At 73.5% G+C, this 56,163-nt stretch carries 47 protein-coding genes and 5 pseudogenes (2 of these 52 only partly in view); 24 read left to right on the top strand and 28 right to left on the bottom strand.

Annotation, left to right across the window (positions count from 1 at the left end):
• On the bottom strand, window positions 1-508 hold the 5' portion of the coding sequence (locus V5O46_RS16550) for an SDR family oxidoreductase (protein WP_332885370.1). It extends 257 nt beyond the left edge of the window; the window shows 508 of its 765 coding nt (coding positions 1-508); it begins with the start codon at window positions 506-508; its stop codon lies beyond the left edge, outside the window.
• Window positions 509-691: 183 nt separating this feature from the next.
• On the opposite strand from V5O46_RS16550, the gene V5O46_RS16545 reads away from it, so the two are divergent.
• Window positions 692-1,939 (top strand): exo-beta-N-acetylmuramidase NamZ family protein, encoded by a 1,248-nt coding sequence (locus V5O46_RS16545; RefSeq protein ID WP_332885369.1) that lies wholly within the window; start codon window positions 692-694, stop codon window positions 1,937-1,939.
• A 28-nt stretch (window positions 1,940-1,967) separates the two neighbouring features.
• On the opposite strand, the gene V5O46_RS16540 is transcribed toward V5O46_RS16545, so the two are convergent.
• Complete coding sequence (locus V5O46_RS16540) at window positions 1,968-4,775, bottom strand: penicillin acylase family protein (RefSeq protein WP_332885368.1); 2,808 nt, start codon at window positions 4,773-4,775, stop codon at window positions 1,968-1,970.
• 230 nt (window positions 4,776-5,005) lie between these two features.
• Between V5O46_RS16540 and V5O46_RS16535 the strand changes: the two genes are divergently transcribed.
• Window positions 5,006-5,614, top strand: coding sequence for a hypothetical protein (locus V5O46_RS16535; protein ID WP_332885367.1), 609 nt, complete (start codon window positions 5,006-5,008; stop codon window positions 5,612-5,614).
• 92 nt (window positions 5,615-5,706) lie between these two features.
• Here V5O46_RS16535 and soxR read toward each other — a convergent pair whose 3' ends face one another.
• Window positions 5,707-6,186, bottom strand: a complete 480-nt coding sequence (gene soxR / locus V5O46_RS16530) for a redox-sensitive transcriptional activator SoxR (protein WP_332885366.1) — start codon at window positions 6,184-6,186, stop codon at window positions 5,707-5,709.
• A gap of 95 nt (window positions 6,187-6,281) precedes the next feature.
• On the opposite strand from soxR, the gene V5O46_RS16525 reads away from it, so the two are divergent.
• A complete protein-coding gene (locus V5O46_RS16525; protein WP_332885365.1) occupies window positions 6,282-6,743 on the top strand; it encodes a MaoC family dehydratase in 462 nt (153 codons plus the stop codon).
• On the opposite strand, the gene V5O46_RS16520 is transcribed toward V5O46_RS16525, so the two are convergent.
• The 3 genes from V5O46_RS16520 to V5O46_RS16510 all read right to left on the bottom strand — a co-directional run bounded on the left by V5O46_RS16520 (window position 6,734) and on the right by V5O46_RS16510 (window position 9,061).
• The gene (locus V5O46_RS16520; RefSeq protein WP_332885412.1) at window positions 6,734-7,390 is read right to left on the bottom strand and encodes a TetR/AcrR family transcriptional regulator; all 657 of its coding nucleotides are present in this window, start codon (window positions 7,388-7,390) and stop codon (window positions 6,734-6,736) included. The two genes, V5O46_RS16525 and V5O46_RS16520, sit on opposite strands and share 10 nt — an antisense overlap.
• Window positions 7,391-7,524: 134 nt before the next feature.
• Complete coding sequence (locus V5O46_RS16515) at window positions 7,525-7,812, bottom strand: YiaA/YiaB family inner membrane protein (protein WP_332885364.1); 288 nt, start codon at window positions 7,810-7,812, stop codon at window positions 7,525-7,527.
• A 97-nt stretch (window positions 7,813-7,909) separates the two neighbouring features.
• Entirely contained in the window at window positions 7,910-9,061 is a 1,152-nt protein-coding gene (locus V5O46_RS16510) for an acyl-CoA dehydrogenase family protein (RefSeq protein WP_332885363.1), read from the bottom strand.
• A gap of 83 nt (window positions 9,062-9,144) precedes the next feature.
• Between V5O46_RS16510 and V5O46_RS16505 the strand changes: the two genes are divergently transcribed.
• A complete protein-coding gene (locus V5O46_RS16505; RefSeq protein WP_332885362.1) occupies window positions 9,145-9,834 on the top strand; it encodes a TetR/AcrR family transcriptional regulator in 690 nt (229 codons plus the stop codon).
• A 261-nt stretch (window positions 9,835-10,095) separates the two neighbouring features.
• On the opposite strand, the gene V5O46_RS16500 is transcribed toward V5O46_RS16505, so the two are convergent.
• Window positions 10,096-11,328 (bottom strand): saccharopine dehydrogenase family protein, encoded by a 1,233-nt coding sequence (locus V5O46_RS16500; RefSeq protein WP_332885361.1) that lies wholly within the window; start codon window positions 11,326-11,328, stop codon window positions 10,096-10,098.
• 123 nt (window positions 11,329-11,451) lie between these two features.
• On the opposite strand from V5O46_RS16500, the pseudogene V5O46_RS16495 reads away from it, so the two are divergent.
• Together V5O46_RS16495 and V5O46_RS16490 are read left to right on the top strand one after the other, a co-directional pair.
• Window positions 11,452-12,138: pseudogene (locus tag V5O46_RS16495) on the top strand (TetR/AcrR family transcriptional regulator); the annotation flags it as partial.
• 150 nt (window positions 12,139-12,288) lie between these two features.
• Window positions 12,289-13,002: an ArsR/SmtB family transcription factor gene (locus V5O46_RS16490; protein ID WP_332885411.1), complete on the top strand. Its 714-nt coding sequence runs from the start codon at window positions 12,289-12,291 to the stop codon at window positions 13,000-13,002.
• 213 nt (window positions 13,003-13,215) lie between these two features.
• Here the strand turns inward: V5O46_RS16490 and V5O46_RS16485 are convergent, their stop codons facing one another.
• The 8 genes and pseudogenes from V5O46_RS16485 to V5O46_RS16450 all read right to left on the bottom strand — a co-directional run bounded on the left by V5O46_RS16485 (window position 13,216) and on the right by V5O46_RS16450 (window position 23,318).
• Window positions 13,216-14,538, bottom strand: a complete 1,323-nt coding sequence (locus tag V5O46_RS16485) for an MFS transporter (protein ID WP_332885360.1) — start codon at window positions 14,536-14,538, stop codon at window positions 13,216-13,218.
• Between the two features lie 145 nt (window positions 14,539-14,683).
• The gene (locus V5O46_RS16480) at window positions 14,684-15,769 is read right to left on the bottom strand and encodes a zinc-binding dehydrogenase (protein ID WP_332885359.1); all 1,086 of its coding nucleotides are present in this window, start codon (window positions 15,767-15,769) and stop codon (window positions 14,684-14,686) included.
• A gap of 16 nt (window positions 15,770-15,785) precedes the next feature.
• The gene (locus V5O46_RS16475) at window positions 15,786-17,174 is read right to left on the bottom strand and encodes an aldehyde dehydrogenase family protein (protein WP_332885358.1); all 1,389 of its coding nucleotides are present in this window, start codon (window positions 17,172-17,174) and stop codon (window positions 15,786-15,788) included.
• A gap of 213 nt (window positions 17,175-17,387) precedes the next feature.
• Window positions 17,388-18,017 (bottom strand): annotated as a pseudogene (locus V5O46_RS16470) (MFS transporter); the annotation flags it as partial.
• A 128-nt stretch (window positions 18,018-18,145) separates the two neighbouring features.
• A complete protein-coding gene (locus tag V5O46_RS16465) occupies window positions 18,146-19,573 on the bottom strand; it encodes a CitMHS family transporter (RefSeq protein ID WP_332885357.1) in 1,428 nt (475 codons plus the stop codon).
• Between the two features lie 152 nt (window positions 19,574-19,725).
• Window positions 19,726-21,954, bottom strand: a complete 2,229-nt coding sequence (locus V5O46_RS16460; protein ID WP_332885356.1) for a molybdopterin-dependent oxidoreductase — start codon at window positions 21,952-21,954, stop codon at window positions 19,726-19,728.
• A 129-nt stretch (window positions 21,955-22,083) separates the two neighbouring features.
• Entirely contained in the window at window positions 22,084-22,701 is a 618-nt protein-coding gene (locus tag V5O46_RS16455; protein ID WP_332885355.1) for a TetR/AcrR family transcriptional regulator, read from the bottom strand.
• Complete coding sequence (locus V5O46_RS16450) at window positions 22,698-23,318, bottom strand: hypothetical protein (protein ID WP_332885354.1); 621 nt, start codon at window positions 23,316-23,318, stop codon at window positions 22,698-22,700. Before V5O46_RS16450 ends, V5O46_RS16455 begins: the two co-directional genes overlap by 4 nt.
• 176 nt (window positions 23,319-23,494) lie before the next feature.
• Between V5O46_RS16450 and hmgA the strand changes: the two genes are divergently transcribed.
• The 3 genes from hmgA to V5O46_RS16435 are packed head-to-tail and all read left to right on the top strand — an operon-like array spanning window position 23,495 to window position 26,805.
• Complete coding sequence (gene hmgA, locus V5O46_RS16445; RefSeq protein ID WP_332885353.1) at window positions 23,495-24,820, top strand: homogentisate 1,2-dioxygenase; 1,326 nt, start codon at window positions 23,495-23,497, stop codon at window positions 24,818-24,820.
• Window positions 24,821-24,846: 26 nt separating this feature from the next.
• Complete coding sequence (locus V5O46_RS16440; protein WP_332885352.1) at window positions 24,847-25,596, top strand: GntR family transcriptional regulator; 750 nt, start codon at window positions 24,847-24,849, stop codon at window positions 25,594-25,596.
• A 24-nt stretch (window positions 25,597-25,620) separates the two neighbouring features.
• A complete protein-coding gene (locus V5O46_RS16435; RefSeq protein ID WP_332885351.1) occupies window positions 25,621-26,805 on the top strand; it encodes a type ISP restriction/modification enzyme in 1,185 nt (394 codons plus the stop codon).
• A 132-nt stretch (window positions 26,806-26,937) separates the two neighbouring features.
• Here the strand turns inward: V5O46_RS16435 and V5O46_RS31940 are convergent.
• The 4 genes and pseudogenes from V5O46_RS31940 to V5O46_RS16420 form a co-directional block, all read right to left on the bottom strand.
• Window positions 26,938-27,311: pseudogene (locus tag V5O46_RS31940) on the bottom strand (TetR/AcrR family transcriptional regulator); the annotation flags it as partial.
• Window positions 27,312-27,587: 276 nt separating this feature from the next.
• Window positions 27,588-27,857 (bottom strand): hypothetical protein, encoded by a 270-nt coding sequence (locus V5O46_RS16430; protein ID WP_332885350.1) that lies wholly within the window; start codon window positions 27,855-27,857, stop codon window positions 27,588-27,590.
• Between the two features lie 115 nt (window positions 27,858-27,972).
• Window positions 27,973-28,779 carry an anti-sigma factor gene (locus tag V5O46_RS16425; RefSeq protein WP_332885349.1) on the bottom strand — a complete coding sequence of 269 codons (807 nt, stop codon included), beginning with the start codon at window positions 28,777-28,779 and terminating at the stop codon, window positions 27,973-27,975.
• Complete coding sequence (locus V5O46_RS16420) at window positions 28,776-29,318, bottom strand: sigma-70 family RNA polymerase sigma factor (protein WP_332885348.1); 543 nt, start codon at window positions 29,316-29,318, stop codon at window positions 28,776-28,778. The genes V5O46_RS16425 and V5O46_RS16420 overlap by 4 nt, the downstream gene beginning before the upstream one ends.
• Window positions 29,319-29,504: 186 nt before the next feature.
• Here V5O46_RS16420 and V5O46_RS16415 point away from each other — a divergent pair, with 186 nt between their 5' ends.
• From V5O46_RS16415 to V5O46_RS16400, 4 genes are all read left to right on the top strand, one after another.
• Window positions 29,505-31,049: a DUF4331 domain-containing protein gene (locus tag V5O46_RS16415; protein WP_332885347.1), complete on the top strand. Its 1,545-nt coding sequence runs from the start codon at window positions 29,505-29,507 to the stop codon at window positions 31,047-31,049.
• 108 nt (window positions 31,050-31,157) lie between these two features.
• Window positions 31,158-32,651: a tetratricopeptide repeat protein gene (locus V5O46_RS16410; protein WP_332885346.1), complete on the top strand. Its 1,494-nt coding sequence runs from the start codon at window positions 31,158-31,160 to the stop codon at window positions 32,649-32,651.
• Entirely contained in the window at window positions 32,648-34,243 is a 1,596-nt protein-coding gene (locus V5O46_RS16405) for a HoxN/HupN/NixA family nickel/cobalt transporter (protein WP_332885345.1), read from the top strand. Before V5O46_RS16410 ends, V5O46_RS16405 begins: the two co-directional genes overlap by 4 nt.
• A gap of 66 nt (window positions 34,244-34,309) precedes the next feature.
• Entirely contained in the window at window positions 34,310-35,962 is a 1,653-nt protein-coding gene (locus V5O46_RS16400) for a serine/threonine-protein kinase (RefSeq protein ID WP_332885344.1), read from the top strand.
• A 30-nt stretch (window positions 35,963-35,992) separates the two neighbouring features.
• Here V5O46_RS16400 and V5O46_RS16395 read toward each other — a convergent pair whose 3' ends face one another.
• Window positions 35,993-36,799 (bottom strand): SGNH/GDSL hydrolase family protein, encoded by an 807-nt coding sequence (locus V5O46_RS16395; RefSeq protein WP_332885343.1) that lies wholly within the window; start codon window positions 36,797-36,799, stop codon window positions 35,993-35,995.
• Between the two features lie 631 nt (window positions 36,800-37,430).
• Here V5O46_RS16395 and V5O46_RS16390 point away from each other — a divergent pair.
• The 5 genes and pseudogenes from V5O46_RS16390 (at window position 37,431) to V5O46_RS16370 (ending at window position 42,819) form a co-directional block, all read left to right on the top strand.
• Complete coding sequence (locus tag V5O46_RS16390) at window positions 37,431-38,249, top strand: glycosyltransferase family 2 protein (protein WP_332885342.1); 819 nt, start codon at window positions 37,431-37,433, stop codon at window positions 38,247-38,249.
• Window positions 38,246-39,226, top strand: a pseudogene (locus tag V5O46_RS16385) (glycosyltransferase family 2 protein); the annotation flags it as partial. The gene V5O46_RS16390 and the pseudogene V5O46_RS16385, both read left to right, overlap by 4 nt.
• A gap of 730 nt (window positions 39,227-39,956) precedes the next feature.
• Window positions 39,957-40,757: a polysaccharide deacetylase family protein gene (locus V5O46_RS16380; RefSeq protein WP_332885341.1), complete on the top strand. Its 801-nt coding sequence runs from the start codon at window positions 39,957-39,959 to the stop codon at window positions 40,755-40,757.
• A gap of 82 nt (window positions 40,758-40,839) precedes the next feature.
• The gene (locus V5O46_RS16375) at window positions 40,840-41,934 is read left to right on the top strand and encodes a DUF5925 domain-containing protein (RefSeq protein ID WP_332885340.1); all 1,095 of its coding nucleotides are present in this window, start codon (window positions 40,840-40,842) and stop codon (window positions 41,932-41,934) included.
• 48 nt (window positions 41,935-41,982) lie between these two features.
• Window positions 41,983-42,819 (top strand): DUF72 domain-containing protein, encoded by an 837-nt coding sequence (locus V5O46_RS16370; protein ID WP_332885339.1) that lies wholly within the window; start codon window positions 41,983-41,985, stop codon window positions 42,817-42,819.
• On the opposite strand, the gene V5O46_RS16365 is transcribed toward V5O46_RS16370, so the two are convergent.
• Complete coding sequence (locus tag V5O46_RS16365; RefSeq protein ID WP_332885338.1) at window positions 42,758-43,126, bottom strand: GntR family transcriptional regulator; 369 nt, start codon at window positions 43,124-43,126, stop codon at window positions 42,758-42,760. The genes V5O46_RS16370 and V5O46_RS16365 overlap by 62 nt on opposite strands.
• Window positions 43,127-43,197: 71 nt before the next feature.
• Between V5O46_RS16365 and V5O46_RS16360 the strand changes: the two genes are divergently transcribed.
• The 3 genes from V5O46_RS16360 (at window position 43,198) to V5O46_RS16350 (ending at window position 44,911) form a co-directional block, all read left to right on the top strand.
• Entirely contained in the window at window positions 43,198-44,127 is a 930-nt protein-coding gene (locus V5O46_RS16360) for a GNAT family N-acetyltransferase (RefSeq protein ID WP_332885337.1), read from the top strand.
• On the top strand, window positions 44,108-44,677 hold the full coding sequence (locus V5O46_RS16355) for a DUF402 domain-containing protein (RefSeq protein ID WP_332885336.1): 570 nt from the start codon (window positions 44,108-44,110) through the stop codon (window positions 44,675-44,677). The genes V5O46_RS16360 and V5O46_RS16355 overlap by 20 nt, the downstream gene beginning before the upstream one ends.
• A 99-nt stretch (window positions 44,678-44,776) precedes the next feature.
• A complete protein-coding gene (locus V5O46_RS16350; RefSeq protein ID WP_332885335.1) occupies window positions 44,777-44,911 on the top strand; it encodes a hypothetical protein in 135 nt (44 codons plus the stop codon).
• A 14-nt stretch (window positions 44,912-44,925) separates the two neighbouring features.
• On the opposite strand, the pseudogene V5O46_RS16345 reads toward V5O46_RS16350, so the two are convergent.
• Window positions 44,926-45,392, bottom strand: a pseudogene (locus tag V5O46_RS16345) (GNAT family N-acetyltransferase).
• A gap of 171 nt (window positions 45,393-45,563) precedes the next feature.
• Here V5O46_RS16345 and V5O46_RS16340 point away from each other — a divergent pair.
• Complete coding sequence (locus V5O46_RS16340; protein ID WP_332885334.1) at window positions 45,564-46,628, top strand: lytic polysaccharide monooxygenase auxiliary activity family 9 protein; 1,065 nt, start codon at window positions 45,564-45,566, stop codon at window positions 46,626-46,628.
• Window positions 46,629-46,701: 73 nt separating this feature from the next.
• On the opposite strand, the gene V5O46_RS16335 is transcribed toward V5O46_RS16340, so the two are convergent.
• Both V5O46_RS16335 and V5O46_RS16330 read right to left on the bottom strand, forming a co-directional pair.
• The gene (locus tag V5O46_RS16335; RefSeq protein WP_332885333.1) at window positions 46,702-47,565 is read right to left on the bottom strand and encodes an esterase/lipase family protein; all 864 of its coding nucleotides are present in this window, start codon (window positions 47,563-47,565) and stop codon (window positions 46,702-46,704) included.
• A 174-nt stretch (window positions 47,566-47,739) separates the two neighbouring features.
• The gene (locus tag V5O46_RS16330) at window positions 47,740-48,186 is read right to left on the bottom strand and encodes a MarR family winged helix-turn-helix transcriptional regulator (protein ID WP_332885332.1); all 447 of its coding nucleotides are present in this window, start codon (window positions 48,184-48,186) and stop codon (window positions 47,740-47,742) included.
• A gap of 116 nt (window positions 48,187-48,302) precedes the next feature.
• Here V5O46_RS16330 and V5O46_RS16325 point away from each other — a divergent pair, with 116 nt between their 5' ends.
• Complete coding sequence (locus V5O46_RS16325; protein WP_332885331.1) at window positions 48,303-48,677, top strand: cupin domain-containing protein; 375 nt, start codon at window positions 48,303-48,305, stop codon at window positions 48,675-48,677.
• Between the two features lie 20 nt (window positions 48,678-48,697).
• Here V5O46_RS16325 and V5O46_RS16320 read toward each other — a convergent pair whose 3' ends face one another.
• Window positions 48,698-49,678: a DNA polymerase Y family protein gene (locus tag V5O46_RS16320; protein ID WP_332885330.1), complete on the bottom strand. Its 981-nt coding sequence runs from the start codon at window positions 49,676-49,678 to the stop codon at window positions 48,698-48,700.
• Window positions 49,675-53,127 (bottom strand): DNA polymerase III subunit alpha, encoded by a 3,453-nt coding sequence (locus V5O46_RS16315; RefSeq protein ID WP_332885329.1) that lies wholly within the window; start codon window positions 53,125-53,127, stop codon window positions 49,675-49,677. The genes V5O46_RS16320 and V5O46_RS16315 overlap by 4 nt, the downstream gene beginning before the upstream one ends.
• Window positions 53,128-53,364: 237 nt before the next feature.
• On the opposite strand from V5O46_RS16315, the gene V5O46_RS16310 reads away from it, so the two are divergent.
• Window positions 53,365-54,447, top strand: coding sequence for a DUF3533 domain-containing protein (locus V5O46_RS16310; RefSeq protein WP_332885328.1), 1,083 nt, complete (start codon window positions 53,365-53,367; stop codon window positions 54,445-54,447).
• A gap of 96 nt (window positions 54,448-54,543) precedes the next feature.
• Here V5O46_RS16310 and V5O46_RS16305 read toward each other — a convergent pair whose 3' ends face one another.
• Entirely contained in the window at window positions 54,544-55,626 is a 1,083-nt protein-coding gene (locus V5O46_RS16305; RefSeq protein WP_408649004.1) for a S1 family peptidase, read from the bottom strand.
• Between the two features lie 380 nt (window positions 55,627-56,006).
• Window positions 56,007-56,163 carry the 3' portion of a S1 family peptidase gene (locus tag V5O46_RS16300; RefSeq protein ID WP_332885326.1) on the bottom strand. 752 nt of this gene lie beyond the right edge of the window, so the window shows 157 of its 909 coding nt (coding positions 753-909); its start codon lies beyond the right edge, outside the window — the gene reads right to left on this strand; its stop codon occupies window positions 56,007-56,009.

Below are 56,163 nucleotides of genomic sequence, written 5' to 3'. Positions count from 1 at the left end.
CCTTCAGTCCGCGGTGGCGGTAGGTCAGCGACAGCCACTCGGCGAAGGCGTAGGCACCGTGCTTGGTGACGCTGTAGGGGGCGGCACCGATCATGGTGAGCAGGCCGGCTGCGGAGACGGTGGAGACGAAGCGTCCGCCGCCGCGCTCCAGCCAGTCCGGGAGGAGTGCGTGGGCCGCGCGGACGTGGGCCATGACGTTGACGTCCCAGGCCAGCTCCCACACCGCCGGGTCGGCGGCCTCCGTACCGCCGCTCGCGACGCCCGCGTTGGCGCAGTAGATGTCGACGGTGCCGCCGAGCGCCTCGCGGGCGTCGGCGACGATCGCGGAGGCGTCGCCGGGGACGGCGATTCCGCCGATCTCGTCGGCGACGGCCTTCGCGCCGTCGGCGTCCAGGTCGTTGACGACGACCCGGGCTCCCTCGGCGGCGAAACGGCGGGCCAGCGCGGCTCCGATGCCGCCTCCCGCCCCGGTGACGACGACTCCGGCGTCCTGCACGGCTTCCACCATCGATCTCCTTCGACACGGCTCCGGCACTGCTCGCCCCCCATTCTCTCTCCCCCGCACCAGACCAGACTAACCAGTCGGTATGTGAGGCGGAAGAGGGGCGCCGCGGTTCGCCTCGTTCCCCGGGGCACGGACCGGCGCTAGCGTGCGTGCGCATGACACCGCCGCGATCACGGAGGTCACCGCATGACGCTGTCCAGACGGACCCTGCTCGCCACCTCGGCCGCGGTGGCGGCCACCACCGGTACGGCCCGGGCGGCCGAGGCGGCCCCGGCGCACGGCGGCCGACGGCTGCGCACCGGCTTCGAGCGGCTGGCCGACGACGGCTACCGCCCGCTCGACGGGCAGCGGGTCGGCGTCGTCACCAATCCCACCGGTGTCACCCGGGACGTACGCCACATCGTCGATGTGATGCACGCCGACGACCGCGTGCAGCTGACCGCCGTGTTCGGCCCCGAGCACGGCTTCCGCGGCACCGCGCAGGCGGGCGGCTCCGAGGGCTACTACGAGGACCCGGCGACCGGGCTGCCGGTCTACGACACGTACCTCGAGAGCGGGCAGGCGCTGGCGGACATCTTCACGGCGTCCGGCGTGGACACCGTGGTCTTCGACATCCAGGACGTGGGCGCGCGCTTCTACACCTACATCTGGACGCTGTTCGACTGCATGGAGGCGGCCCGGCTGGCCGGCAAGCGGTTCGTGGTGCTGGACCGCCCGAACCCGGTGACCGGGCGGGCGGCCCTGGGGCCGGTCCTGCACGAGGAGTTCGCGACTTTCGTCGGACGGCAGCCCATCGCGCAGGCGCACGGCATGACGGTGGCCGAGCTGGCCCGCCTGTTCGACGGGGAGTTCCTGACCGGGCCGGTGGAGCTGGAGACGGTGCGGATGTCGGGCTGGCGGCGCTCGGAGTTCCACGACTCCTCCGGGCTGCCCTGGGTACCGCCGAGCCCCAACATGCCCACGCCCGGGACGGCGCTGGTGTACGCGGGGACCTGTATGTTCGAGGGCACCAACCTGTCGGAGGGGCGCGGCACCACCCGCCCGTTCGAGCTGCTGGGCGCGGAAGGCCTCGACGGGCGCTGGGCAGCAGCGGCGAACGAGCTGGAGCTGCCCGGGGTGCGGTTCCGGGAGGCGTACTTCACGCCGACGTTCTCCAAGTTCCGGGGGAAGACCGTCGGGGGTGTGCAGATCCATGTGCACGACCGGGAGGCGTTCGACCCGGTGCGCACCGGGATCGGGCTGCTGGTGACCGCACGGCGGGTCTGGGACGGCTTCGCGTGGCGGCCGGACCACTGGATCGACAAGCTGACCGGCTCGACGCAGGTGCGCACGGCGATCGACGCGGGCGCGGACACCGACGGGGTGGTGGCCGGCTGGCAGGATGAACTGGCGGCGTTCCGCAGGGTCCGCCGCCAGTACCTGCTCTACAGGTGATCTGCACCGGACGGTGCTGCCGGGTGACCTACCGGTGTGCGGCGAACTCCACGACCTGCTGGTAGGTCGGCCGGTTCTGCCAGCCGACCGCGCCGTGCCCGATGCCGCCCAGCGTCCGCTGCACGATGGAGTCGGCGCACCACTGGTCGCCCGCCGCGCAGTGCTCGTCCCCGGGGTACACCTGCGCCGCGGTCCGGCCCGCCGCCTCCTTCAGGGTGCCGAGGAGGGTGTCCCGGCAGGCGGTGAGATCGCCGTCGCCGCAGTACGCGCGCGCGAGCGGCCCGGCGACCGGCTCACCCAGCACGCCGCGGATGTCCTTGTCGACATGGCTCCACCAGCCGTACTGGAAGGCGCTGCCCGCATGGCCGCCGGTCGGACCGTGCGCGGCGGACGGCGGCTCGTCGACGGGCAGGTTGCGGGTGAACGCGGTGTACAGGTCGCTGCCGAGGCCGGGTTCGAACACCGCCCGCACCAGCTGCGGCCACCACGCGTCCAGAATGCGGATGGCATCGGCATGGGCGTACGCCTTCGAACCCGCCGCGGTCTCGGCACGCCGCCCGCCCGCCGACAGCCAGGCGGTCAGCTTCTCGACGGCCGCCGCGGCCTCCGGGTCGCTCACCGGGGCCCTGCCGATCACGTCCAGCAGCTTCGGCAGTACGGCCTCGGCGCGCAGGTCGGTCACGCCCGCCTCGGCCATCGCCTTCACCAGACCCGCGCGGGTCACACCCCCCGCGGCGGCCAGCCGCCGCACCCGTTCGTCCAGCAGATCGCCGCGGTGGACGGAGCCGTTGCCCCAGGAGGCGGTGGTGTAGTCACGGGCCTGCTTGTTGTTCCAGGAGATGTAGTAGTCCTGGCCGACCGACTGCGGATGGGCGGAGGGCGGGGTGTAGTCGGCCGTGTTGGCCGCCGGTTCCCAGCCCCGCCACTCGGACTCCGGCCGCGCCCACACCGGGAACTCGGCGTCGACACCGCCCGCGCGCACCGGGTTGTCACCGCTGTTGTAGTACGCGGTGTGCTCCGCGTCGGCGTAGAACCAGTTGAAGGTGTAGTTGATGTGCTGCACCGCCTGCTGGAAACGCTCCGGGCCGGTGACGTGGTCCGGGTCGTTGAGCATCTGGAAGCCGATGATGGAGTCGGCCTCGTGCAGGAAGGACGAACGCAGCGTGGTGTAGGCGACCTTCTTCCCGCCGACCGTGGCGCGGTACTCCACCGGGCCGTAGGCGGTCCGCCAGACCCGCATGGTGTACGAACCGGCCGGTGTGCCGTCGGCGGTGGTCGGCGTCCAGGCGTTGCGGCGCTCGACCTTCTCCATCGGGGTGCAGGTGCCGCGGTACAGGTAGTGGTGGTCGTCCCGGCACAGTTCGACGGCGTAGGTGTCGATGACGTCCTGGCCGGAGGTGGTGGCGCTCCAGGCGTAGTCCTGGCCGCGGCCGAGCTGCACGTACATGCTCAGGCCCGCGAAGGAGGCGCCGCGGGCGCTGATGCCGGGTCCCTGGATCTCCTGCAGCATGAGCAGCTGCGGGGCGAAGTAGCCGGTCTGCGGACCGAAGACGGCGACCGGGTGACCGCTCGCCGTGTGCTCGCCGCTGACCACCAGGGCGTTGGACATGCCGCCCCGGGCCGAGGTGGCGGCTGCGCCGGCCGCGTCCCGCGAGGCGCCCGCGGCATCGGCGGTGGCCGCGCTGCCGGTGCGGTCGTACACCAGCGGTTCGCGGACCACCGAACCGGCGTCGGGCAGCGCACCGCCCCGCGGGTCGTCGGGCCTGGGCAGGTAGGGGAAGCGGCCGGTCTGCTGGGTGAGGACCGCCTCGGGGTCGTTGCGCTGGCGGAAGGACTCCCACACCGCGGTGCCCTCGGCGACGCCGTACTTCTGCTGGGCGGCCAGCAGGGAGAGCGCGTTGTTCACCTCGCCGCCGCCTCCGGCGCCGAAGAGGGCGCCGACGACGGAAGCGAGCGCGATCAGGTCGGTGGGCTTGAAGTGCTCGATGGTGCCGCCGTTGGTGATGGCGTCCTTGTGGCCGGTGAGCACGTACTCGCCGGGGAAGTAGCGGCCCCGGTCGGAGGCGTCGATATAGGCGTTGATGCCGTCGACGTAGGCATGGACGTCGGCCAGGGCCTGCTCGCCGCGTTCGCCGCCCCGGGCGACCGCGCTGTCGATCTGGGCCCGCAGCTCGGCCTCGGTGTACGGGGCGTTCCGCCAGAACTGCTGCTCCAGGCCCTGGTTGGCGGGGGCGCCGCCCGCGAACGGGGTCAACCGGCCGCGTCCGACGTGGCGGAAGAGGTCCATCAGCCACAGCCGGTCCTGAGCCGCCGCATAGCCGGCACCGAACTCTGTGCCGTACCGGGTGGTGCCGGTGATGTGCGGCACACCGGTCCGTCTGTCGCGGACGATCGTGACATCGCCGCGGCCGGCGGGCCGGAGGGTGGAGGCGACCTGGTCGGCGGGGACACCGAACGAGGCGTCGTTGAAGAAGGTTTCGATCGTGTCGTCGGTGAGCGACTGGTAGCCGGTGGCCAGGCGGGCGTACGGGCCGAGCTGGTCGTCGGTGTGCGGAGGCCGGGCGCCGAAGAGCTGGTGGAGCAGGATCTGGGCGAGGGTGGCGTTGCCGTTCTGGCCGGGCGGCAGGATGTCGTGGCAGCCGTCGCCGCAGTGGTCGTCGGCCGCCGCGGCGGCGGCCCGCGCCTCGGTGGCGCCGGCTCCCGCCGCCACCGCCGGGGAGAGCGGTGAGAGCAGTCCGGCCAGGAGTGCGCATACGGATGCGGTCTTCAGGAACCCGTGGAATCCGCGGGGAGTTCTCAGTTTGTCGAGGACGGTGCGTGGGGTGCGCCGTGGCATGGCGGCTCCTCCCGACGAGGATGGGCCCGGACGTTACCGCCGGTATCCCCGGGTTGGAAGGTGAACAAGCGTCACTTCTCGGAGCAGCACGGCGGGTGAGGGGGACGGAGGAGATCGGATGGAGCCGAATCGCGTGGCCGTACGTCTACTCGGCGACGTCCGTACGACACCCGTACAGCGACGCCGAAGTGACCGGACTACAGGTGCAGGTGTGACGGAGGTGCAGGGCGATGGCCGGTTTTCGGAGTCTGGCGAGACAGGTCCGCGATCCGCGGTGCGATCTGGCACTGCGGCGCTACTCGCTGCGCAAGTGTCTTGAGCGGTTCGCCCCTTACGGGCACAGGGCGACCTGGGACCATCTGTGCTCCCGGTGGGGGTTCGGGCCGGAGGACAGGTCACCGGATCCAGCGCGGCTCGTGGCCGCACTGGACGAGCTGGAGCAGGCGCGTTCGGTCTGGCTGGCCTATGAGGTCGAGTTCGCCGAGCGGCGCAGGAAGGAGAAGCACGACGGGCTGCGCAGACCGGGCAGTGTGGACGACTGGCACCGGCTGACCTGGGGCGGGTTCGGCGTGGCGTGGTGCGACGATCCGCGGCTTCATCCCCGTGAGCCGCTGGCCGAGGTACTGCGCCGGCTGATCGCCGCGCTGGAGCGCGAGCCGGGGTCGGTGTGCCCGGTGTGCGCGGGTGGGCGGCTGGTGTGGCAGTACGGCCTGGCCCACGAGCCCTCGACGGGCCCGGTGTGCACGGACTGCGGCATCCTCGTGCCGCGCCCGGTACTGACCCGGGAGGCGCTGGCGGTCGCGCGGCGCGGGGGCGGGCTCCTGCTGGCGTCGGCCTGAGGGGCGGCCGGCCGACGGGCGCCTCGCCGTGACACGGCCGACGCGCCTGCGGCCGGCCGACGGTCACCGGTCCCCACCGAACCGCCGGAGGGTCAGGCGCGGCGGTGCGGGGCGCCCGGGCGTTCCGCCAGGAGGCGGGAGCCGGTGAGGCGTTCGCCGAAGGTGTCGTCCGGGTTGGACAGGACACAGGTCTCCAGGGACAGACAGCCGCAGCCGATGCAGTCGGTGAGGTGGTCCCGCAGCCGGCTGAGCCGCGCGATGCGCTCGTCCAGTTCGGAGCGCCAGGCCTCGGAGAGCCGGGCCCAGTCCTGCTGGGTGGGCGTGCGCTCCTCGGGCAGTTCGGCGAGCGCCTCGCGGATCGTGGCCAGCGGGATACCCACCCGCTGGGCGGCCCGCACGAAGGCGACGCGGCGCAGCGTGTCGCGGGTGTAGCGGCGCTGGTTCCCGGAGGTGCGGCGGCTGCTGATCAGCCCCTTGGACTCGTAGAAGTGCAGGGCGGAGACAGCCGCGCCGCTGCGTGCGGACAGCTGGCCGACGGTGAGCTCGTGGATCTTCTCGGGAATCTGGGGCACCTCCGCAAGCCTACCCACCCCGCCGCGCGGGCGGTCCGTTGACAGCAGCCCCGCGACCGACCATGCTAAGCAGTCGCTTAGATTGGAGACGGGACATGGCAGAGCCGAGGATCTTCACGTCCGCCGACGCCCTGAAGGCGGCGGTCGGCGAGCAGCTGGGGTACACCGACTGGCTGGAGATCGACCAGAAGCGCATCGATCTGTTCGCGGAGGCGACGGGCGACCACCAGTGGATCCATGTGGACCCGGAGAAGGCGGCGCAGGGCCCCTTCGGGACCACCATCGCGCACGGCTACCTGACGCTCTCCCTGCTGCCCCTCTTCGGACCGCAGCTCATCGAGGTCGAGGGCATGCGGATGGGCGTCAACTACGGCACCAACAAGGTGCGTTTTCCCGCCCCCGTCCCGGTCGGCTCGCGGCTGCGCGCCACGGCGACGGTCGCGGGAGTCGAGGAGGTCTCGGGCGGCGTCCAGGTGACCGTCGCGTTCACCGTGGAGCGCGAGGGCGGCGACAGGCCGGTCTGCGTCGCGGAGTCGGTCGCCCGCTACTACTTCTGAGACTGCATCGGAGCGGCACCGGGCCGCTTCACCCCCACCATGCGCAGCACGAGGTCGGCGTAGAGCGCGCCGACCTCGTCGGGCGTCCGGGGCCCGTGCACGCTGAACCAGCGGGCCACGTCGATACAGAGGGAGAGCACGGCGAGCGTCGTGCCCTTGAGGTCCAGGACCTCGAACTCGCCGGCCGCCACACCGTCCTCGATGATCCCGCGCACCTCGGCGTCGCACCGCCGGCGCAGCGCCACGATCTCGGCGCGGGCCTCGGGCCCGAGCGCGTCCAGCTCGTACTGCACCACCCGGGCGGTGGTGCGCCGCCCGGCGTGCCACCGCACGAAGGAGCCCACGGCGTCGGCGAGCCGCTCGCTCGCGCTTCCCTCGCCGCGGGCGGCCGTGCGCAGGATGTCCAGCGCCTTCTCGTGACCGATCCGGCTGATGCGGTGCAGCAGCTCTTCCTTGGTCTTGTAGTGGATGTAGAGCGCGGCCGGGCTCATTCCCGCGCGGCCCGCGATGTCACGGGTGGTCGTCGCGTGGTAGCCGCGCTCGGCGAAGGCCTCCACGGCGGCCACCAGCAACCGCCGGGCCGCGTCCGGGGTGACCTCGCCCCACGGCTCGATCTCGCCGCCCGCCGTCTCCTCCGCCGTACTCATCGCGCTCTCGCCCCTCTCGGTGACAGAAGGCTCCACCATACCGCCGAAGGTGAGCGGGCGCTTAGGGCGTGCCCGGGTGTCCCGCCCGACCGAGTGACCCGGACGAGCGGCCCGGCCGGGTCACGGGGCGGCCCTCACAGCTTCTCGAACGGGTCGTGCCCGGAGAGCAGCTTCTCCAGCCGCGCCTGGTCGACCCGGCTGACGATCTGCCCGGCCTCCTGGCGGTCACGGATGACCTTGGCCAGGGTGAAGGCGGAGGTGACCAGATAGAGGACGGCGATGCCCAGGAAGGCGCGCACCCAGACGTCGGTCTCGAGGTTGAAGACGCCGAGGGCCGTGGCCACCAGGGCGATACCGAAGGAGGCGACGGCCTGCCCGTAGAACGCGGCCGTACTCTGCTGCTTGACCGGTGTGTCACTCATGGGAACAGGGTCGGCACAGCCGGGCGGGACCACATCCGCCGGGATACTCAGAGGGTACTCAGGCGCCCGCACACGTCCCGGGCGCCACCCCGGCGGCTCAGAACGCCGACACCCCGGTCAGCGCCCGCCCGATGACGAGCTTCTGGATCTGGCTGGTGCCCTCGTAGAGCGTCATCACCCGGGCGTCGCGCAGGAGTTTGCCGGCCGGGTACTCGTCGATGTAGCCGTATCCTCCGAAGACCTGGAGGGCGTTGTTGGCGGCGCGGACGGCGGCCTCCGAGGCGAACAGCTTGGCCTTGGAGGACTCGACCGCGAAGGGCTGCCCCCGGTCGATCAGGTCGGCGACCCGCCAGGTCAGCAGCCGGGCGGCGTCCACGTCCACGGCGATGTCGCTGATCAGCTCCTGCACCAGCTGGTGGTGGGCGATGGTCCTGCCGAACTGCTCACGCTCGCCCGCGTACTTCACGGCCGCGTCCAGTGCCGCCCGGGCGATGCCGACGCAGCCCGCCGCGACCGACATCCGGCCCTTGGCCAGCGCGGCCATGGCCACGGAGAAGCCCTTGCCCTCCGCCGCCAGCATCGCGGACGCGGGCACCCGCACGTCCTCCAGCACCAGTTCGGCCGTGGCCTGGCCGCGCAGGCCGAGCTTGCCGTGAATGGTGCGGCGGGTCAGACCGGGGGTGCCGGTGGGCACCAGGAACGCGGAGACGCCCTTGTGGCCGGGGGCGTCGGTGGAGCGGGCGAAGAGCAGCACGACGTCGGCCCAGGTGCCGTTGGTGATGAAGGTCTTGGTGCCGTTGATGACGTAGTCGCCGCCGTCCCGGACCGCCCGGGTGGCCAGCTGACCGGCGTCGGAGCCGGTGCCCGGCTCGGTCAGGCCGAAACAGCCGACCAGTTCGCCGGAGGTGAGCCCGGGCAGCCACCGCCGCTTCTGCTCTTCGCTCCCCCGAGCGGCGATCGTCTTGGCGACCAGCCCGAGGGAGACCGAGACGATGCCGCGCACGGAGGAGTCGCCGCGCCCCAGCTCCTCGGTGACCAGGCAGTAGGCGAGGTGGTCGCCGCCCGAGCCGCCGTACTCCTCGTCGACGGTCAGCCCGAGGAAGCCGACCTCTCCCAGCTTCTTCACGAGGGACCGGTCGACCTCCTCGGCCCGGTCCCAGGCGATGACGTGCGGGGCGATCTCGCGCGCGACGAAGTCCGATGCGAGCTGCCGGACGGCGGCCTGCTCCTCGCTGAGCTCCAGGTTCATGCCGAGTCACCCCAGGGGATTCTGAATGCCGCACATTTAAATTAGCACTGCTAGTTTCTATTTCCCGCCCTACTATGTGCGCCATGGCCCGACCGCGCAAGCCCCTGCTCAGCACCGACCGGATCGTCGAGACGGCCCGTGCGCTGGTGGACGCCGAGGGCCTCACGGCCGTCTCCACGCGCCGGCTGGCGTCGGAACTGGGAGTGAGCGGGCCCTCGCTCTACAACCACTTCCGCACCAAGGACGAGATCCTGGAGGCCGTCGCCGACTCGGTGAGCGCCCAGGTCGATCTGTCGATGTTCGAGGACGGCCGGGACTGGCGGACCGCGCTGCACGACTGGGCGGTCTCCTACCGGGCGGCCCTGCGCGACCACCCCAACGTCGTCCCCGTACTCGCCCGCGGCCCCGGCCGCCGTCCGGCCGCGCTGCGCCTCGCGGACGCCGCGTACGGCGCCATGGTCGAGGCGGGCTGGCCGCCCGCGCAGGCCACGTCGATCGGCGCGCTGATGCGGTACTTCATCATGGGCTCCGCTCTCGGCTCCTTCGCCCGGGGCTTCGTGGACGACGCCAGCGCCTACGACCCGGCCGACTACCCGCATCTGGGCCAGGCCCACCTGCTGGCCGAGCAGCGGGAGAAGATCGACGAACGCGCCTTCGAGACCGGGCTGACGGCCCTGCTGGACGGACTGGCCCGGCAGTACGAGCAGTTGCCGCAGGAAGGCGGCCAGCTGACGGCAGGGACCGGGACCGAGCCGGCGACGGGGACCGGCTAAGCAGGTCGGGCGAATTCCGCTGCCCGGGGCGGCAGCGCCCTGAAGGGGCGCGGGGAACTGCGCGACCAGCCACGGCGGCACGGCAGCCGAGCGACGGCACGGCGCGGCACGTCCGGCGGAGCACTCAGCCGGCCGGCGGCAGGGAACGGCGGTCCTGCCGGTCGGCGGGACGACCGCAGCGGCTGGGGCAGCGAACCGGGCCGCGGGGCGAGCGGGCCTTGCGGCAGGCCGGGCGAAGCGGCCCGGGCCCGGGCGACGGGGTCACTGCTCGCGCAGGCCCCACGGGGAACCGTACTCGGTCAGCAGGTCGAGGAACGGGCGCGGCGGAAGTGCCTCGGGGCCCAGGACACCGGCGCCGGACCAGGTGCCGTGCGCGATCAGTTCGAGGGCCACCACCGGGTTGACGGCGGTCTGCCACACCACGGCCTGGGAGCCGTACTCGGCCATGGACCACTGGTTGTCGACGACGTGGTACAGGTACACCTCGCGCGGACGGCCGTCCTTGACACCCTTGATCCAGGTGCCCGCACAGGTCTTGCCCCGCATGCGCTCGCCGAGCGCGGCCGGGTCGGGCAGACAGGCGGCGACGACGTCGCGCGGGGAGACCTCGACGCGCGTGCCGTCCTGGGCGGTGACCCGGACCGGTTCGGTGCGGTCCAGGCCGATCAGGTGCAAGGTCCTGAGGGTCTGGATGAACTCCTCGCCCAGCCCGTACTTGAAGGTCACCCGGCGCGCGTCCACCCAGCGGGGCACCAGCAGGACCTCCTCGTGCTCGACGTTGACGCACTCGACCGGCCCGATGCCCTCGGGGAAGTCGAACACCTCCGGCTCGCTGAACGGCGGGGTGGTGAACCAGCCCCGGCCCGCCTCGTGGACGACCGGCGGGTTCAGGCACTCCTCGATGGTCGTCCAGATGTTGAACGACGGCGCGAAGTCGTAGCCGTCGACGGTGAGGTCGGCGCCGTCACGGATGCCGATCTCCTCGATCTCGTCGAAGAGTTCGTCGGCCGCGTACCGGGCGAACACGTCGGACAGCCCCGGCTCCACTCCCATGCCGACCAGCGCGAGCCTGCCGGACCTCTCCCAGTCGGCGGCCCGCTCGAACTGGGCGTCGCCCAGCTTCACCCCACACTCCTCGTACGGACGCTCGGGGTGCGGACGGGACAGCGACATGGCCATGTCCAGGTAGTGCGCGCCGGCGCCCAGCGCGGCCTGGAACAGCGGCATCACGAAGCGCGGGTCGGTGGCGTTGAGCAGTACGTCGCAGCGGTGCTCCGCCAGCAGCACCGCCACCGCCGCCTCGTCACCCGCGTCGACCTGCGCGGCGCTGAAGCGGTCGGGGCCGTCGCCCGCCGTGCTCACGGCGCTCACCGCGGCCTCGGCGCGGGATCGGTCGTAGTCGGCGACCACCATGTGGTCGAAGAAGGAGCGACGGGCCGCGATACGGGTGATCGCCGTACCCACACCACCGGCACCCACGAGCAGAATGCGCATATCCGAAATCTCCGTTTCCTCCGATATCGGTTGCCTGTGAGGCGATCCAACGACCTCGCCCTTCCGCAAGTCAATGGTGTTGGCATAAGGTCCCCGGATCGGATCAGAGCGGGAGGGAGCGCCATGCCCAAGCAGGTCGTACCGGAGCCGGCGCGCCGTCGGCGCCGCCCCACCAAGAGCGGCACGGTGCTGTCCGAGGCCCTGATCGTGGAGACCGCCTTGCGGATGCTGCGCGTGCACGGCCCCGCGGGACTCACGGCGCGGCGCCTGGGCACGGCCCTGGGAGCGGACCCCAGCACGCTCTACCGGTACTTCCGCAGCATGGACGACCTGACGCTCGCCATCGGCGACGCCCTGATCGGCCGTGCGGTCCAAGGGTGGCGGGGTACCGGCGACTGGCGCGCCGACCTGCGCGAACTCGGCCTGCGTATCCACTCCGCCTATCTCGAGCACCCCCAGGCCGCGGTGCTGACCGCCAACCGGGTGAGCGGACGGCGGCACGAGATCGCCGCGGACGAGCTGATCCTCGGGATCCTCAGGGGCTCAGGCTTCCGGGACGCCGACGCCGTCCGCCTCTACCACGCCTTCATCGACCAGGCGCTGGCCTTCGCCGCCCTGGACGCGGCGTCCCTCGCGCTGCCCGACGAGGCGCGCCGGGCCGACGAGGAGGTCTGGCAGGCCACCTACGCGCGCCTGCCGGCCGGCACCCACCCGCACATCGCGGCGGTCGCCCCGCGACTGGTCGCCGACATGAACCGGAGCATCTACCCCACCGCCCTGGACCTCCTGCTGAACAGCGCCACGGCCCGGCCCGCCGTCGGTCCGGCGGTGGGCGGAGCCGGCCTGCCCGCAAGCCCTCGGCCGGCGTCCGGCAGGGACGCATCGCAGGAGCCGAGCGGGAACCAGGGCAGAACTACACTTCGGCGGGTACCGAAACGTGCATGGCCGATGCTGGAGGACATGCGCACCAACGACGCCGACGCCGCCGGACTGGCCCGGCTGGCCGGGCTGATCGCCGACGAGACCCGGGCCGCCTGCCTGCTGGCACTGCTCGACGGGCGGGCGTGGACCGCCGGGGAGCTGGCCCGGCACACCGGGGTCGCCCCCTCCACCGCCAGCGAGCACCTCGGCAAGCTCGTCGCGGGCGGGCTGCTCGCCGAGGAGCGGCAGGGCCGGCACCGGTACGTACGGCTGGCCGGCGCGGGCGCGGCGCAGCTGGTGGAGGAGCTGGCCGCACAGGTCGTGCCGGAGCGCGCGGCGGGCGGTCCGCGCACCCTGCGGGCGTCGAGCGCCGCCTCGGCGATGGCCCGTGGCCGTACCTGTTACGACCATCTGGCCGGGCTCCTCGGTGTCGCGGTGACCGACGCCCTGACCGCCCGGGGACTGCTGCGGCAGGACAACGGCTTCGCGCTCACGGACGCCGGACTGGCCTGGTTCGAGACCGCCGGTGTCCGACTGGACCGCACCGGGCGACGGCCGCTGGCCCGGGCCTGCCTCGATCGGACGGAGCGCCGCCCCCATCTCGCCGGGGTCGCCGGCGCGGCCCTGTGCCGCCATGCGCTGGACACGGGCTGGTGCGTGCGGATCGGCACGGAGCGGGCGGTGAAGGTGACGGCGGCCGGTGAGCGGGCGCTGTCCGAACTGCTGGACATCGAGGCGGCGGCGCTCCGCTGAGCACCGGGCCCGCCGTCCCCCGGCCCCTGCGCCCCGCACCTCGTGCATCCCGGGCTCCGTGCATCCCGGGCCCCCGGGCACCGGATGCACGGGGGCGACCTCCCCGGCTCACCCCCGGGAACCCGGCGGGCGCGTCTGCTCGCAGCCGCGGGCACGGCTCGGGCCACGGAGCCCGGCGCGGTTCCGGGGCCGTGGCCCGAGGCAGCCTCGCGGTCAGCGTGAACGGGCCCGGTCCGCCAGGACCTTGATGGACACCAGGGCCACCACCGACAGGGCGATGATGTAGGCGGAGACGGCCATCGAGGTGCCGGTCGCCTCCAGGAGCAGCACCATGATGAACGGCGCGAGCCCGCCACCGGCGACCGCCGCGATCTGGTAGCCCAGGGAGGCGCCGGTGTAACGCATCTCGGGGGTGAACAGCTCGGCGAACAGCGCGGCCTGGGGGCCGTACATGATGCTGAGGAAGCAGCTGGCGACGAAGGAGGCCACGCCCAGCCACAGCAGCGAGCCGGTGTCGATCAGCAGGAACAGCGGGACCGCCCACAGGGCGATGCCGACCGCGCCGATCGTGTACACCCGGATGCGGCCGAACCGGTCGGACAGGGCGGCGGCGGCCGGGATCAGCACCAGCTGGGTGACGCTGACGCCGAGCGAGACGGCGAGCACCGAGCCGTGGTCCATGTCCAGTTCACGGGTGGTGTAGTCGAGGACGCCGGTGATGAGGATGTAGAACGTCGCGGTGTTCACGGCGAAGGAGCCGCCCGCCAGCAGCACCGTGCCGAGGTGGCCGCGCAGGATGGTGCGCAGCGGGGAGGAGCGCTCGGACTGCTCCTTCTCCGCCAGCGCCTCCTCGGCCTGCCGGAACTCGGGGGTCTCCTCGACCCGGGTGTGGATGTACCAGGCGAGGCCGAGGACGAGCAGGCCGATCAGGAACGGCACCCGCCAGCCCCACGACTCGAACGCCGACTCCGAGGTGAGCGCACCGGCCAGCAGGAAGACGGTGTTGGCGCTGACCACGCCGATGGGGACGCCGAGCTGGACGACGCTGCCGTACAGGCCGCGCTTGCCCTCGGGGGCGTACTCGGTGGCGAGCAGCATCGCGCCGCCCCACTGGGCGCCGACGGCGACGCCCTGGGCGATGCGCAGCAGGACCAGCAGGATCGGGGCGGCGACGCCGATCGTCTCGTAGGTCGGCAGCAGGCCGATGCCGGTGGTGGCCACGCCCATCAGGGTGAGCGCCATGACCAGCATCGGCTTGCGGCCCTTGCGGTCGCCGAGCTGTCCGGCGACTATGCCGCCGAGCGGACGGGCCAGGAAGCCGACGGCGAAGGTGGCGAAGGCGGCCAGCACCCCGGCGGTGGGGCTGCCGGCCGGGAAGTACAGGTCGCCCAGGACGAGGGCGGCGGCGATGCCGAAGACGAAGTAGTCGTACCACTCCACCGCCGAGGCCAGGGCCGCGGCGGTGGCGACCCGGCGGCGGTTCGGTCCGGGCGGGGCGGTGGTGGAGAGGGGCTGAGCGGAGGGGGTGGTGCCCATTCGTGCACGCTCCGGGGGTGCGAGGGGGACGTGGGGAGGCGCTTTCCCGGGAACATACTGACCGGACGGTATGGGGTCAACGATCGTGCACGACATTTGCGACGCGGGGATGCCGGAAGGTGTCCGGCATCCCCGCAGGGAGGTCCTAGAAGACCACCAGGGCCCGCCCGCCCTTTCCGGCCAGCATGGCGTCGAAGGCCGCCGGGATGCCGTCCAGCGTGATGCGCTCGGTGACCAGCGCGCCCAGGTCCAGGCGGCCGGCGCGGACGTGGTCGGCGATCACCGGGAGGTCCCGGGCCGGGTCGCTGTTGCCGTAGACGCAGCCGGACAGGGTGCGGCCCCAGTGGAAGAGCTCCAGGGCGTTGAAGGTCACCTGCTGGTCCTTGCCGCCGATCCCGACGACGGTGGTGCGCCCGCCGCGCCGGGTGGAGTCCCAGGCGGTGCGGATGCTGGCCGCGCGGCCCGCGCACTCCACCGCCGCGTCGACACCCTGCTTGCCGGTCAGCGCGCGGATCTCGCGGGCGGTGGTGTCGGAGGCGAGCAGGAAGTCGGTGGCTCCGGCCGCGCGGGCCAGCTCCTCCTTGTGCGGGGAGACGTCGACGGCGACGATCGTGGACGCGCCCGCGATCCGCGCCGCCTGGAGGGTGGCCAGCCCCACTCCCCCGACGCCGAACACCGCCACCGTCTCCCCGGGGCGCACCTCGGCGGAGTGGTGGACGGCACCGTAGCCGGTGAGGACGGCGCAGCCGAGCAGGGCGGCCTCGGTGAGCGGCACCCCGTCCGGGGCGGGCAGCACGCAGGAGGCGTTCACCAGCGTCTCCTCGGCGAACGCGGCGACGTTCAGCCCGGGGTGCAGATCGCTGCCGTCGTCCGCGCGGCGGGCGTAGACGTCGGCGGCGCCGGCCAGGGCGCCCGCGCACAGCCAGACCTCGCCGAGCCCGCAGGCGTGGCAGGCGCCGCAGGACGGGGCCCAGTTGAGGACGACGCCCTCACCGGGGGTGACATGGGTGACGCCCTCGCCGACGGCGACGACGGTGCCGGCGCCCTCGTGGCCGAGGACGGCGGGGACGGGCACCCGCATGGTGCCGTTGGACAGGGACAGGTCGGAGTGGCAGACCCCGGCGGCGGCGAGCCGGACGCGGACCTGGCCAGGTCCGGGCTCGGGCAGCTCGATGCCGGTGATCTCCAGCGGGGCTCCGACGGCGGGGACGACGGCGGCACGGACAGCCATGGCTTCGACAACGCTCCTAGAACTGCAGGGACTTGGTCTGAAGGAATTCGGACAGGCCGGGTGCACCGAGTTCGCGGCCCACGCCGGACTGCTTGTATCCGCCGAAGGGGGCGAGCGGGTTGAACCGTCCTCCGTTGATGTCGACCTGCCCGGTGTCCATCCGCCGGGCGAAGGCGACCGCATCGGCCTCGTCGCCGGCCCACACGGCTCCGGCGAGGCCGTAGACCGTGCCGTTGGCGATCCGCAGGGCGTCGTCCTCGTCCGTGTAGGCCAGGACCGACAGCACCGGGCCGAAGATCTCCTCCTGCGCGATGGTCATCTCGGGGGTGACGTCGGCGAAGACGGTGGGGCTGACGTAGTAGCCCCGCTCTCGCGGCGCCTCGGGGCCGCCCGCGACGAGCCGGGCGCCCTCGGCGATGCCCTGCTCGATGTAGCCGAGCACGCGCTGCTGCTGCTTGGCGTTGACCACCGGGCCGATGCGCTCGCCGTACTTGGCGGCGGCTGCCGCGGCCAGCTCCACGGCCTCGGCGTACCGGTCGCGGTGGACCAGCATCCGGGTCCAGGCGCTGCAGGTCTGGCCGGAGTTGGACATGACGTTGGCGACACCGACGTTGACGGCCTTGGCCAGGTCGGCGCCGGGCAGGATGACGTTGGCGGACTTGCCGCCCAGTTCCAGGGCGACCTTCTTGACGGCGGCGCCGGCGGTGGCGCCGATCTGCCGGCCGACGGCGGTGGAGCCGGTGAAGGAGACCAGGTCGACGCCCGGGTGCTCGGCGAGGGCCTGGCCGGCCACCGGGCCGAGGCCGGTGACCAGGTTGAACACGCCCGCGGGGACACCGGCCTCGTGCACCGCCTCGGCGAACAGCTGGGCGGTGAGCGGCGTGTCCTCGGCGGGCTTCAGCACGATGGTGCATCCCGCGGCGAGCGCCGGGGCGACCTTGGCGACGATCTGGTGGAGCGGGTAGTTCCAGGGGGTGATGGCGCCGACCACGCCGATCGGCTCGTGGTACACGGTGGAGTTGCCGACCTCCGTCACGAACGCGTACGACGCCGCCAGCTCGGCGTAGGAACCGGCCACGGCGATCGGTGCTCCCACATGGACGGCCTGGGAGAACTTCAGCGGCGAGCCGAGCTCGTCGGTGACGGTCCCGGCGATCTCGTCCTGGCGGGCCACCAGCGCGTCCCGCAGCGCGACGAGCCGTGCGGCCCGCTCCGTGGGCGGGGTGGCGGACCAGCCGGGCAGGGCGGCGCGGGCGGCCCGGACGGCGGTGTCGACGTCCAGGGCGCTGCCGGCCGGGACCCGTCCGATCACCTGCTCGTCCGCCGGGTTCACGACCTCGATCGTGTCCCGGCCCCCGGCGGGTCGCCAGGTGCCCTCGATGTACATGCCGTCTTGTGCCTTCATCGTGTTCCTTCCGGGCGTGCCTCGTCGTCCGAAACCCCAAACTAGCGCCGTTAGTTTTTCGACACCAGGGTGGCCCGGGATCCGCGGGGCCGGAGCCGATCGGAATGGTACGGCTCAGCATGCGGCGCGCCTCGGCGGAGGGTCTCAGCGCGGGGTGCGACCGGGCAGCCGGGGCCGGCGGGTTCTCCCGGCGGGGCCCTGGGCCGGCCGGCCCGGGGCGCGCAGGGCGATGCCCGAGGAGAGCAGCAGGGCGCCGAGCAGCACGAACGGTGCGGCCACCGGCCGAAGCAGCGGTGTCAGCACGAGCCGGCAGGCGAGGGTGGCCGCCGCGCGCAGACCGAGCAGCACGCCGACGACCGACGGCGCGACGCCCCGGCGCTCGCCGACCACCGGCGGACCGGCGGTGAGGACGTCGGTCGCGGACAGCACGGACAGGTTGATCAGAATGCCCGCCGGTATGCCGCGGGACCGCAGGATGCCGCGCACGCGCTGCCCGCCGCCATGGCCCGGCCGCCGATCAGCGCACCGGCCGCGACGTGGCCGACGAGCCGGCGCGGCGCGGCGCCGACGGTGAAGTGGCCGAAGTTGCGGTCCTGGTCCTGCGGCACCGACCGGCGGGCGACCAGGGACTGGGCCCCGATGACGAAGCAGAGGTGACCGAGGCCCATCCCCCCGCTCCACAGCGCCATCCCCCACGGGGACCCGGCGACACCGCTGAGCACACAGCCGCCGGAGATCAGCCCGGTGGGAGACCGCGGGCCGGGCCATCGACACCGCCGCGTGGGCGAAGCCGAAGGCGCTGGCGAGGCGGAGCAGCCAGCCGCGGTTCCCACCGGGCATCATCGGCGCGGTCCTCCCTGGGCCGAACCACCGAACCACCGAACCGCCGAACCGCCGAACCGCGGATCAGCGGATCGACGGATCAGCGGATCGACGGATCAGCGGATCGACGGATCAGCGGATCGGTCCGGTCAGACGATGCCGAACAGGATGGCGGAGGCCAGGACGACCAGGCAGGTCAGGGCGGCCCACTTCACCACGAACCGGGTGTGGTCGCCGAACTCGACCCTGGCCATGCCGACCAGCACGTACACGGCCGGGACCAGCGGGCTCGACATGTGCAGCGGCTGGCCGACGATCGAGGCGCGGGCGATCTCCACCGGGGAGACGCCGTGCGCCTGGCCGGCCTCGGCGAGGACCGGCAGGATGCCGAAGTAGAAGCCGTCGTTGGACATGAAGTAGGTGAGCGGCAGGCTCAGCAGGCCGGTGACCAGGCCCATCTGCGGGCCCATACCGTCGGGGATGACGTCCACCAGCCAGCGGGCCATATGGTCGACCATGCCGGTGCCGGTGAGGACACCGGTGAAGACGGCGGCGGCGAAGACCATGCCGGAGACGTTCAGGACGTTGTCGGCGTGGGCGGCGATCCGGGCCTTCTGGTCTGCCATGTGCGGGAAGTTGACGGTGAGCGCGAGTGCGGCGCCGAGCAGGAACAGCACCGGGATCGGCAGCCACTCCATGATCATGGCGGTGAGCAGCGCGATCGTGAGCAGGGCGTTGAACCAGTACAGCCTGGGGCGCAGGGTGGGCCGGTTCGGGTCCAGGCCCTGGAACTTCTCGTCGTCGTAGGCTGTTGCGTCCCTCGGGGCGCCGGAGCCTCCGCCGGTCCCCGCGCTGCTGCCGGTCCCCGCGCTGCCGCCGGTCACCGGACCGCCCGCGCCACCGACCAGAACGCTCTCCTTCTCCGGCTCCCTGTCCTCCACCAGCGCCTCGTCCAGCGTGAGCGTACCCAGCCGCCGGCGCTCACGCAGGCCGAGCACGTAGGACAGGCCGATGACGAACAGCAGGCCGACGGCGAGCGCCGGGATCATGGGGACGAAGATGTCGCTGGCGTCGACCTTCAGCGCGGTGGCGGCGCGGGCGGTGGGTCCGCCCCAGGGCAGGGTGTTCATCACGCCGTTGGCCATGGCGGCGACACCGGTCAGCACCACCAGGCTCATCTGCAGCCGCTTGTACAGCGGGTACATCGCCGACACGGTGATCATGAAGGTGGTGGAGCCGTCGCCGTCCAGGGAGACGATGGCTGCGAGCAGCGCGGTGCCGACGACGATCCGCATCGGATCCGCTCTGCAGAACCTGAGGATCCCGCGCACGATCGGGTCGAAGAGCCCGACGTCGATCATCACGCCGAAGTAGACGATCGCGAACATGAGCATCGCCGCGGTGGGGGCGAGGTCGGTCACGCCGTCGATGACGTAGTCGCCGAGCTGGGCGCCTTGGCCGACGAGCACGCAGAAGAGCGCGGGAATCAGCACGAGCGCCGCGATCGGCGACATCTTCTTCAGCATGATCAGGACCAGAAAGGTCGCGATCATGACGAAGCCGAGGATGGTCAGCATGAGTTGGATACCTAACGTTCGCCCTTGAACATCCCACCAGGGCCGGCGGTGAGACGACGTTAGGTGCCGCGACAAGGCGTCAACAAGACGTCGATGAGCGAGCAATAAGCGCAAAACTCCTGGTCACAGCTTTGCTCAGGTCAGCGGGGCGGTCAGTTCGGGCGGACGGTCACGGGCACGCCGTTGAGGACCGCGTTGCCCGACAGCGGGTCGAGCAGGCTGCCGTCGAGAAGCTGGTTGACGTTGACGCCGGGGTCGGCGGCGGCGTGGGTCAGCCGGGTGCCGGGCCGGTCGTGGCCCCAGCCGTGCGGGACACTGACCACACCGGGGCGGACGGCGTCGGTGACCTCGGCGGGGACGATCACGGATCCCCCGGCGCCCTTCACGCGGACGTCCGCCGCGTTCCGCACCCCGAGCCGCTCGGCGTCGGACGGGTGGATGTGCAGGGTGCACCGGTTGGAACCGCCGGTGAGGGCGGGGATGTTGTGCATCCAGCTGTTGTTGGAGCGCAGGTGGCGGCGGCCGACCAGGACCAGTCCGGTGGGACGCTCGGCGAGCGCCTGCCGCAGCCGGGGCAGGTCGTCGGCGATGGGGCGGGGCAGCAGTTCCACCTTGCCGCTGCAGGTCTTCAGCGGCTGCGGCAGCCGCGGGCGCAGCGGACCGAGGTCGATGCCGTGCGGGTGGGCGAGCAGCCGCCGCAGGGTCAGCCCGTCGGGGTCGGCGCCGAAGCCGTCGCCGTAGGGGCCGAGGCGCAGCATCATGTCCAGTCGGCGCTCGGGGCCGTCGACGCCGGTGAGCTGTGCGGCCAGCTCGGCCGGGTCGCGTCCGTGCACCGGGGAGTGCGGCTCCCGTACCGCCTTGCCGAGGGTCTGCTCGATCACCATGGCGTCGACTGCGGCCGGGTCGGCGCCGTGCATGCCGGTCGCGGCGAGGGTCAGCCGGGCGAGGATCTCGGTCTCGGCCATCCGGCCGGGCTCCAGGGGCACGGCGGGGCGGGTGTAGCGGACCTGGTGGTGCACGGCGAGGGTGTTGAAGGCGAAGTCGTGGTGCGGGCTCTGGGATGGCGGGGGCGGCGGCAGGACGACGTGGGCGTGCCGGGCGGTCTCGTTGAGATAGGGGTCCACGCTCACCATGAAGTCGAGGGCGTCCAGGGCCTTGTCGAGTCGCTCGCCGTCGGGGGCGGACAGCACCGGGTTGGCGCCGATCGCGATCAGGGCGCGGACGGGTTCGCCCGCGTCGGTCGCGGTGTCGATCTCCTCGGCGAGCGCCGAAAGCGGCAGCTCGCCCTTGGCCTCGGGATGCCGGGCGACCCGGGAGTGCCAGCGGCCGAGCGCGAAGCCCCGGCCGGGTCCGGCGGGGCGCGGGGTCCGGTCGGTCGCGGCCTGCGGGAAGAGGGCGCCGCCGGGGCGGTCGAGGTTGCCGGTGAGGATGTTGAGGACGTCGACGAGCCAGCTGGCGAGGGTGCCGTGGGGGACGGTGCAGCTGCCGATGCGGCCGTAGACGGCGGCGGTGGGGGCGGCGGCGAGGTCGCGGGCGAGGTCGCGGATCGTGCCGGCGGGGACGTCGCAGGCCGCGGCGGCGGCCTCGGGAGTGAAGTCCCGGAGCGCGTCGCGGAGTTCGTCGAGGCCCTCGAGATGTGGGGTGAGAGAGCCGGGGTCGACGAGGCTCTCCTCGAACAGCACGTGGGCCGCCGCGGCGAGCAGCAGGGCGTCGGTGCCGGGACGGACGGGGACGTGCCGGTCGGCGAGTTTCGCGGTGCGGGTGCGGCGCGGGTCGATCACGGTGAGGGTGCCGCCGCGGGCCTTGAGCGCCTTGAGGCGGCCCGGGAAGTCGGGGGCGGTGCACAGGCTGCCGTTGGACTCCAGCGGGTTGGCGCCGATCAGCAGCAGATGGTCGGTGCGGTCCAGGTCGGGTACGGGGATGGCGTTGGCGTCGCCGTAGAGCAGCCCGCTGGACACGTGCTTGGGCATCTGGTCGACGGTGGAGGCGGTGAACAGGCTGCGCGTGCCGAGCGCGCCGAGCAGGACGGGCGGGTAGAGGGCGCCGGCCATGGTGTGCACATTGGGGTTGCCGAGGACGATGCCGACGGCGTGCGGACCGTGCCGCTCGACGACCGGGCGGAGGCCGGCGGCGACCGCGTCGAACGCCTCGTCCCAGGTGGCCTCGCGCAGCACGCCGCCGCGGCGGACCAGCGGGGTGCGGAGCCGGTCGGGATCGGAGTCGACGGCCCCGAAGGATGCGCCCTTGGGGCAGATGAAGCCACGGCTGAAGACGTCGTCGCGGTCGCCGCGGGCCGCGGTGACGCGGGTGCCGTCGATGGTGAGGGCGAGGCCACAGGTGGCCTCGCACAGGGGGCAGATGCGCAGGGCGGTGCGGGACACGGGTCCTCCCGTTGGGCGGCGGCGGTGGCGCACGGACGTGAGTGAGCATACCGACCGGTAGGCATGGCGGGGAGTCCCGCGACCGCACCGGGGGGAATTCGCCTGCCGTGGCCGGGACGGGAGCCCGGCTCAGTCCAGCGCCCGCCCGAGATACGCCCGCAGCATCTCCCGTGCCTCCTCGATGATCCCCGGGTCGCCGTCCGGGGCGACCCGGAAGGCGAGCTGGACGAGGGCGTCGGCGGTCTCCACGGCGACCAGGAAGACCCGGCGCAGATCGGCGTCGGGGCTGCGGCCGAGGAAGCCGGAGAGCAGGTCGGTGAGCCGGTCGGCGACGCGGTGGTTCGGGACGTCGGCGCGGTCGCCGACGGGGATCTGGTTGCCGAAGTCGACGAGCGAGAAGCCGGCCGCCGTCCGCTTCATCTCCAGATACTCGTCGAGCACCGCGTCCAGTGCCCCGCGCCAGTCCTGGTCGCGGACGTCCGACAGCCGCTCGGCCACGCGCTCGGTGTAGCGCTCCAGGTTGCGCTGGGCGAGCGCGTCCGCCATCTGCCGCTTGTTGCCGAAGAAGCGGTACACGGAGCCGATGGGGACACCGGCCCGCTGGGCGACGGCGCGGGTGCTCAGGGCGTCGTAGCCGACCTCGTCGAGGAGGTCGGCGCAGGCGTCGAGGATCCTGGAGAGCCGTTCGGCGCTGCGCCGCTGCACGGGGGCGCGGCGGAGCGGGGTCGTGTGGGGCACGGTGTTCATCCTGCCTTTCCGCCACGGTCCGGCGAACTGTGGCCTCCAGTACGGACGGGGGCGCCCGCCGCACTCACTGCGGCGGGGGCCGCTCCGGTGGGCGCCGCCGCGCCGCCGGCTCCCGTCGGACGTGACGCGGTGATGTCCGCCGTGCTCTGGACGGGTTTGCCGCCGACCGCCCAGACGGTGCCGTCGTCGGCGTGGAGGCGGGCGGTGACGTGGTGGGTGCCGCGGGGGACGCGGTGGGCGGCGAGGCGGTACTCGGGCCCGCGCAGCCGGGCGACGAGGTCGCCGTCGACGAAGAGGTACGCCACCCCCCGGCCGGCCACCGGGCGCGGCGCGGTGCCCGACGGCGAGAACCGGAAATTGCGCACGGTCAGCCGTACGTCCCAGCTCGCACCGGTCTCGGGCTGCACCTCGATACCGACCTCGGGCGCCCGCCGGCCGTCCGCCTCCCTGAGCCGCCGCCCTTCCTCGTCCGTGCCGTCGAGCAGCCGGCCCCCGGGCGGGGACGCGGACGCCCCGGCGCTCGGCGGACCGGAGCCGCCGGAGCCGCAGCCCGCGGATCCGGTCAGCAGCAGGACACAGACCGCGAGCGCGGTAAGAGGTCTCCGCGTCCACGACATGCCCGCGAGAGTAGAACACGAGTCCGACGACACGGATCCCCCGGGAGTCGGATCACGGATCCCTCCCAGGTCGGGTTCCGGTCATCCTCCGGGATCGCTTGCGCAGCCCGAACCGCAATCCTACGGTGATACATAGGAATCGGTTGCCGCGTGATGCGGGTGACGAGGGAGCGAACATGAGCGGGGACGCGCGCAAGACCGCCGAGGGGCTCGAGCATCTGTCCGGCTTCGGCAACGAGCACAGCTCCGAGGCGGTTCCGGGCGCCCTGCCCGAGGGCCGCAACTCCCCCCAGCGGGCGCCGCTGGGGCTGTACGCGGAGCAGCTCAGCGGTACGGCGTTCACCGAGCCGAGGGCGCACAACCGCCGCTCCTGGCTGTACCGCATCCGCCCGTCGGCCGCCCACCCGGCGTTCACCCGCACCGGCAACGGCGCCCTGCGCACCGCCCCCTTCGCCGAGTCCGTGCCGGACCCGAACCGGCTGCGCTGGAACCCGCTGCCCGAGCCCGAGCCCGGCACCGACTTCCTGGCCGGCCTGTGGACCCTCGGCGGAAACGGCGACGCCGCCCAGCGCTCCGGCATGGCCGTGCACCTCTACCACGCCGACGCCGACATGGACCGGGTCTTCAGCGACGCCGACGGCGAGCTGCTGATCGTCCCGGAGCGGGGCGGGTTGCTGCTGCGCACCGAGTTCGGGCTGCTGGCCGCCGAGCCGGGCCAGGTCGCCCTGGTCCCGCGCGGCGTGCGGTTCCGCGTGGAGCTCATGGACGCCTCGGCCCGCGGCTACGTCTGCGAGAACTACGGCGCCCCCTTCCGCCTGCCCGACCTGGGCCCGATCGGCGCCAACGGGCTGGCCAACCCGCGGGACTTCCTCGCGCCGGTGGCGGCGTACGAGGACGTCGAGGAGCCGGTGGAGGTGGTGAACAAATACTGCGGCAACCTCTGGACGGCCACCTACGACCACTCCCCGCTGGACGTGGTCGCCTGGCACGGCAACCTTGTGCCGTACGTCTACGACCTGCACCGCTTCAATGTCATCGGCTCGATCTCCTACGACCACCCGGACCCGTCGGTCTTCACGGTGCTCACCTCCCCGTCGGACACCCCGGGCCTGGCGGGCGTCGACTTCGTGGTGTTCGCGCCGCGCTGGCTGGTGGGTGAGGACACCTTCCGGCCGCCCTACTTCCACCGGAACGTGATGAGCGAGTACATGGGCCTGATCCAGGGCGCCTACGACGCGAAGACGGCCGGCGAGGGGGGCTTCGTGCCGGGCGGCGGCTCGCTGCACAACATGATGTCGGCGCACGGCCCGGACCGGGAGACCTTCGACCGGGCGAGCGCGGCCGAGCTGCGCCCGCAGAAGATCGACGACGGGCTGGCGTTCATGTTCGAGACACGCTGGCCGGTGACGCTCACGCCCCGGGCGGCCGGTGCGCCGCACCTGCAACAGCGGTACGACGACGTGTGGCAGGGCCTCCAGCGCCACTTCCGCCCGTTGCAATGAACACCCGCGCCCGGTACGGATAGCCCGTGACCTCCTTCGCCCCGGACTCCATCGTCCTGAACCGCAAGCTGCCGCTCTGGTACCAGGTCTCGCAGTCGCTGCGCGCCTCGATACTCGGCCGCTCGCCCCAGGACCCGCTGCGCCTGCCCACCGAGGAACAGCTGGCCGGGCACTACGGGGTCAGCGTGCTGACCATGCGGCAGGCGCTGAAGGAGCTGGAGGACGAGGGTCTGATCACCCGGCACCGCCGGCGGGGCACGTTCATCGAGCCGCACGCCCGCCGGGGCTCCCCGGTGCGGCTGCTGGGCTCGGTGGACGCGATCGTGGCCCAGCAGTCCGGGATGGCGACCGAGCTGCTGGACCGGGGCAGCGGGCCCGTGCCGCCCGAGCTCGCCGAGTACTTCCCGGACCTGGCCGAGGTGGCGACGTTCCACCGGCTGCGCAGCGACGAGAAGACCGGCGAACCCACCAACCACGCCCGCAACTACGTCCGTCCGGAGGTGGCCGCCCGGATCGATCCGGGCGATCTCGCCCGGTGGCCGATGACCAAGGTGCTGCGCGACGGCGTGGGCGTGGACATCAGCCGCATCACGGACACGGTCCAGGCCCGGCTCGCGGACCCGGACACGGCGCGGCTGCTCGATGTGCCGCTGCTCAGCCCGATCCTGCACTACACCGGAGTCACCTACGACACCGACGGCCGGGTACTGGACGTGGCGGTCATCCACTACCGGGGGGACCGCTTCTCCTTCACGGTGACTCTCGACGCCACCTGATCCCGGCCCCGGGCCCGTCGTACGATGCCGGGCGTGACGCACGACGACGCTCCGCCGCTGGCGGACCTGATGCCGTGGTCCGTCGCACCGCCGCGGCTCGGCCGGGGGTGGCCGGCGGCCCCCGACGCGGCGTCCCTCGGGGCCCGCTGGGACGCCCTGCTGACGGCGGAGGGCCCGGACCGCGAGGCCCTGTTCGGGCCGACCCGCTCGCGCACGCTGCACACGGCGGCCGGGCTGCTGCCGGGCGGCCGGGGCGGCACGGAACAGCTGGCGCGCGCCTCGGGTCCGTGCCCGGAACCGGTCCGGGTACTGCGAGCACCCTTCGACGAACAGTGGCTGATCCCCGATCACCGCCTGATCGACGCGGCCCGCCCGGAGCTGTGGCGGATCGCGGACGAGCGGCAGGCGTTCGTCGTGGAGACCGCCGACACCGCGGCCCCCTTCCCGCTGCTCGTCACCTCGCTCCTCCCCCTGCTGGCCCCCGGCCGCATCCGCCCGCTGCACCGCCGCCCCGGCGGGGCCGAGCCGAACCTCGCCCCGGGGCTGCTGGACCACCTCGCCGCCCGCCTGGGCCACCGCCCCGCCCCGCTGGACGTGCTGGCCTGGATCCTGGCGGCCGTACGCCCGGGGACGAGCGGCGTACCGCTCACCGCCGACCCGGGACTCTGGGCGCACGGCGTCGGCCTCGGCCACCGGGCCCTGCGGCTGATGCGCCGGGACGGCGAGCGCCCCAAACTGCCCGGCGGCCGCCGCCCCTACGTCCGCGCCCCGCTGCCCCCGCGCCCGATGACCCTGCACTACGACCGGGACGAGGAGGTACTGCATCTCGACGGGGGCCGGATCTCCCCGGTGCCGCCCGAGGCCTGGGACTTCGCGGCGGGCGGGGTGCGGGTCCTGGAAGCGTGGTTCACCTCGCGCACCGCACCGGCCGAACCCGGCACCCTGGCGGCGATCCGCCCGGCGGTCTGGCCCCAGGCCTGGACCTCCGGGCTCCTGGAGCTGATCACGGTCCTGGCCCTGCTCGCCGGACTCCGCCCACAGCTCGACGGCCTGACGCCCGCGGGCGACGAGGGGGCGCTCCCGGACCCGATCACCGCGGCGGACCTGCGCACCGCCGGCGTCCTCCCGCCGCCCGCCGCGGCCCGCCGCCCCGCCTCGGTCCTGGACCCCCAGGAGGAGGGACCGGAGGGCCAGCTGGCGCTACTCTGAGCAGGTCGGGCGAAGTCCGCTCTGGTTCGGCAGCGCCCTGAAGGGGCGCGGGGGACTGCGCGAGCAGCCACGACGGCGCCGCAGACGAGCGACGGCGCAGCGCGGCACTTCCAGCGGAGCGGTCGGCGCCGGTCAGGCGAACCCGTTCAGCACCCGCCCGAGCGCCCTTTCGAGCACCGCCTCCGGGTCGATCGGCCCGGGGTCCTCGGTGAAGGCCGCCGCCGGCCGCGGGCAGGCGCCGCTCGCGATCCCGCCGCCCAGGCGGGTCGTCCGCGCCGCCTGCTCCTGCTCCTGCTCCGCGACCAGGGCAGCGCACGGGGCGCGTCCGGCGGTGGCGGTGTTCCAGGAAAGCAGCGCAGGGCGTCGGGGCTGAAGCCGTACACCGGGGCCATCAGGCGCGACAGCCAGGGGCGGTGGTGCATGGGCACGCGGGGATCGTGGGCCACCCGGAGCATGCCGGCGCGGCAGTCTCCGACCGGCTCCCACAGCTCGTGCTCGTCGGCGACGGTGCTGCGGGTACTGTCCGAACGCCGAGGTGCCCGAGGGGGCCGCCTGGCCGGTGGCGCACCCGGTGGCCGGGGGCGGGGTGGTCTGCGGTGCTGCCGTCGGTGTTCGTGCCGCTCACCGTGTGCCGGTACCGGCGGGGGGAGCACTGACCGGGGCGCGGACGGGGACGGGTCCGCGCTGCCGGGCGTCCGGGGGCGCCGCTGCGTGCCGTGGGGATGGCGGACGACGGGTGTGCGGCGCCGCTCCGGGGTGGTGTGACCGCCGGAGCGCGGGCCTCAGCTGCCGCCGAACAGCGAGCGGCGCAGTCGGCGCAGCGGCGCGAAGAGCGAGACGCGGCGGACCCGCGCACCCCTGCCGCTGCGGGTGTGCGCGGCGTCACGTGTGGTCAGCTCGCGCATCAGCGAGGTCGCCTCGACCGTCTCCCGCTGCGGGACGGCCGGGCCGCCGAGCACCGACAGGTGGCGGTCGAGGCGCGAACTGGTCGCGCTGCTCCCGCAGGTGATCGCAGGGACCCTCGCCCTGCTGCGCACTGTTATCTGTTCCATGTCACTCCCCACCCGTACGAGTCCACCCGGCCCGGGCAGGCTAACCCTATCGCCCCCCGGGGGCACGCGTGTATCGCGGTCACAGGATTCACCTTCCCCGTAAGGGCGTTGACGATCACTCTCCGAATCCAAGAGATTCCAGGGCGAGTTGGACAACGGGTTTGCTGGTGGGCCGAGCTGACCCGCCGTCGGGTTCCACGGTCACGGCGAGTGACGAGACGGCGGGGTCGAGCCCGGTTGCGAGCAGGGGCGTGTCACCGTCGAAGAGCCCCAGGGAACGCGGCTGAGCGCCGGGGCGCATGGCCCAGAGCTGGTGCACCCGGCCGCCCTGCGGATCGCCGTAGCCGCGCAAGGTGACGACCGCCCGGCCCGCCGTAACGGAAGCGATCACTCCGATACTGCGTCCACGCTCGTCCCGTCCACCGGTCGCACGGGCGTCCGGCGCCGCGAGAACGTGGGCGATGTCACGCGAGGTGTCCCGGGCGGCGGCCAGTTCGTCCCGGGTGCGGTCCGCCTGGACGGCGAAGAGGGCGGCGACCACCAGGGCGGCCGCGGCGGTCGTCGTGGCGAACGGCACCAGCAGGGGGCGCGGCCGGGGCGCACGGGCGCGCGCCGGGGGCGGCCGGGTGCCCCAGACATGGGGAGGCAGTTGGGGGGTGCGGGCGGGCGCGGGTTCCTGCGGGGTGGTGCGGACCGCGGCCATTACCCGTTCACGCAGGTCGGGCGGTGCGGGGGCGGCTATGGAACAGGCCAGGCGGGCGGCGTCCTCGGACAGGTCGCGCACCTCGGCGACGCAGGGGTCGCAGTCGCCCAGATGCTTCTCGAAGCGGACCCGCTCGGCGGGTTCCAGGGCGTCGAGCGCATAGGGGGCGGCGAGCGAGTGCAGGTCACCGCGGCGACGCAGCCGGCCGAGCAGGCTCATGCGGCACCTCCCAGACAGTCGCGCAGCCGGCTGAGTCCGTCTCTCATCCGGGTCTTCACCGTGCCCAGCGGCAGGGACAGCCGCTCGGCCACTTCACGGTAGGTGTAGCCGTCGTAGTAGGCGAGGGTGACCGACTGGCGCTGCAGGGCGGTGAGCCGGTCCAGACAGCGGCGCACCCATTCGCGTTCCAGCCCGGCCTCGACCTCCTCGGCGACCTGGTCGAAGGCGGGGTGGTGGGCGCGCCGGGCCTCGCGCTGCTCGCGTTCCCCGGCCGCGCGGGCGCTGCGCACCCGGTCGACGGCCCGTCGATGGGCGAGGGTGAGGATCCAGGACAGCGCGCTGCCCCGGCGGGGGTCGAATCGTGCCGCGGACCGCCAGAGTTCCAGCAGGACCTCCTGTGCCACCTCCTCCGACTGTGCGGCGTCCCGTACCACCCGCCGGACCAGCCCGAACACCGGACCGGACACCCTCGCGTACAGCTCCTCGAACGCCTTCTGGTCGCCGCCTGCCACGAGCGCCATGAGCTCGTCCGCCTCCACTGCCGTCTCCCCCTCTCCGCGGGCCGGGCCGGCCCCTCGGCAGGGGTTACGGATCAGCGGGCCGAAAACGCGGGTCGGGCGGGCGGCGATTCGACGGTGCGGATTCTTTTTCCGTTCCGACCAATCCGGTCCCGCGGGCGCTCCGAATCGCCGGGTGTCAGGCAAGTCGGCAGGAGGACGAACGGCATGACAGCAAATTCCAGGTCCAGGACCGGTGGTGGTGCGGGGCGCTCGGGCGTCGCCACCCTGATCTGCGGCGCGCTGGCCGCCGGGGGCCTCGCCGCCGCCGGCGTCACCGCGCTGGAACCGCAGACGGCCCGCGCCTCCAGTCACCGGGAGGCGCCGCTGATCTCCGGGACCCCTCAGTACGACAACACCGACCTGTACGCCTTCGTGAGCCCGGACCGGCCGGACACCACCACGATCATCGCGAACTGGATCCCGTTCGAGGAGCCGGCCGGCGGACCGAACTTCTACAACTTCGCCGAGGACGCACAGTACGACCTGCACATCGACAACGACGGCGACGCCCACGGCGACCTGCTGTTCCGCTACACCTTCAGCACGCACACGAAGAACGAGAAGACGTTCCTGTACAACACGGGCCCGGTCACCAGCCTCGACGACCCCGACCTCAACATCACGCAGACCTACGACATCGACCAGGTGAAGCTGGAGGGCGGCAAGGAGGTGTCGCGGACCACCATCGCCCACGACGTGCCGGTGGCCCCGTCGAACGTCGGCAAGGCGTCGATGCCGGACTACCCGGCCCTGCGCAAGCAGGCGATCCACGAACTGGCGGGCGGCGCACGGACGTTCGCCGGGCAGGCCGACGACCCGTTCTTCCTCGACCTGCGCGTCTTCGACCTGCTGTACGGCGGGGACCTGTCCGAGGTCGGCAACGACACCCTCAAGGGCTACAACGTCAACTCGATCGCCCTGCAGGTCCCCACCCACATGATCGTGGAGTCGGCCGAACAGCCGGTGGTCGGCATCTGGACGACGACGCAGCGCAAGAACGCCCGGGGCGACTTCACCCAGGTCTCCCGGCTGGGCAACCCGCTGGTCAACGAGGTCGTCAACCCGATCGAGGACAAGGACACGTTCAACGCCTCGGCCCCGCGGGACGACGCGCAGTTCCTGAAGAACGTCACGCACCCCGAGCTGCCGAAGCTCATCGAGGCCATCTACAAGATCGAGGCCCCCGAGGAGCCCCGCGACGATCTCGTCGACGTCTTCCTCAAGGGTGTCAAGGACCTCAACCAGCCGCCGCACGTGACCCCGTCGGAGCAGCTGCGCCTCAACACCTCGATCCAGCCGGCCGCCGAGCCGAAGCGGCTCGGGGTGCTGGACGGCGACAACGCGGGCTTCCCCAACGGGCGCCGGCTCACCGACGACGTGATCGACGCCGCGCTGCAGGTCGTCGAGGGCGAGCTGGTCGGCGCCCCGAACGACCTGGGCGACGCGGTCGACGCCAACGACAAGGAGTTCGAGCACGCCTTCCCGTATCTGGCGAACCCGACGGAGGGCTCGCGCGGCCCGCTGGCCGAGGGCGTGGACGGCGGCAACGACGTCCGCAACCAGCTCGGTGACGCACTGCGGCCGGCCGAGGCCGGCGGCTCCGACGACACCACTCTGATCGCCGCGTCCGCGGGCGGCGGTGCGATCGGGGTCCTGCTGATCGGCGCCGGCCTGGCGTGGTGGCGCCGGGCCCGCGGCCGGGCCTACTGACCCCCGCCCCGACAGACCGGCGCGGCCCGTTCCTTCCCCTCCCCCACGCGGGCCGCGCCTTCCCCACCCCACGGCACGGCGAGCACGGCACGGCGAGCGAGGAGAGGCATGGCGGCCCCACGGACGGACGACGGCGCGGCGGAGAGCGAACGGAGCGAGCACGCACAGCGGGACGAGCGGGACGAGCAGGACGAGCGGGAGCACGACGGGGCGGGCCAGCGGGCGGACGCCTCGGGTACCGGTCCCGTCGGTGAGCGGAAGGTGACCGCCGTACGGCGGATGCGCGCACTCCGGGCCGCCGGATGCGCGGTGCTGCTGGCGGTGGCGCTCACCGCGGGGAGCATCGCCGCCGGAGGCGCACGGGACGGTGGCTCGGGGGCGGCGGGGGCCGGGGCCGACGACGGCAGTGCGGTCGGCGCACCGGCCGGGGCCGGTCTCCGCCTGGGCGTCGACCGGCTCCAGGCACATCTGCGCGACCAGCCGAAGGACTCCGGGGCGTGGGCCGCCCTGGGCCTCGCCCTCGTCGAGCGGGCCCGCACCGACGGCGACCCGTCGCGCTATCCGAAGGCCGAACAGGCGTTGAAGCGCTCCCTCGCCCTCGCCCCGGGCAACCACGAGGCGCTCGCCGGGCAGGCCGCGCTCGCCGCCGCCCGGCACGCGTTCGGCACCGCCCTGACCCGGGCGGACCAGGCGCTGCGGCAGAACCCGTACAGCGAACTCGCGCTCGCCGCCCGCATCGACGCCCTCGTGGAGCTCGGCCGCTACGACGAGGCGGCTCAGGCCGCGGACACCGCCGACCGGCGGCGGCCCGGCGTCCCGGTCTTCACGCGGTACGCCTACGTCCGCGAGCTGCGCGGCGACACGGACACCGCCCGCCGAGTGCTGGAGCAGGCGCTGGCCTCCGCGACCGCCCCGGCGGACGTGGCCTACGCCGCCACGCAGCTCGGCGATCTCGCCCGGTCCCAGGGGGAGTACGGCACGGCGCTGCGCCACTACGCCCGTGCGCTCGCCGCCGACGACGCGTATCCGCCCGCCCTGGAGGGCCGCGCCCGGGCCCGGGCGGCGAGCGGGGACCGGGCCGGCGCGGTCCGCGATCTGGAGCGGCTCGTCGCCCGGGCCCCGCTGCCCGGGCCGCTGGTGGCGCTGGGCGAGCTCTACGAGGCAGGGGGCGAGGAGACCGCGGCGCGGGAGCAGTACGCGCTGGTCGACGCCTGGACCGCGCTCGCCCGCGCGGGCGGAATGCGCGCCGATCTCGATACCGCGCTCGCCGCCGCCGACCACGGCGACGCCGCCGAGGCCCTGCGCGCCGCCCGCGCCGCGTGGGAGCGCCGGCGCACGGTACACACCGCGGACGCCCTCGCCTGGGCGCTGCACGTCAACGGCCGCTCCGAGCAGGCCCTGCCGTACGCCCGCCGCGCCCTGGCCACGGGCTACCGCAACGCCGCGTTCCTGTACCACCGGGGCATGATCGAGCGGGCCGTGGGCCGCGCGGAGGACGCCCGGCGCCATCTCACGGCTGCGCTCGAGCTGGACCCCGGGTTCTCCCCGCTGGGCGCCCGGGAGGCGCGGGCCGCACTGCAGGACCTGGGGGGTGACCGGTGAGCGCCCGTCGGCTGCTCGTCCGCGCCGCGGCCGTCCTGGCCGCCGCCGGTGCGCTCGCGCTGCTTCCCGCACCACCGGTGAGCGCGCACCCGCTCGGCAACTTCACCGTCAACCGCTACGACGGTCTCGTCGCCGCCCCGGGCGAACTGCGCGTCGCCCATGTCGAGGACCTCGCCGAGATCCCGGCCACCCAGGCCGGCGCGGACGTCGAACGGCTCGGCATCGACGGGTGGGCCCGGCAGCGGTGTGCGACGGCCGCGCGGGAGAGCGCGCTCACCGTGGACGGCCGCGAGGTGCCGCTGAAGGCACAGGACAGCCACGCGCACGTGCGGCCGGGGCAGGCCGGGCTCGACACCCTCCGCGTGGAGTGCACCCTCACCGCGCCGCTGCCCGGCTCCGGCCCGGCCGCCCTGGCGTTCCGCGCCTCCGGCGCCGCCGCGGGCCCCGGCTGGCGGGAGGTCACCGCACGCGGTGACCGGATGACGCTCACCGCGTCGGACGTTCCCGAGGCGTCCGTCTCGCGGGAACTGACCCGCTACCCGGAGGAGTTGCTGTCCACCCCGGCGGACACCGCCACCGCGGCCCTGCGGGTGCGGCCCGGCGGGCCGGCTCTCGGCGAGGAACGCCGGGACGCGCCCGCCGCCTCGGTCCTGCCGCGCGGCGCCGACCGCTTCACCCTGGCCCTGGACTCCCTGGTCGCCCGCCGCGACCTCACACTCGCCTTCGCGGCGCTCGCGCTCGGGATCGCGGTCGTGCTCGGAGCGATGCACGCGGTCGCGCCCGGCCACGGCAAGACGCTGATGGCGGCGACGGCAGCCGCCCGGGGCGGCCGGGCCCGGCTGCGGGACGTGCTCCCGCTGGCCGCCTCGGTGACGGTCACCCACACCCTGGGCGTGATCGCTCTCGGCCTGCTGGTCACGGCCGGGTCGGCCGCCGCTCCCTCGGTCGTGTCCTGGCTCGGCATCGCCAGCGGCGCGCTGGTGACCCTGGCGGGCGCGGCCCTGGTACGCCGGGCCCTGCGCAACCGGGGACACGCCCACGGCCACCATCACGGACACGGACACGGACACCGTCACGGCCACAGCCACGGGCACGAGGACGGGCACGAGCACACCCACGGGCACCGGGACGGACACGGGCACGAGGACGGTCACAGCCACGGGCACGAGGACGGTCACGGCAGCGAAGGCCACGGGCACGGCCACGGCCACGGGCACGAGCACACCCACCATCACCCCACCACCGCGCCCGGCCTCCGCGGCACGATCCTGCTCGGCTTCGCCGGGGGGCTGGTGCCCAGTCCGTCGGCCGTGGTGGTGCTGGTCGGCGCCGCCGCTCTGGGGCACGCCTGGTTCGGGCTGCTGCTCGTGGTGGCGTACGGCGCCGGGCTCGCCCTCACACTCACCGCTGCCGGGATCGCGGTGGTCCGGCTGGGCGGCGCGGCCGCGCGGCTGCTGGAGCGGGGTCCGCGCTGGGCCTCCGGCCCGCTGGCCGGCCGGCTGCGGCGTGCCGTGCCGCTGGGGTCGGCGTTCGTCGTGGTGGTCCTCGGGGCCGGATTGGTGTTCAGGGGGGCGGCATCCGCGCTGAGCTGAGCTACTTTGGGGAGATCGGGGGAGAAGTCGGGGGAAGAACCGCGCGAGACGACGTAGGGGGCGCCGGTGTTCGAGGAACCCGGTGGGGAACGAGTGATCGCCGGCCGCTACCGGCTGCTGTCCGCCCTGGGCGAGGGCGGCATGGGAACCGTGTGGCGGGCCCGCGACGAGGTGCTGCGCCGCGAGGTCGCCGTGAAGGAGGTGCGCGCTCCCGCCGGGCTCCCGGAGCCGGACGTGGAGCGGATGTACACCCGGCTGGAGCGCGAGGCGTGGGCCGCCGCGCGGGTCGCCCACCGGAACGTGGTCACGGTGTACGACGTGGCCACCGACGAGGGCCGGCCCTGGATCGTGATGGAGCTGGTCCGCGGGGTCTCGCTGGCGGATCTCCTGGAGGCCGAGGGCCCGCTGGCGGCTCGGCGCGCCGCGCAGATCGGCGCCGAGGTGCTCGCCGCGCTGCGGGCGGCGCACGCGGCGGGGGTGCTGCACCGGGACGTGAAACCGGCGAACGTGCTGCTCGCCAACGACGGCCGGGTGGTGCTGACCGACTTCGGGATCGCCGTGGTCGAGGGCAGCTCCGCGCTGACCATGACCGGGGAAGTGGTGGGCTCCCCGGAGTTCCTGGCCCCGGAGCGGGCGCTGGGGCGCACGCCGGGGCCCGAGTCGGACCTGTGGTCGCTGGGCGTGCTGCTGTACGCGGCGGTCGAGGGGGGCTCGCCGTTCCGGCAGGACACTCCGCTGAGCACGCTGCGCGCGATCGTGGACGAGGAGCTGCCGCCGCCGCGCCGGGCCGGTGCGCTGGCCCCGGTGATCGAGGGACTGCTGCGCAAGGATCCGGCCCAGCGGCTGCCGGCCGAGCGGGCGGAGCAGGAGCTGCGGGTCGTCGGAGCCGGGGGTACCCCCTCCGGGGAGGGCACACCGCGGGCGGACACGGCCGCGGGCGCCGCGTACTCGCCGACGGTCACGGCCCGCTCCGAGCACCCGGCGCCACCGGCGCCGGTCCCTGCGCCGGTGCCCGGACCGGCGCCCGGTCCCGTGACGGTCGGGGCGGCGGTGCGCGGGGACGGTGCGAGCGGGCGGGGCCGGCGGGCCACCGTGGTGCTGGTAGCCGGTCTGACCGTCCTCGTACTGGCTCTGGCCGGGCTGACGTACGGGCTGCTGAACCGGGACGACGGGGGCGGAGGTGCGGCCGGCCCGGGCGAGGGCCCGGCGACCGCGGAGGCGGGCTCGCCCTCGCCGAGCCGGTCCGAGCGGAGTGAGCAGCCGAGTCCGCCACCGAGCACCGGGGGCACCGAGGCGAAGCACCCGACGAGTTCGCCCCCGCCGCAGTCGGTGCACGTGACGGTGTCCGGTGTGCGCACGGAGTACTCGGGAGGCTGCCCGCCGCCCCATGCCGAGGCACCTGCTCTCACGGCGACGTTCACGGTGGCGCGGGTGCCGGCGGAGGTCGTCTACCGCTGGGTGGCGAAGGACGACGACGCGGTCGCCGATCCCGGGTGGCAGACGCTGAAGTTCCCGGCGGACGGCGGCCTCACCCGGCAGGACTCGGTGACCGTGACGACGTACGAGACGGACGGCACGGTCGCCGGCGAGATCGGTGTGGAGGTGCGGGATCCGGTGGAGGTCACCTCCGACTCGGTGCCGTTCTCGGTGACCTGCGAGAAGGAGACCCCGACGGACGGGGCCTCCTACGCCGCGCCTTCTGCTGCGGCCTCCCCCTGACCGGGGAGGGCGGAGTTCAGGCGGTGGTGTTCACGCGGTGCTGTCCAGGACCGGCAGATAGCCGCCCGACTGGCCGGCCGCGGTCGGGTGGTAGGACTCGCTGATGTTGAACCAGTTGACGCTGTGCAGCCAGGAGCTGCCGGAGCAGATCTCGTGGCCGGTGAAGGTGGGACGTACGTCGCCGAAGGTGAAGCCGTGGTCGGCGGCGCGCGCGGCGATCGCGGCGTTGAGGTAGTCGGAGGCGTCGTTGATCGCCTTCCGCTTGGTCTCGGACAGGCCGATACAGAAGGTGCCCAGCTTGTAGAAGCGGGGGTAGCCGAGGACGACGACGTGGGCGGCGGGCGCCCTGTCGCGGATCGCGGTGTACACGTTGTCGAGGTTGCCGGGGAGCGTGGAGTCGACGTACGCCCTCGCGGTGGCGATCCGCGAGAGGCAGGAACTGTCGGACTGGAGCACACAGGTCGTCATGACGTCGGCGAAACCGGCGTCGTTGCCGCCGATGCTGATGGACACCAGTCCGGTGGAGGTGCCGAGCGGGCCGAGCTGGCCGGCGACGACATCACCCGTTCGGGCGCCCGCGCAGGCGGTGAAGTGGAACGTCGAGGGTGAGTTGGCGGCGTCCCACAGGTAGGGGTAGGCGCGCGTGCTGCGCCTGCAGTCGCCGCTGGAGGAGATGTAGCTGCCCGCTCCGAGCCCGGAGGAGTAGGAGTCGCCGAGGGCCACATAGCCGTCGGCCGCGGCGGGTTGGGCGGCCTGGGCGGTCGCGGCCCCGGTGAGGGCGGCACCGGCGGCGAGCAGGATGGAACTCAGGAAGCCGACAAGTCGGGAACGTCTCATGGAACCTCCCTTTAGCAGGATCTCTGCCTCAACCGTCGTACCAGCTACGCGTGTTGACAGGAAGTGTCCATGTCAATAATTCCCTCGAATAGGCTCATCGATCGTTCAAAGTCAGACGAAATTCGATCGACACCCCGGGGCCGTCTTGACGCTCTCCCGTGGGCTGCGCCACATTGAGGCCCGGCATCCGGGGCTTCAGGGGGCAAAGCGGAACCGCCCGACGGCATCCCGCCGTAGGGCATCGCCCCTCACAACGAATGGATGCCGGGCAAACCAACAAAACGTGAGAGCTCGTTCCAGGTCTTGCCATTCGGGCTCAAGCGTCAATACCGTCATACATCACACCGCATCGGTCTGTCGGCACGCGATCCCAGGGGAGGGTTCAAGGACCGCGACGGACCGGGCGGAGCGCGGTAGGGGGGTGCCGTGCTCGGTGACCGCACCGGTGACCGAGCCGTGCCGCGCGCGGTCGGCTGCCGTTCTCGGGCGTCGACCAGACTTGCCAGCTCACCTGGCATGCCCGGAAATCCGTTCCGGCGTGCCTACGGGTGGGACAACCCCCCTTTCGAACCGGACACGATGCCGGACCGCCCTGGGGCGGGCGGTCCGCCGGACGAGAGGGACCAGACTCATGAGCTCAGTTCTCCAGCCGCCGGACACGGGTGAGGACCCGTCGGCCGGCGGCAGGTACCGGCCCGTCTCCTCACACCTGGCCATCGCGCCACCGGTGAGCGTGGTGATCCCGGCGATGAACGAGGCGGAGAACCTTCCGTACGTCTTCAAGACGCTGCCGGACTGGATACACGAGGTCGTCCTGGTGGACGGCAACTCCACGGACGACACGGTCGCCGTCGCCCGGGAGCTGTGGCCGCAGGTGAAGGTCGTCGAGCAGCGCGGCAAGGGCAAGGGGGACGCGCTGATCACCGGCTTCCAGGCATGCACCGGCGACATCATCGTGATGGTCGACGCGGACGGCTCGGCCGACGGCCAGGAGATCGTGTCGTATGTGTCCGCCCTGGTCTCCGGGGCCGACTTCGCCAAGGGCTCCCGCTTCGCCAACGGCGGCGGCACGGACGACATGACCTTCATCCGCAAGCTCGGCAACCGCGCCCTGTGCGCGGTCGTCAACCGCAAGTTCGGCGCCCGCTACACCGACCTGTGCTACGGCTACAACGCGTTCTGGCGGCACTGCCTGGACCAGATCGACCTCGACTGCACCGGCTTCGAGGTGGAGACCCTGATGAACATCCGGGTCGTCAAGGCCGGGCTCCGGGTGCAGGAGATCCCCAGCCACGAGTACCTGCGCATCCACGGCACCAGCAACCTGCGGGCCGTCCGGGACGGGCTGCGGGTGCTGAGAGTCATCCTCGGCGAGCGTTCCAACCGCCGTGCGCTGCGCGGCCGTACCCACTCGCCGGTGCTCGGCACGGTCCGGGGGAAGGTGTCTTGACCGGTCCCGACATCTCGGTCGTGGTCTGCGCGTACACCGAGGACCGCTGGGAGGACATCCTCGCGGCGGTCTCCTCGGTACGGGCGCAGTCCCGCCCGGCCCTGGAGACACTGCTGGTCGTCGACCACAACGAGGCGCTCCGGAACCGGCTGGCCGCGGAATTCGAGGAGCAGGCGACCGGAGAGGTGCGGGTGCTCGCCAACGCGGGCCCCCGCGGCCTGTCCGCGGGGCGCAACACCGGCATCGCGGCCGCGCGCGGCGAGGTCGTCGCCTTCCTCGACGACGACGCAGTGGCCGAACGCGACTGGCTGAAACACTTCGCCGAGGCCTACACCGACCCGCGGGTCATGGCGGTCGGCGGGCGTACGGTGCCGATCTGGGCGTCCGGGCGCCGGCCCGTTTGGTTCCCGGAGGAGTTCGACTGGGTGGTGGGCTGTACCTACCGAGGACTGCCGCCCGGGCGGGTCCGGGTCCGCAACGTCCTCGGCGGGAACGCCTCCTTCCGGCGCAGCGCCTTCGACGTCGCGGGCGGCTTCGCCACCGGCATCGGGCGCGACGGCGACAAGCGCCCCCTGGGCTGCGAGGAGACCGAGCTGTGCATCCGGCTCAGCCGGGCCCGGCCCGACGCCGTCCTGCTGATCGACGACCGCGCGGTCATCCACCACCGGGTGCCCGCGGCCCGCGAACACTTCGCCTACTTCCGTACCCGCACCTACGCCGAGGGCCTGTCGAAGGCGCTGGTGGCCCGGAGCGTCGGCGCGGACAAGGGGCTGGAGTCCGAACGCCGGTACACCACCCGCGTCCTGCCGGCCGGCGTGGCCCGCGGGCTGCGCGACGCCCTGCTCGCCCGCCCGGGCGGCGCGGGCCGGGCGGGCGCGATCGTCGCCGGGGTACTCACGGCGGCGAGCGGCTACGCCCTGGGCGCACTCCGCGCCGGACGGCACGGAGCACGGTTCACCGTGCCCCGGGTGGGCGGGAACGCGGGCGGCCCTCCCGTACCGCCGGCCGGCGGCCTCCGGGCGGACTCGCCCGCGCCTCCGGACGGCGGGGGCCGGGAGAACTCGCCCGCGCCCCCAGGCGGCAGGGGCCGGAACGGCTCATCCGAAGCACCGGACAACGGAGGAGGCCGGGGGAACCCACTCCTGCTACCGCACCCCGAGGGCCGGAACGGCTCGTCCGAAGCACCACGCAACCGAAACCCGGAGAACCCGCCCCCGCCCGGCCGAGGCCGGAACGGCTCGCCCGGAGCGCCGCACGGCGGAGGCCGGGGGAACTCGCCGGCGCCCCCGGACAGCCGGGCGCAAGGCTCGCCCGGAGCGGTGGCCGGCGGCGGCGCGGACCGAGGTCCCGAGCCCGGGGCCGAGAGCGCGCCGGAACACCGGGCCGTTGCGGAGAGGGAGGGCAACGCGCGCGACGCGGACGGCTCTTCCGGAGCGCCGGACCGGGAGCGGGCGGGCGCTGCGGCGCCGGTGCCCGGGGCCGGTGACGGCGCGGCCACCCGGTCGGCGGGGTCCGGCACGGGGCCGACGGGCAGCAGCCTGGCCGGCGACGCGGGCGACCCGGCCGGAGCACCCGCTCCCGGGCACCCGAACGTCGCCCCCGGACCAGGCTCCACGGGCGACGCGGGCGACGTCGGCCGGGCCTCGGCGGCGTCGGCCGCGGCGCGCCCCGCAGCGGGTGCCGGGACCGGCGCAGAAGGGGGCGCCGATGTCTGATGTGCCCGTGCCCGTCCTGATGTACCACGCCGTCGCGGCCGAGCCGAACGACGCCACCCGGGCGCTGTCGGTCACCCCGGAGGCGTTCGCGGAGCAGATGGCGGTGGTCGCGGACCGGGGCCTGACCCCCGTCCGCACCGCCGAACTGGCCGCCGCCTGGCGGTCGGGGCGGCCGTTGCCGGAGCGGCCGGTGCTGGTCACCTTCGACGACGGCTACGAGGGCGTGCACCGGCACGCCCTGCCCGTACTCGCCCGGTACGGCTTCCCGGCCACGGTGTTCGTCTCCACCGGCTGGCTGCGCGGCCCGTACGACACCGGGGGCGCCCTGGGCCCCATGCTCGACTGGGACCAGGTCCGCGACCTCGCCGCCGCGGGCGTCGAGATCGGCGGGCACAGCCACACCCACCCGCAGCTCGACCAACTCGGCGGCGCCCGGCTGCGGTTCGAGCTGATCCACTGCAGGGAGATCGTCACGGACCAGGTGGGCACCGCCCCCGCCTCGTTCGCCTACCCGTACGGCTACTCCGACCGCCGGGTGCGGGCGGCGGTGCGCGAGACCGGCTACGCCCAGGCGCTCGCCGTCGGCAACGAGCCGGCCCGGCGCCGCCAGGGACCGTACGCCCTGCGGCGCGTCACCGTGCGCCGCAGCACCGGCATCGACACGTTCGTGCGGCTGGTCGAGGGGCGCGCGATCGGCCGCACCTTCGCCCGGGACCGGGCCCTGACCAAGGGATACGCCGTGGTGCGCCGTGCGCGGCAGGCCGGCCGGCGGGTCCTGGACACCCGTGGCTGAGCCTCCAACCGGCAGGGACCACGCGCCGCGCGCGCCCGGGAAACCGGGTGCACGCGGCGCCCCCGTGCCGGATCATGGCGGCATGTCCGTGAACCCGCACGACGCCCTGCCGATCCGGCTCAACGTCGACGACAGCGACTCCCCCGCCGATGTCGTCGACGCGCTGTTCCTCGGCCGTTTCGCGACGGGCGAGCAGCCGTACTCGCACGCGGCCAACATCGACCGCGTACGGTCCGGCGCGACGCTGCTGCCGCCCGGCGCGCGCGTACTGCGCGCCGCCCGCGACGACGACCGCAGCGCCACGCTCGCCGAGGGCGACGGCTGGACCCTGCTGATCTCCCGCTGGAACCGCGGGGCCGACGTCACGGTCACCGCGACCAGCGCCGACCTCGCCGCGAAGGTCCTCGACCAGGCCACGGACGGCGCGGCCGACGAGCCCGAGCCGCAGCCGGAGAACGTCACCATGGGCTTCTGGTACGTCTCCCCGCGCCGCGGCCCGCACCGCACCACCCGGCAGATCTCGGCCGGCACCTGGGACGAGGTGCGCGCCAACTACACCGCGCCGGTCGCGGACGCCATGGACCGCCTGATGAAGACCACGCCCGAGGACATCGCCGGGCGGCTGCTCCTCCTGCACGGCCCGCCCGGCACCGGGAAGACCTCCGCGCTGCGCACCCTCGCCCGGTCCTGGCGGGACTGGTGCCAGGTCGACTGCGTCCTCGACCCCGAGCGGCTCTTCTCCGACGTCGGCTATCTGATGGACATCGCCATCGGCGAGGAGGACACCGCGGGCAAGGGCCGCTGGCGGCTGCTGCTCCTGGAGGACTGCGACGAGCTGATCCGGGGCGAGGCCAAGCACACGGCCGGCCAGGCGCTGTCCCGGCTGCTGAACCTCACCGACGGTCTGCTCGGCCAGGGCCGCAACGTACTGGTCGGAGTGACGACCAACGAGGACCTGGAGCGGCTGCACCCGGCCGTCGTCCGCCCCGGCCGCTGCCTGGCCCGCATCGAGGTCGGACCGCTGACCCGCGCCGAGGCGGTGGGCTGGCTGGGCGGCGAGGAGGGCGTGGGCCGCGAGGGAGCCACGCTGGCGGAGCTGTACGCACTGCGCCGGGGCACCTCGCCGACGGCGCTGCCGGAGCCGCGGGACGGCGCGGAGGCGGGGCTGTATCTGTAGGTGCTCTCCGGCTCGGTAGGTGTCCCGCATCGGTGTTTCGATGGAGGTATGGCCCTGTTCGTCGGGACGTCCGGCTGGCAGTACCGGGAGTGGCGGAACGCGCTGTACCCGCCCGGGCTGCCGGTGCGGCTGTGGCTGGAGCGGTACGCGGCCGGTTTCGCCACGGTCGAGATCAACAACGCTTTCTACCGGCTGCCGGAGCGGGACACCTTCGCGGCGTGGCGGGAGCGGGTGCCGCAGGACTTCGTGGTCGCGGTCAAGGGCAGCCGCTACCTCACCCACATCAGACGGCTGCGCGGCCCCGAGGAGCCGGTGCACCGCCTGATGAGCCACGCCGCCGGGCTGGGCGGTCGCCTCGGCCCGGTGCTGCTGCAGCTGCCGCCGACGCTGCGGGCCGACGCGGCGCTGCTGGACACGTGTCTGGGGTGCTTCCCGTCCGGCACCCGGATCGCGGTGGAGCCCCGGCACGACTCCTGGTGGACGCCCGAGGTGCGCGAGGTGCTGCGGTCCCGGGGCGCGGCGCTGTGCTGGGCGGATGTCCTGGCCCGGCCGGTCACACCGCTGTGGCGCACCGCCGACTGGGGGTACGTCCGCTTCCACGAGGGCCGGGCCGCGGACTGGCCGCGCTACGGCCGCCGGTCCCTGGAGACGTGGGTCGACCGGATCGCGACCACGTGGGACGACGGTCACGACGTGTACGCCTACTTCAACAACGACCCGAACGCGGCGGCGGTGTACGACGTCGAGGTCTTCGCACGGGCGGCGCGGCGGGCGGGGCTGACGGTGACCCGCACGCCCCGGTCGGCGGCCGGCGCCGCGCGGTCTACGGGCGGTACTGCGCCCGCAGGGCGTCCCCCACGGCCGTCAGCGCATCGTCCTCGGTGAGCCCGAGCCGCCAGACCCGCTCGGCGTACGCCTGTGCGGCCGTCGCCGCCTCCCGCTCGGCCGCCGAGCCCGCGGCGGCGACGAACGTGCCGTTGCGGCCCCGGGTCTCGATCACCCCGTCGGTCTCCAGGGCCCGGTAGGCCTTGGCCACCGTGTTGGCGGCGAGCCCGAGGGACTCGGCCAGGCCGCGCACGGTCGGCAGCCGGTGGCCCACCGGGAGGGCGCCCGAGCGCGCCTGCTCGGAGATCTGTGCGCGCACCTGCTCGTAGGGCGGGGCGCCGTCATCGATGTGGATCTTCAAGGTCACCCGGCGATTGTCCCGCACCCCCCGGAAAATCGGAGGCACCGCGGCCCGCGTCCCGCGTACGGTGCGGCCCCATGACAGTGATCGTGCGGGATCTGCGCACCGAGTCCCGAGCCGACCTGGAGGGCTTCGCCCGGGTTCGCCGGCTCGCCCTGCCCTTCATCCTGTACACCCCCGAGTCCTTGGTCCACGCCCTGACCCGGACACACCCCGACGCCCGCTTCCGCTCCCTGGTCGCGGAGGAGGAGGGCGAGGTGATCGGCACCGCACAGGTCAGCCTGGTCCACGACAGCCCGGAGCCCGGCCAGGGCCTTGTCAACGTGTACGTCCGGCCGGACCGCGTACGGCGCGGGGCGGGCGGGCTGCTGGTGCGCACCGCCGAGGAGTACCTGGCCGGGGAGGGTGCGGTGAAGCTGCTCTCGTGGGTGCTGGACGCGCCGGGGAACCGGCGGTTCGCCGAGGGACACGGGTACCGGAGCAGTCGCTCCGCCCACTTCCTCCGGCTGGATCTGTCCGGCGGCACGCTGCCGCCGCTGCCGGCCCCGCCGGCCGGTGTCGAGCTGCGCACGGCCGCCGACTTCGCGGCCGATCCGCGCCCGCTGTTCACCCTGGACGCGGAGACGTCGGCGGACGAACCGAGCGACGTGGACGTGGAGTTCACGGACTACGAGGCGTGGCTGGCGGCCACCTGGCGGCATCCGCTGCTGGACCGCGAGCTGACCACGGTGGCGGTGGTGGACGGCCGCCCCGCCGCGTTCACCGCGGCCTACACGGACGGCGACGGCCGCTACTCCACGGCCATGACCGGCACCGCGCGCGCTTTCCGCGGCCGGGGGCTGGCCAAGCTCGTCAAGAACGCCTCGCTGCACCGCGCCCGGGCCGCGGGGTGCACGGAGGCGTTCACCGGCAACGACACCGGGAACGGGCCGATGCTCGCGGTCAACGCCTGGCTCGGCTACGAGCTCTGCGCGACGGAGGTGCGCCATGTCCGCGAACTCGGCTGACCCGGCACGCCGGGTGGAGGTCGTCCTGGTCAAGGCGGGCCGGACGAAGATCCGCTACGACAGCACGCTGCTGTCCGACGACGGCACGCGGATCACGGTCCGTGCGGCCTGGGCCACCGGCACCGTCCGCGACTTCGGCTTCGTCCGCTTCGAGCCGGGCGACGTCTTCACCGAGTACTACTGGCGCGACCGCTGGTACGCGGTCAAGGAGGTCCGCTCCGCCGCGGGCACCCTGAAGGGGTGGTACTGCGACATCACCCGCCCCGCCGTGCTCACGGGCACCGAGCTGGTCGTGGAGGACCTCGACCTGGACCTGTGGCGCTCCGCGGACGGCCGGGACGTACGGCGCCTGGACGAGGACGAGTTCGCCACGAGCGGCCTGGCGGACCGCGACCCGGGGGCAGCCGCCGCGGCCGTCGCCGCCCTGGACGGCCTGGACCGTCTGGCCCGCACCGGCGCTTTCGTCGACAGTCTGCTCGGCCGGCGGCTGTCCGTGCGATACACGGCGGAGTCGGAGCATCACTGTCGGGCGTCATACGGTCCGGAGTGACAACCGCCACTGACAGGGAAGTGTCGATGGGGGACTCTCGGGAAAAGGGTCTACCTCCGTGGAGAACACGGAACCCGGTGGATTCCCGAGGAGGCAGCCATGCGCCGAGTGACCGTGCCGAAGCCCGTGAAGAAGAGCGACGCGCGCCGGCTCCGCGAGGAGGCGGACGAGCGGCCTGCCGGGCGGCCCGAGATCCGGCGGGACATCGCGCGCACCTGGTGGCCGGACGGCTGACCGGCGGCGCAGGCTCAGCACAGCGGCTTGCGGTAGTGGATGCGGTCGTAGCGTCCCTCCACGCGGCGCCCGACCGCCTCGTAGCCGTGCGTCGGGCAGATCTTCCGGTTCTCCCACATCATCGCGTGGGTGTGGAGCCCGACTTCGGGCAGCCCCAGCTCACGCGCGCGTGCCTCGACGAACCGCGGCAGCCGTCGCCCCACACCCCTGCCACGGGCGTCGGGGTGGACGGCGAAGCTGTCGAGGAACAGGTGGGCGGGCGCGTCCCGGGCGGCGGCCACGGCCTCGCTGACGACCAGGCCCACCACAAGGTCGCCGGTGACGAACACCCTGCCCGCCGCCACGTTCGCCGCGTGACCGGCCTCCATGGGCACCGGCACCACCCCGGTGCGCTCGACGTAGGGGTGTACGCGGCGTCGGTCACAGCCTTCACCGCCGGTACGTCGGCGTCGGTGGCCGGCCGGCTCTCCTCGTGCGTCATGCCCCGGACCGCAGCTACCTGAGCGCAGTCTGAGTACTCCCTTAAAGGGACCATAAGGATCTCCCTCACCCGTCTTCAGCAGGCGATTTCGCGGTCGGCGGGGGCTAGCTTGCTGAGCGCCCCCACGGGTTCCGGCCCGCACAGTCCAGTGACCGTCTCGAGGAGTTCCCCATGCCCGCACCCCGCAGGGTCGCCGCCGTCGCCGCCGCCGGTCTCGCGCCGCTCGCCCTGACGGCGCTGTCCGCCGCCCCGGCGTCCGCGCACGGCTCGATGGGCGACCCGGTCAGCCGGGTCGCCCAGTGCTATGCCGAGGGCCCGGAGAGCCCGCAGTCCGCCGCGTGCAGGGCGGCGGTCGCGGCCGGCGGCACCCAGGCGCTCTACGACTGGAACGGCATCCGCATCGGCAACGCGGCCGGGAAGCACCAGGAGTTGATCCCGGACGGCAAGCTGTGCAGTGCCAACGACGAGCAGTTCAAGGGCATGGACCTGGCCCGCGCCGACTGGCCGGCGACGAGCGTGAGCAGTGGTTCGCACACCTTCAAGTACCGTGTGACCGCGCCGCACAAGGGCACGTTCACGGTGTATCTCACCAAGCCCGGCTACGACCCGGCCGAGCCGCTGGGCTGGGGTGACCTGGATCTGGCGAACCCGGTGGCGACGGCCACCGACCCGGCGGCCTCGGGCGGCTTCTACACCTTCTCCGGCAGCCTCCCCGAGCGGTCCGGCAAGCACCTGCTGTACGCGGTCTGGCAGCGCTCGGACAGCCCCGAGGCGTTCTACTCCTGCTCGGACGTCACCTTCGGCGGGAGCAGCGGCAACGGTGGCAAGGGCGGCAGCGACGACGGCGGCAGCGGCCCGGCGCCCGCGCCCAGCGCGTCCGCGCCGTCCGAGGAGCAGATCGAGGCCGGCAACGACAGGTCGAGCATCGAGAACCACGGCCACGGCGACCACGACGCCACCACCACGACGGACCCGACCGCGGACCCGGCCGCAGAGCCGGCCACCGGCCCGGCCACGGACCCGGCCGCGGGTGCGGGTACGGCGACCGACGGCCCGGCCGCCGGCGGCAACGAGCCGAAGGCCGCCGGCGCCGGCCAGAACCTCGCCGAGACCGGCGGTGACGCCGGCACGCCGTACGTGGCGATCGGCGGCGCCGCCGCCCTGGCGCTCGGCGCGGCGGTGCTGTTCGCATCGGTGCGGCGGCGCGCGGTGAGCGGCGGCCGGCACGGGCGCTGACCGCGCCCCCACGGCTCGGGGCCTGTCCGGCGGCTCAGGCCGGACAGGCCCCGCGGCGTCGCTGCGGGGCGGCTCACCCGAAGACGGACGCGCAGGAGGTGCGCTTGGCGTTCCCGGGGTCGAGCGCACCCTCCACCGCGTGGAAGGCGATCCGGTCGAACAGCCCGATCGCCAGATGCTCGGACAGATCGACCGGGCACAGGTCCTGGAGCAGGATGTTGCGCACCCCGGGCCCGCTCAGGTACTGGCTCCGGTAGGGCGTGACCACCTGGTCGTACCTGGTGGCGATGACGGTGTAACGGACGCCGGGCACGGTGTCGCCGCCCTCGTTGAGCTTGGTGAGGAAGGCGGAGCCGGCGACCTGGTCGGCCAGGGCGGGGGTGTGCTCGTTGAGCAGGTCCTCGACGCCGGGGAAGTACGGGAGCAGCCGGGTGAGGCCGGACAGGGTGGTGCCGTGGTTGCTGGGAGCTATCCCGACCAGGGCGCCCACCTTGTCGGCTCCGCCGAGGAACTTCAGGTAGTAGCGGGGCATCATGCCGCCCTGCGAGTGCCCGACCAGGTCGGTCTCGTCGGCGCCGGTCGCGGCGAGCACCTTGTCGACGAAGGCCGAGAGCTGCTCCGCCGACTTGTCGACGGGGCCGAGGCCGTGGAAGAACGGGACACCGGGCAGCTGGCCGTAGTCGAGGGAGAAGACGCAGTAGCCACGGTTCTTGAGGTAGGGCGCGAGGCCCAGCCAGTTGTCGACGGAGTTGCCGAAGGTCCCGTGGACGAGGACCACGGGCCGGGGATGGGCGGCGGAGGGCTTGCAGTCGTAGTTGTTCCAGCCTCTGCTGGGGGCGGCGGTGGCGGCCTGGGCGGTGGCGGCGGGGATCAGGGCGACCGCGGCGGTCAGCAGCAGCGCGGTCAGGGCTCTGAACGCTCGTCTCCAGGGCAGCATCGTGTGATCTCCTTGCGGCTCAGGGGAGGTGCGACGGCTCTACGCCCTGTGATCCGGATCACGAGGATGCTGTTCACTCGTCAAGTTACGGGCGAGTAGTCCAAGTGTGAAGTTACGCGTCAGTAAAAACTTCCGGTAACAACCCGCGCGGGTTGTGCGTCGGGTGATAGAGGCTCACCAAGTCGGCCGGACCGGCCCGTCGGGCGCGATCCGCAGCAGGGACGCGCCGAGCGCGCGCACCTCGGCCTCACCCAGCACGTCCCCCCATGCGCCCACGGCCTCCGCCGCCGCCTCCTCGGCGGCCCGTGTGCAGGCCCTGCCCCGCTCGGTCAGCACGACCAGCCGGGCCCGCGCGTCACCGGGGTGCGCCCGGCGCTCGGCGTACCCCTTCCGCACCAGCTCGTCGACGAGCTGGCTGGCCGCCTGCTTGGTCACCCCGAGATGACCGGCGAGATCGGTGACGGTCGCACCGCCCGGCGCGAGCCGGACGAAGGCGAACCCGTGCGCGGGCCGCAGCCCCTCGAAGCCCCGGGCGACGACGCCCTCGTGAATGCGCTGCGTGAGCTCACCTGCGACGGCGAGCAGGGTGGCGGACAGGGCCATGGCTGCGGAGTTCTGCACGGAGGCATTGAAACACCCTCGACCCATCGGTCAGGCACCTTGACCATCAAGTAGCTTGACCATATGGTCAATTCACTTGACTATTCAGTCCTGCTGCCACCCACGAGAGGACCGCCATGCCCGTCGTCCGACCGTCCGACACCGTCACCCACGAGATCCACGGCGCCCGCTTCGTCTCGTACGCCGCTCCCCGCACCGGCAGCCGGGAGCTGGCCGCCTGGCGGGGAGAGATCCCTGCGGGGACCCGGGCGCCCGCCCACACCGTCGACCGGGAGGAGATCCTGCACCTGCTCGACGGCGAGCTGCTGATCACCCTCGACGGCCGTACCGAGCACATCACCGCGGGCGACACGGTGATCGTCGGCCGCGGCACGACCCTCGCCGTCGAGAACCCCGCCGACGGCACCGCCGTCACCTGGGTCACCACCTCCGTCGGCCTGCGGGCGGAGCTGGCCGACGGCACCCTGCTCGCTCCACCGTGGGCCAACTGAGGCCGGACCGCCGGCGGTGGTCAGTCGGCCAGGGCGGCCGGGCGTACCGCCTCCGGGCCGAAGCGCCGGCGGGCCCGGTCGGCGGCCGCCTCGGCGGCACGGGCACGGGTGTCGGCGGGGTCCAGGGAGAGCTGGCGGTAGGCGCCGCCGGCCGGACGCAGCCGTTCGGCACGGAGGGCGAAGGCACGGACTCTCGCCCGCTGCAGCCCGAGGCCGGTGAGCAGACCCACGGCCGCTGCCGCCAGGGCGGGTGAGTGACTGGTGGGCTCCGGCAGGGCGCGCGTACGCGTGGTGGTGCTGCGGTCGGCGTACCGCACGGTGAGGGTGAGCCGGCCGGTGATCTGGCGTTCGCCGCGCAGGCGTCCGCCGATCTGCTCGGCGAGCCCCAGGACCGCCCGGTGCTGCTGCGCCGGATCGAGGCAGTCCCGGTCCAGCACGAGGTCGGCCGTCAGCTGCGCGGCCGGTTCCGACGGGACGACGGGGCGGGGATCGTGGCCGCGGGCGCGCTCGGCCAGCAGCCGGGCGGGGCCCGCGCCGAGCAGCCGCTGCAGCGTTCCCGCGGGCAGGTCGGTGAGCTGCCCGATGGTGTGCAGACCGTACCGGCCGAGGATCTCCGCGGTCGCGCGGCCGATCCCGGGCAGCGCGGTGACCGGCCGGGGACACAGCCAGTCGGCCGCCCGTCCGGCGGGGACCCAGGTGGTCTCCCCCGGTGCGGACGCATCGGCCGCCATGGCCGCCAGCATGCGGTTGCCGGCGAGCCCGGCGCTGCTGTCGATCCCGTAGAGGGCCTTCAGGCGGAGCTTCGCCAACTGGACGACGTCGTAGGGGGACAGGTCGAAGTAGCGGAGCGCCGAGGTCACGTCGAGCTGGACGGCGTCGGGCGGGACGGCCTGCACATGGGGCGTGATTCCGGACATCAGTTCGATCACCTCGGCATACTGCTCCTCGGTCGGCGAGGCGTGCAGATGGAGATGGGCGATGTGCCGCTGGCGTGTGCTCATCCCGCGCTCCCCGGGCTGGTGTACCCGAACTTCTTCAGATCGGCCGAGCGGGTGCCGGCGGGCCGGAGGTCGGCGTACGGATGGAGGCGGGCGCCGGTGGTGCCGTCGGCCAGGGTGCGCCGCGGCTGGGCGGGGGTCGGGTGCGGGCGGCTCTCCCCGAGCAGGGCGAGGGCGGCCTCGGGACCGTTGTCGCGGCGGGCGGCGGCGATCTCGTCCAGGTCCCAGGCCATGGTGCCGACGACGGTACGGCGAGTGCCGCGCACCTGGACCGTGCCGCGCACCAGCAGCAGCCCGCTGTGGAAGACGGTGTGCGCGCAGGCCGGGTGGGAGTCCTCGAAGAAGGCCAGGTCGACCAGGCCGGAGCCGTCCTCCAGGGTGACGAAGATGATGCGCTTGCCGCTGGCGATCGGCGGGGTCTGGGTGGAGGCCCGCACCCCGGCGACGAGCACCTGCTGTCCGGCGCGCAGCCCGGCCAGATGCGCCGCGTCGGTCGCGCCGATCTCCCGCAGCAGCCGGTGGTGGTGCTCCATCAGATGCCTGGAGACGTCGATGCCGAGGGTGCCCAGCTCGGCGCTGAGGGCCTCGCGCCCGGTCATCTCCGGCAGCCCGCTCGGCTCCGCCCCACCGACGGCGCCCGTGTCGATGGGCAGTTGGCCGCTGCCCGCGGACCGGGCGCGGGCGGCCCGGTGGAGTTCGGCGATCTGCAGCAGCAGATCGCGGCGGGTGAGGCGGCCGTCGTGCAGGCGGTTCAGAGCGCCGATCTCGGCGAGGCGTTCGGCGACCGGTCTGCTGGGGTGGGCCCGCTGCCAGAAGTCCGACAGCGATCCGTACGGCTGCCCCGCCTCGATCCGTGCGCACTCGTCCTCTCTGATGCCGTGCACCGCGGACAGCGCGAGCCGCACCCCCCACTGCTCACCGTCGGCCTTCTCCACGGTGTGCTTCACCCGGGAGTGGTTGACGTCGACGGACAGCACGGGGACACCGCGCCGGCGGGCGTCGGCGACCAGGACGCGCTTGGGCCACATACCGGGGTCGTGTTCGAGCAGCCCGGCCAGCAGGAACGCGGGATAGTGCGCCTTGAGCCAGGCGCTCTGCAGGGCGGGCACGGCGAAGGCGACCGCGTGCGCACGGCAGAAGCCGTAGGCGCCGAAGGCCTCGACGGTCCGCCAGACCTCGTCCCGTACGGCCGCGCTGTACCCGCGCGCGCGTGCCGTGCGGTGGAACCAGTCCCTGATCTTCGGCAGCCGGGCCTGCTCACCGAGCGCCCGCCGGGCGATCTCCGCCAGCGCGTAGTCGCAGCCGGTCATCACCGACAGGGTCTCGATGATCTGCTCGTGCCAGATGGTCACGCCGTAGGTGTCGGCGAGCACCGGCTCCAGGTCCGGGTGGGCGTATCCCGGTGTGCCGCCGTGGCGTGCGGCGATGTAGCGCTCGGGCATGCCGCCGGCGACCGGGCCGGGGCGGAAGAGGCTGATGTCGGCGATGACGTCCTGCGGGTCGCGGGGCTGCAGCCGGGACAGCAGGTCCTGCTGTCCCGGCGACTCCAGCTGGAACAGGCCCAGGGTCTGGCTCTCCTGGATGAGCTTGAAGGCGAAGACGTCGTCGAGCGGCACCTGCCGGGGGTCGTCGAGGTCGATGCGGTCGCCGGTGGTCCGTTCGATCTCGGCGACGGCGTGGGCCATCGCGGACTGCATCCGGACGCCCAGGACGTCGAGCTTGATGTTGCCCAGGTCCTCGATCTCCTCCTTCGCGGCCATGGCCATGGGGTAGTCGCCCTGCGGGGTGGGCTGCACCGGCAACCGGTCCAGGAGGGTGGCATCGCTGACGACCACACCGCAGGGGTGCATGGCCATGCCGTGGACCAGGGAGTCGAGGCCCTCGGCGAGTTCCCACAGCGGTCCGTACCGGTGCGCCTCGGCCGCCAGCTGCCGCAGTTCGGGCAGTTCGGTGAGGGCGCCGGTGATGTCACAGGCGCGCAGGTGCGGGAAGCTCTTGGCGATCCGGTCGACGTCCGCGGGTGCGATGCCGAGGGCGAGTCCGGTGTCACGCAGGGCCCGGCGGGCCCGGTAGGTCTCGGGCATCGCGGTGACCGCCACCCGCTCCCTGCCGAACCGGTCGAAGATCGTGTCGTAGCACTCCAGGCGCCGGGCGGACTCCACGTCGATGTCGATGTCCGGCAGGGACGCCCGGCGCACGCTCAGGAAGCGTTCGAACAGCAGGCGGTGTTCGAGCGGGTTGGCGGTGGCGATGCCCAGCGCATGGCAGACGAGCGACCCGGCGCCGGAGCCACGGGCCGCGACCCGGATGCCCTTGGCCCGGATGTCGGCCACGACCTGGCCGACGGCGAGGAAGTACGAGTCGTAGCGCAGGGTGGAGATCACCTCGAGCTCTTCGTCCAGCCGGTCGCGCGCCTGCCGGTCCCGGTCGAGACCGCGCCGGGCCAGGCCGTCCTCGCACTGCCGGCGCAGCAGCCGCGCGGCTCCGCCCTCGGTGGGCTCGGCGCCGAAGAGCTCCGGTTCGGGGAAGTGCGGGGTGCCCAGTCCGAGGTCCGCCGCGGGATCGACGGTGCATGCGGCCGCCGTGGCGGTGGTGTCCGCGAGCAGGCGGCGGGCCCGCCGGTCGTCGGCTCCGGCGCACTCGGCGACCAGCCGCGCGACGGCCGTCATCGCCCGCTCGTCCTTGAGCCAGCGCTGTCCGCTGTCCAGGCGGCGCCGGTCGATCGGTCGCAGCAGCCGTGCGGCGTCCAGGACGTCGGCGAGGCGGTGCTGGTCGGGGTCGGCGTAGCGGACGGCGTTGGTGAGCACCGCGGTGGTACGTGTGCGGTCGGCCAGGGCCAGCGTCCGGGCGGCCAGCCGAAGTGATCCGGGTTCTATGCCGAAACGTTTCTGCGCAACGGCCTCCAGCCGGACCCCCCTTCCGAAGATCCGGTGCCACGGCGCCAGCAGCCGCACCGCGACGTCCTCCCTGCCCGCCGCCAGTGCCCGGACCGGCTCCGAGAGCGGACCGAGCAGCACCGTCAGCCCGGGGCCGCCGTGTTCGCGCAGCGCCTCCCACGGCACCACCGGCGGCGTACCGGACCCGGCACCGGCATGGGCGGCCGAGGTGATGCGGCACAACCGCGCCCATCCCTCGCGGTTCTGCGCGAGCAGCACGAACCGCAGCGGCGGCTCGACGACATGCGCACCGCCGCGTGCCGGAGTACGGCGCCGCCGGCCGGGCGGCGGGGGCGCAAGGGCCTCCACCGCCAGGTCGACACCGAGGACCGGCCGGACCCCGGCGGCGGCACACGCCCGTACGAACCGGACGGTCCCGGTGACCGTGTCCCGGTCGGTGAGCGCGAGGGCCGGCATGCCCCGCCCGGCCGCCCGCCGGACGAACTGCTCGGGATGGGATGCGCCGTAGCGGGCGGAGTAACCGGACGCGACGTGCAGATGGGCGAAGCCCGTCATGCCGCACCTCCATCACTCCACCCCTTTTCAGCCAGACGCCCGATATGTTCATCGTACTCTCGTTCGAATACTCTAACGTCATCGACGCCGGTCAGCGACCAAATTCGAACACGAAAGCGATTCGGAGAGTGAGGCGGCGAGTGGCCGGAAACCTATGCCGACGACCACCGCGCGTACGCCATCCGTTCGGCCCTGTCCCGCCTGCGTAAGCGTCCTCGGACCTCGAACGTGAGGGACATGACACAGACCGCCGGCGCCGGCACCCCGCCCAGCCCCCGTGGCCCCGGTGACCCGCACGGCTTCCTCGCCGAGGTGAAGGACGCCGTCACCCCGCGGGCCACCCTGCTCGTGCTCGGTGTGATCGCGCTCCAGCTGCTGTTCATCGCCTCCTACGTCGGAGCCCTGCACGAGCCGGAACCCAAGGACATCCCCTTCGGGGTGGTCGCGCCCCCGGCCGCGGCCGGACAGGCGGTGAACCGGCTGGAACAGCTGCCCGGTTCGCCGCTGGATCCGCGTACGGTGGCCGACGAGGCGACCGCACGGCAGCAGATCCTGGACCGGGAGACCGACGGCGCCCTGATCCTGGATCCGGGCGGCAGCAGGGACACCCTTCTGGTCGCCTCCGGCGGCGGCACCGCCCTGGCCACCACCCTGGAGAACCTCGTCACCCGGCTGGAGCGGGCCGAGGGCCGCACCCTGCGCACCGTCGACGTGGCGCCCGCATCGCCGCAGGACTTCAACGCGCTGTCGTCCTTCTACGTCGTCATCGGCTGGTGCGTCGGCGGCTATCTGTGCGCCTCGATCCTGGCGATCAGCACCGGCGCCCGGCCCGCCAACCCGCGCCGCGCGGCGATCCGACTGCTGGTGATGGCACTGGTGGCGGTGGCCGGCGGCCTCGGCGGCGCGGTGATCGCCGGGCCGGTCCTGGGCGCCCTGCCCGGCAGCGTGGCGGCGCTGTGGGGGCTCGGCGCCCTGGTCACCTTCGCCGTCGGCGCGGCCACGCTCGCCCTCCAGGGCCTCTTCGGGATCATCGGGATCGGGCTGGCGATCCTGCTCGTGGTGATCGCGGGCAACCCGAGCGCGGGCGGCGCGTTCCCGCTGCCGATGCTGCCGCCGTTCTGGAAGGCGATCGGCCCGGCGCTGCCGCCGGGCGCGGGCACCTGGGCGGCGCGCTCGATCGCCTACTTCCGGGGCAACGGCATCACCGGCTCCCTGCTGGTGCTGTCCGCGTGGGCGGCGGCCGGCGTCGTGATCACCATGCTGGCGGCGCGGCTGCGCCACGGGCACTCCGCCCAGGAGCCGGCCGCACCGGCTCCGTGACGCCACGGACATGGGGAAGTCCCGCCCCTTGCGCGCGGGGCGGGACTTCGCCGAGACGTCGGCGGGGCTTCCGCGGGGCCTGCCCGCGGTCCCGGCTCAGCCGATCTGTGTTCCGGTGACCGACAGCGCCTCCGTCACCGGCTGGAAGAAGGTCTCCCCGCCCGAGGTGCAGTCGCCGCTGCCGCCGGAGGTGAGGCCGACCGCGTCGCTGCCGGAGAACAGCGAGCCGCCGCTGTCGCCGGGCTCGGCGCAGACGTCGGTCTGGATCAGGCCGTGCACGATGTCGCCGTTGCCGTAGTTCACGGTGGCGTCGAGACCGGTGACCGTGCCGGAGTGCACCCGGGTGGTGGAACCGCTGCGGGTCACCCCCATCCCCACGGTGGCCTCGACGGCGCCCGAGATGGCCTGCGTGGAGCCGTTGTAGAGGTTGACCTCGCTCGGGTGGTCCACGTCGGCGGTGTACTTCACCAGGCCGTAGTCGTCGCCCGGGAAGCTGGAGGCCTCGTTCACGCCGATGACGTTGCCGGAGGAGTCCGACCAGGTGGAGATCCCCTCGGTGCAGTGACCGGCGGTCAGGAAGTACGGCTCGCCGCCCTTGACCACGTTGAAGCCGAGCGAGCAGCGCCCGCCGTCGCCGGTGATGGCGTCGCCGCCCGCGGCGAAGGGCCGGTACTCGCCCTCGGTGCGCTTGAGTTCGGCCGTGCCGCCGAGCCCCTCGACCACCTCGGTCAGCCTGGCCCACTCGGCCTCGGAGACCGTGCGGTCGGCGGTGACGACCACCTTGTTGGTGGTCGGGTCGGTGACCCAGGCGGTGCCCGGGATGGTCGCGTCCTGCTGGAGGGCGGTGCGCGCGCTCCTCAGCTCGGCGAGCGAGTTCTCCACGACGCGGGCCTCGGCTCCCGCCTCCTCGACGGCCTGTGCGGCGGCGTCGTCGAGGACGTTGACCACGAGGCTCCCGGCCTCGGCGTCGTAGTAGCTGCCCGCCGTGTCGGTGCCGAGGTCGGCGGCGAGCGTGGAGGCGAGCTTTCCGGCCGCCGTGACGGACAGGGTCCGGGGCGTGTCGGCGGCCGGTGTCTCACTGGCGTTCGCACTCTGGAAGGTGACTCCCGCGGCGACCAGTGCGGCGATGCCCGCACCTGCCACGGCCGCACGCCTCCTGGATATGCGTCGGTGCTTCAACTCACGTCCTCCTGTGGGGGGTCGGTCCGGGAGGTTGTGGGGACCTCTGGGACCGGAAGGCTGGTTGACGGGCGCCAACTCTTCCGAACTCCACAGGGCGCGCACAAGGTCGACTTCAGGACGTGCGCACGACAATTCCAGTGCGCCCACACGGCCTTCACCATTCCCGTGGGGCCGGGCGGGTTCGCGCTGCAAACACTACGAGCGAGTGACCCGTCACCGGGCGGTGAGGTCTACTCCTGTCCGGAACCCACCGCCCGCCGAGCGGCGGTGCCCCCCGGATCCGGACAGGCGGGAGCCCCCGCACGGCGGTTGCGTGCGAGGGCTCCGTGGAGCTGCCGGCTGCGTCCGTGGGATGCGGCCCGGGAGATCCGGTGGACCTAGTAGACGCTGACGCCGTAGGCGTTCAGGGCCTCCACGACCGGCTGGAAGAAGGTCGTGCCACCCCAGGTGCAGTTGCCGCTGCCGCCGGAGGTCAGACCGTAGGCGACGCCGTTGCTGCCGTAGAGCGGGCCGCCGGAGTCACCCGGCTCGGCG

This window comes from Streptomyces poriticola (assembly GCF_036689765.1).
GTDB lineage: Bacteria > Actinomycetota > Actinomycetes > Streptomycetales > Streptomycetaceae > Streptomyces > Streptomyces poriticola.
Note: the sequence above shows the minus strand (reverse complement) of the source record. Positions and strands in the feature narration are given on the sequence as shown.

What these genes read in the sequence shown, in the direction of transcription:
- V5O46_RS16545 (WP_332885369.1), top strand. Translation starts at nt 692, where the DNA reads ATGACGCTGTCCAGACGGACCCTGCTCGCCACCTCGGCCGCGGTGGCG.
- V5O46_RS16540 (WP_332885368.1), bottom strand. Translation starts at nt 4,775, where the DNA reads ATGCCACGGCGCACCCCACGCACCGTCCTCGACAAACTGAGAACTCCC.
- V5O46_RS16535 (WP_332885367.1), top strand. Translation starts at nt 5,006, where the DNA reads ATGGCCGGTTTTCGGAGTCTGGCGAGACAGGTCCGCGATCCGCGGTGC.
- V5O46_RS16525 (WP_332885365.1), top strand. Translation starts at nt 6,282, where the DNA reads ATGGCAGAGCCGAGGATCTTCACGTCCGCCGACGCCCTGAAGGCGGCG.
- V5O46_RS16520 (WP_332885412.1), bottom strand. Translation starts at nt 7,390, where the DNA reads ATGAGTACGGCGGAGGAGACGGCGGGCGGCGAGATCGAGCCGTGGGGC.
- V5O46_RS16515 (WP_332885364.1), bottom strand. Translation starts at nt 7,812, where the DNA reads ATGAGTGACACACCGGTCAAGCAGCAGAGTACGGCCGCGTTCTACGGG.
- V5O46_RS16510 (WP_332885363.1), bottom strand. Translation starts at nt 9,061, where the DNA reads ATGAACCTGGAGCTCAGCGAGGAGCAGGCCGCCGTCCGGCAGCTCGCA.
- V5O46_RS16505 (WP_332885362.1), top strand. Translation starts at nt 9,145, where the DNA reads ATGGCCCGACCGCGCAAGCCCCTGCTCAGCACCGACCGGATCGTCGAG.
- V5O46_RS16500 (WP_332885361.1), bottom strand. Translation starts at nt 11,328, where the DNA reads ATGCGCATTCTGCTCGTGGGTGCCGGTGGTGTGGGTACGGCGATCACC.
- V5O46_RS16490 (WP_332885411.1), top strand. Translation starts at nt 12,289, where the DNA reads ATGCGCACCAACGACGCCGACGCCGCCGGACTGGCCCGGCTGGCCGGG.
- V5O46_RS16485 (WP_332885360.1), bottom strand. Translation starts at nt 14,538, where the DNA reads ATGGGCACCACCCCCTCCGCTCAGCCCCTCTCCACCACCGCCCCGCCC.
- V5O46_RS16480 (WP_332885359.1), bottom strand. Translation starts at nt 15,769, where the DNA reads ATGGCTGTCCGTGCCGCCGTCGTCCCCGCCGTCGGAGCCCCGCTGGAG.
- V5O46_RS16475 (WP_332885358.1), bottom strand. Translation starts at nt 17,174, where the DNA reads ATGAAGGCACAAGACGGCATGTACATCGAGGGCACCTGGCGACCCGCC.
- V5O46_RS16465 (WP_332885357.1), bottom strand. Translation starts at nt 19,573, where the DNA reads ATGCTGACCATCCTCGGCTTCGTCATGATCGCGACCTTTCTGGTCCTG.
- V5O46_RS16455 (WP_332885355.1), bottom strand. Translation starts at nt 22,701, where the DNA reads ATGAACACCGTGCCCCACACGACCCCGCTCCGCCGCGCCCCCGTGCAG.
- V5O46_RS16450 (WP_332885354.1), bottom strand. Translation starts at nt 23,318, where the DNA reads ATGTCGTGGACGCGGAGACCTCTTACCGCGCTCGCGGTCTGTGTCCTG.
- hmgA (WP_332885353.1), top strand. Translation starts at nt 23,495, where the DNA reads ATGAGCGGGGACGCGCGCAAGACCGCCGAGGGGCTCGAGCATCTGTCC.
- V5O46_RS16435 (WP_332885351.1), top strand. Translation starts at nt 25,621, where the DNA reads ATGCCGGGCGTGACGCACGACGACGCTCCGCCGCTGGCGGACCTGATG.
- V5O46_RS16430 (WP_332885350.1), bottom strand. Translation starts at nt 27,857, where the DNA reads ATGGAACAGATAACAGTGCGCAGCAGGGCGAGGGTCCCTGCGATCACC.
- V5O46_RS16425 (WP_332885349.1), bottom strand. Translation starts at nt 28,779, where the DNA reads ATGAGCCTGCTCGGCCGGCTGCGTCGCCGCGGTGACCTGCACTCGCTC.
- V5O46_RS16415 (WP_332885347.1), top strand. Translation starts at nt 29,505, where the DNA reads ATGACAGCAAATTCCAGGTCCAGGACCGGTGGTGGTGCGGGGCGCTCG.
- V5O46_RS16410 (WP_332885346.1), top strand. Translation starts at nt 31,158, where the DNA reads ATGGCGGCCCCACGGACGGACGACGGCGCGGCGGAGAGCGAACGGAGC.
- V5O46_RS16395 (WP_332885343.1), bottom strand. Translation starts at nt 36,799, where the DNA reads ATGAGACGTTCCCGACTTGTCGGCTTCCTGAGTTCCATCCTGCTCGCC.
- V5O46_RS16390 (WP_332885342.1), top strand. Translation starts at nt 37,431, where the DNA reads ATGAGCTCAGTTCTCCAGCCGCCGGACACGGGTGAGGACCCGTCGGCC.
- V5O46_RS16380 (WP_332885341.1), top strand. Translation starts at nt 39,957, where the DNA reads ATGTCTGATGTGCCCGTGCCCGTCCTGATGTACCACGCCGTCGCGGCC.
- V5O46_RS16375 (WP_332885340.1), top strand. Translation starts at nt 40,840, where the DNA reads ATGTCCGTGAACCCGCACGACGCCCTGCCGATCCGGCTCAACGTCGAC.
- V5O46_RS16370 (WP_332885339.1), top strand. Translation starts at nt 41,983, where the DNA reads ATGGCCCTGTTCGTCGGGACGTCCGGCTGGCAGTACCGGGAGTGGCGG.
- V5O46_RS16360 (WP_332885337.1), top strand. Translation starts at nt 43,198, where the DNA reads ATGACAGTGATCGTGCGGGATCTGCGCACCGAGTCCCGAGCCGACCTG.
- V5O46_RS16355 (WP_332885336.1), top strand. Translation starts at nt 44,108, where the DNA reads ATGTCCGCGAACTCGGCTGACCCGGCACGCCGGGTGGAGGTCGTCCTG.
- V5O46_RS16350 (WP_332885335.1), top strand. Translation starts at nt 44,777, where the DNA reads ATGCGCCGAGTGACCGTGCCGAAGCCCGTGAAGAAGAGCGACGCGCGC.
- V5O46_RS16340 (WP_332885334.1), top strand. Translation starts at nt 45,564, where the DNA reads ATGCCCGCACCCCGCAGGGTCGCCGCCGTCGCCGCCGCCGGTCTCGCG.
- V5O46_RS16335 (WP_332885333.1), bottom strand. Translation starts at nt 47,565, where the DNA reads ATGCTGCCCTGGAGACGAGCGTTCAGAGCCCTGACCGCGCTGCTGCTG.
- V5O46_RS16325 (WP_332885331.1), top strand. Translation starts at nt 48,303, where the DNA reads ATGCCCGTCGTCCGACCGTCCGACACCGTCACCCACGAGATCCACGGC.
- V5O46_RS16320 (WP_332885330.1), bottom strand. Translation starts at nt 49,678, where the DNA reads ATGAGCACACGCCAGCGGCACATCGCCCATCTCCATCTGCACGCCTCG.
- V5O46_RS16315 (WP_332885329.1), bottom strand. Translation starts at nt 53,127, where the DNA reads ATGACGGGCTTCGCCCATCTGCACGTCGCGTCCGGTTACTCCGCCCGC.
- V5O46_RS16310 (WP_332885328.1), top strand. Translation starts at nt 53,365, where the DNA reads ATGACACAGACCGCCGGCGCCGGCACCCCGCCCAGCCCCCGTGGCCCC.